Source organism: Pseudomonas sp. P106(2024), assembly GCF_057480815.1.
Genome location: NZ_JBLIYU010000003.1, coordinates 447,553 through 493,462 on the forward strand (window position 1 = coordinate 447,553; position 45,910 = coordinate 493,462).

Annotated in this window: 41 protein-coding genes (1 of these 41 cut by a window edge); 22 read left to right on the plus strand and 19 right to left on the minus strand. The window is 65.0% G+C overall.

Features of this window, described 5'->3' with window-relative positions; all coding sequences use genetic code 11:
• From AC25M7_RS08295 to gloB, 3 genes are all read right to left on the minus strand, one after another.
• Nucleotides 1-454 carry the start of an extracellular solute-binding protein gene (locus AC25M7_RS08295; RefSeq protein WP_486970924.1) on the minus strand. It extends 1,379 nt beyond the left edge of the window, so only the first 454 of its 1,833 coding nucleotides appear in the window; the start codon lies at nucleotides 452-454; the stop codon falls past the left edge of the window.
• A 236-nt stretch (nucleotides 455-690) separates the two neighbouring features.
• Nucleotides 691-2,118, minus strand: a complete 1,428-nt coding sequence (locus AC25M7_RS08300) for a lytic transglycosylase domain-containing protein (RefSeq protein ID WP_028690526.1) — start codon at nucleotides 2,116-2,118, stop codon at nucleotides 691-693.
• A 100-nt stretch (nucleotides 2,119-2,218) separates the two neighbouring features.
• Entirely contained in the window at nucleotides 2,219-2,998 is a 780-nt protein-coding gene (gene gloB, locus AC25M7_RS08305; protein ID WP_028690527.1) for a hydroxyacylglutathione hydrolase, read from the minus strand.
• An 84-nt stretch (nucleotides 2,999-3,082) separates the two neighbouring features.
• Between gloB and AC25M7_RS08310 the strand changes: the two genes are divergently transcribed.
• From AC25M7_RS08310 to AC25M7_RS08325, 4 genes are all read left to right on the plus strand, one after another.
• Nucleotides 3,083-3,856: a class I SAM-dependent methyltransferase gene (locus AC25M7_RS08310; protein WP_028690528.1), complete on the plus strand. Its 774-nt coding sequence runs from the start codon at nucleotides 3,083-3,085 to the stop codon at nucleotides 3,854-3,856.
• A 13-nt stretch (nucleotides 3,857-3,869) separates the two neighbouring features.
• The gene (gene rnhA / locus AC25M7_RS08315) at nucleotides 3,870-4,316 is read left to right on the plus strand and encodes a ribonuclease HI (protein ID WP_028690529.1); all 447 of its coding nucleotides are present in this window, start codon (nucleotides 3,870-3,872) and stop codon (nucleotides 4,314-4,316) included.
• Between the two features lie 150 nt (nucleotides 4,317-4,466).
• Nucleotides 4,467-5,222, plus strand: a complete 756-nt coding sequence (gene dnaQ / locus AC25M7_RS08320; protein ID WP_486970925.1) for a DNA polymerase III subunit epsilon — start codon at nucleotides 4,467-4,469, stop codon at nucleotides 5,220-5,222.
• A 164-nt stretch (nucleotides 5,223-5,386) separates the two neighbouring features.
• Nucleotides 5,387-7,630 carry an Orn/Lys/Arg family decarboxylase gene (locus AC25M7_RS08325; RefSeq protein WP_486970926.1) on the plus strand — a complete coding sequence of 748 codons (2,244 nt, stop codon included), beginning with the start codon at nucleotides 5,387-5,389 and terminating at the stop codon, nucleotides 7,628-7,630.
• Here the strand turns inward: AC25M7_RS08325 and AC25M7_RS08330 are convergent.
• Complete coding sequence (locus AC25M7_RS08330) at nucleotides 7,614-7,832, minus strand: hypothetical protein (RefSeq protein WP_028690532.1); 219 nt, start codon at nucleotides 7,830-7,832, stop codon at nucleotides 7,614-7,616. The genes AC25M7_RS08325 and AC25M7_RS08330 overlap by 17 nt on opposite strands.
• 158 nt (nucleotides 7,833-7,990) lie before the next feature.
• On the opposite strand from AC25M7_RS08330, the gene AC25M7_RS08335 reads away from it, so the two are divergent.
• Nucleotides 7,991-8,551 carry an NADPH-dependent FMN reductase gene (locus AC25M7_RS08335; protein WP_062363610.1) on the plus strand — a complete coding sequence of 187 codons (561 nt, stop codon included), beginning with the start codon at nucleotides 7,991-7,993 and terminating at the stop codon, nucleotides 8,549-8,551.
• A gap of 110 nt (nucleotides 8,552-8,661) precedes the next feature.
• Here AC25M7_RS08335 and phnX read toward each other — a convergent pair whose 3' ends face one another.
• Nucleotides 8,662-9,489, minus strand: a complete 828-nt coding sequence (gene phnX, locus AC25M7_RS08340) for a phosphonoacetaldehyde hydrolase (RefSeq protein WP_062363608.1) — start codon at nucleotides 9,487-9,489, stop codon at nucleotides 8,662-8,664.
• A 34-nt stretch (nucleotides 9,490-9,523) separates the two neighbouring features.
• Nucleotides 9,524-10,630 carry a 2-aminoethylphosphonate--pyruvate transaminase gene (locus AC25M7_RS08345; RefSeq protein ID WP_486970927.1) on the minus strand — a complete coding sequence of 369 codons (1,107 nt, stop codon included), beginning with the start codon at nucleotides 10,628-10,630 and terminating at the stop codon, nucleotides 9,524-9,526.
• Between the two features lie 114 nt (nucleotides 10,631-10,744).
• Here AC25M7_RS08345 and AC25M7_RS08350 point away from each other — a divergent pair, with 114 nt between their 5' ends.
• The 8 genes from AC25M7_RS08350 (at nucleotide 10,745) to AC25M7_RS08385 (ending at nucleotide 22,936) form a co-directional block, all read left to right on the plus strand.
• The gene (locus AC25M7_RS08350) at nucleotides 10,745-11,608 is read left to right on the plus strand and encodes a LysR substrate-binding domain-containing protein (protein ID WP_028690536.1); all 864 of its coding nucleotides are present in this window, start codon (nucleotides 10,745-10,747) and stop codon (nucleotides 11,606-11,608) included.
• Nucleotides 11,609-11,665: 57 nt separating this feature from the next.
• Nucleotides 11,666-12,727, plus strand: coding sequence for an AraC family transcriptional regulator (locus AC25M7_RS08355; RefSeq protein ID WP_051555663.1), 1,062 nt, complete (start codon nucleotides 11,666-11,668; stop codon nucleotides 12,725-12,727).
• 38 nt (nucleotides 12,728-12,765) lie between these two features.
• On the plus strand, nucleotides 12,766-17,274 hold the full coding sequence (locus tag AC25M7_RS08360) for an NEL-type E3 ubiquitin ligase domain-containing protein (RefSeq protein ID WP_486970928.1): 4,509 nt from the start codon (nucleotides 12,766-12,768) through the stop codon (nucleotides 17,272-17,274).
• A gap of 106 nt (nucleotides 17,275-17,380) precedes the next feature.
• The gene (locus tag AC25M7_RS08365; RefSeq protein WP_486970929.1) at nucleotides 17,381-19,027 is read left to right on the plus strand and encodes an acyl-CoA synthetase; all 1,647 of its coding nucleotides are present in this window, start codon (nucleotides 17,381-17,383) and stop codon (nucleotides 19,025-19,027) included.
• 12 nt (nucleotides 19,028-19,039) lie between these two features.
• Complete coding sequence (locus tag AC25M7_RS08370; RefSeq protein WP_486970930.1) at nucleotides 19,040-19,807, plus strand: SDR family NAD(P)-dependent oxidoreductase; 768 nt, start codon at nucleotides 19,040-19,042, stop codon at nucleotides 19,805-19,807.
• A 12-nt stretch (nucleotides 19,808-19,819) separates the two neighbouring features.
• Entirely contained in the window at nucleotides 19,820-21,013 is a 1,194-nt protein-coding gene (locus AC25M7_RS08375) for an acetyl-CoA C-acyltransferase (RefSeq protein ID WP_236179960.1), read from the plus strand.
• An 8-nt stretch (nucleotides 21,014-21,021) separates the two neighbouring features.
• Complete coding sequence (locus tag AC25M7_RS08380) at nucleotides 21,022-22,149, plus strand: acyl-CoA dehydrogenase (RefSeq protein ID WP_486970931.1); 1,128 nt, start codon at nucleotides 21,022-21,024, stop codon at nucleotides 22,147-22,149.
• Nucleotides 22,150-22,162: 13 nt separating this feature from the next.
• Nucleotides 22,163-22,936 (plus strand): enoyl-CoA hydratase, encoded by a 774-nt coding sequence (locus tag AC25M7_RS08385; protein WP_028690542.1) that lies wholly within the window; start codon nucleotides 22,163-22,165, stop codon nucleotides 22,934-22,936.
• Nucleotides 22,937-22,972: 36 nt separating this feature from the next.
• Here the strand turns inward: AC25M7_RS08385 and AC25M7_RS08390 are convergent, their stop codons facing one another.
• The gene (locus AC25M7_RS08390; RefSeq protein ID WP_186596551.1) at nucleotides 22,973-27,520 is read right to left on the minus strand and encodes a hypothetical protein; all 4,548 of its coding nucleotides are present in this window, start codon (nucleotides 27,518-27,520) and stop codon (nucleotides 22,973-22,975) included.
• A 354-nt stretch (nucleotides 27,521-27,874) separates the two neighbouring features.
• On the opposite strand from AC25M7_RS08390, the gene AC25M7_RS08395 reads away from it, so the two are divergent.
• From AC25M7_RS08395 to AC25M7_RS08405, 3 genes are all read left to right on the plus strand, one after another.
• Nucleotides 27,875-28,279 carry a TraR/DksA family transcriptional regulator gene (locus tag AC25M7_RS08395; protein WP_028690543.1) on the plus strand — a complete coding sequence of 135 codons (405 nt, stop codon included), beginning with the start codon at nucleotides 27,875-27,877 and terminating at the stop codon, nucleotides 28,277-28,279.
• A gap of 274 nt (nucleotides 28,280-28,553) precedes the next feature.
• Nucleotides 28,554-30,038: a methyl-accepting chemotaxis protein gene (locus AC25M7_RS08400; RefSeq protein WP_236179970.1), complete on the plus strand. Its 1,485-nt coding sequence runs from the start codon at nucleotides 28,554-28,556 to the stop codon at nucleotides 30,036-30,038.
• Nucleotides 30,039-30,154: 116 nt separating this feature from the next.
• A complete protein-coding gene (locus AC25M7_RS08405) occupies nucleotides 30,155-30,349 on the plus strand; it encodes a hypothetical protein (RefSeq protein WP_028690545.1) in 195 nt (64 codons plus the stop codon).
• Nucleotides 30,350-30,353: 4 nt separating this feature from the next.
• On the opposite strand, the gene AC25M7_RS08410 is transcribed toward AC25M7_RS08405, so the two are convergent.
• On the minus strand, nucleotides 30,354-30,494 hold the full coding sequence (locus tag AC25M7_RS08410) for a hypothetical protein (protein ID WP_155952684.1): 141 nt from the start codon (nucleotides 30,492-30,494) through the stop codon (nucleotides 30,354-30,356).
• Between the two features lie 361 nt (nucleotides 30,495-30,855).
• Between AC25M7_RS08410 and AC25M7_RS08415 the strand changes: the two genes are divergently transcribed.
• On the plus strand, nucleotides 30,856-31,326 hold the full coding sequence (locus AC25M7_RS08415; protein ID WP_028690546.1) for a hypothetical protein: 471 nt from the start codon (nucleotides 30,856-30,858) through the stop codon (nucleotides 31,324-31,326).
• Entirely contained in the window at nucleotides 31,323-31,532 is a 210-nt protein-coding gene (locus AC25M7_RS08420; RefSeq protein WP_028690547.1) for a hypothetical protein, read from the plus strand. The genes AC25M7_RS08415 and AC25M7_RS08420 overlap by 4 nt, the downstream gene beginning before the upstream one ends.
• A gap of 3 nt (nucleotides 31,533-31,535) precedes the next feature.
• On the opposite strand, the gene AC25M7_RS08425 is transcribed toward AC25M7_RS08420, so the two are convergent.
• From AC25M7_RS08425 to AC25M7_RS08455, 7 genes are all read right to left on the minus strand, one after another.
• On the minus strand, nucleotides 31,536-31,901 hold the full coding sequence (locus AC25M7_RS08425) for a Na+/H+ antiporter subunit G (RefSeq protein ID WP_028690548.1): 366 nt from the start codon (nucleotides 31,899-31,901) through the stop codon (nucleotides 31,536-31,538).
• Entirely contained in the window at nucleotides 31,898-32,176 is a 279-nt protein-coding gene (locus tag AC25M7_RS08430) for a K+/H+ antiporter subunit F (RefSeq protein ID WP_011534656.1), read from the minus strand. The genes AC25M7_RS08425 and AC25M7_RS08430 overlap by 4 nt, the downstream gene beginning before the upstream one ends.
• Entirely contained in the window at nucleotides 32,173-32,661 is a 489-nt protein-coding gene (locus AC25M7_RS08435) for a Na+/H+ antiporter subunit E (RefSeq protein WP_028690549.1), read from the minus strand. Before AC25M7_RS08435 ends, AC25M7_RS08430 begins: the two co-directional genes overlap by 4 nt.
• The gene (locus tag AC25M7_RS08440) at nucleotides 32,658-34,337 is read right to left on the minus strand and encodes a monovalent cation/H+ antiporter subunit D (RefSeq protein WP_486970932.1); all 1,680 of its coding nucleotides are present in this window, start codon (nucleotides 34,335-34,337) and stop codon (nucleotides 32,658-32,660) included. The genes AC25M7_RS08435 and AC25M7_RS08440 overlap by 4 nt, the downstream gene beginning before the upstream one ends.
• Complete coding sequence (locus AC25M7_RS08445) at nucleotides 34,334-34,678, minus strand: Na+/H+ antiporter subunit C (protein WP_028690551.1); 345 nt, start codon at nucleotides 34,676-34,678, stop codon at nucleotides 34,334-34,336. The genes AC25M7_RS08440 and AC25M7_RS08445 overlap by 4 nt, the downstream gene beginning before the upstream one ends.
• A complete protein-coding gene (locus AC25M7_RS08450) occupies nucleotides 34,678-37,584 on the minus strand; it encodes a monovalent cation/H+ antiporter subunit A (protein ID WP_486970933.1) in 2,907 nt (968 codons plus the stop codon). The genes AC25M7_RS08445 and AC25M7_RS08450 overlap by 1 nt, the downstream gene beginning before the upstream one ends.
• A gap of 198 nt (nucleotides 37,585-37,782) precedes the next feature.
• Nucleotides 37,783-38,727: a DMT family transporter gene (locus tag AC25M7_RS08455; protein WP_062363591.1), complete on the minus strand. Its 945-nt coding sequence runs from the start codon at nucleotides 38,725-38,727 to the stop codon at nucleotides 37,783-37,785.
• An 84-nt stretch (nucleotides 38,728-38,811) separates the two neighbouring features.
• On the opposite strand from AC25M7_RS08455, the gene AC25M7_RS08460 reads away from it, so the two are divergent.
• Complete coding sequence (locus AC25M7_RS08460; RefSeq protein ID WP_096048277.1) at nucleotides 38,812-39,375, plus strand: helix-turn-helix domain-containing protein; 564 nt, start codon at nucleotides 38,812-38,814, stop codon at nucleotides 39,373-39,375.
• A gap of 4 nt (nucleotides 39,376-39,379) precedes the next feature.
• On the opposite strand, the gene AC25M7_RS08465 is transcribed toward AC25M7_RS08460, so the two are convergent.
• On the minus strand, nucleotides 39,380-39,928 hold the full coding sequence (locus AC25M7_RS08465) for a cysteine hydrolase family protein (protein ID WP_486970934.1): 549 nt from the start codon (nucleotides 39,926-39,928) through the stop codon (nucleotides 39,380-39,382).
• An 82-nt stretch (nucleotides 39,929-40,010) separates the two neighbouring features.
• Between AC25M7_RS08465 and AC25M7_RS08470 the strand changes: the two genes are divergently transcribed.
• A complete protein-coding gene (locus tag AC25M7_RS08470) occupies nucleotides 40,011-40,988 on the plus strand; it encodes a GlxA family transcriptional regulator (RefSeq protein ID WP_486970935.1) in 978 nt (325 codons plus the stop codon).
• Here AC25M7_RS08470 and soxR read toward each other — a convergent pair.
• Entirely contained in the window at nucleotides 40,955-41,443 is a 489-nt protein-coding gene (gene soxR, locus AC25M7_RS08475; RefSeq protein ID WP_062363588.1) for a redox-sensitive transcriptional activator SoxR, read from the minus strand. The genes AC25M7_RS08470 and soxR overlap by 34 nt on opposite strands.
• Nucleotides 41,444-41,531: 88 nt before the next feature.
• On the opposite strand from soxR, the gene AC25M7_RS08480 reads away from it, so the two are divergent.
• Nucleotides 41,532-41,912, plus strand: a complete 381-nt coding sequence (locus AC25M7_RS08480) for an antibiotic biosynthesis monooxygenase (RefSeq protein ID WP_028690558.1) — start codon at nucleotides 41,532-41,534, stop codon at nucleotides 41,910-41,912.
• On the opposite strand, the gene AC25M7_RS08485 is transcribed toward AC25M7_RS08480, so the two are convergent.
• Nucleotides 41,891-42,661 carry an alpha/beta hydrolase family protein gene (locus AC25M7_RS08485; protein ID WP_186596541.1) on the minus strand — a complete coding sequence of 257 codons (771 nt, stop codon included), beginning with the start codon at nucleotides 42,659-42,661 and terminating at the stop codon, nucleotides 41,891-41,893. The genes AC25M7_RS08480 and AC25M7_RS08485 overlap by 22 nt on opposite strands.
• Nucleotides 42,645-43,757, minus strand: coding sequence for a DUF3182 family protein (locus AC25M7_RS08490; protein ID WP_307944862.1), 1,113 nt, complete (start codon nucleotides 43,755-43,757; stop codon nucleotides 42,645-42,647). Before AC25M7_RS08490 ends, AC25M7_RS08485 begins: the two co-directional genes overlap by 17 nt.
• Nucleotides 43,758-43,952: 195 nt before the next feature.
• Here AC25M7_RS08490 and AC25M7_RS08495 point away from each other — a divergent pair, with 195 nt between their 5' ends.
• A complete protein-coding gene (locus AC25M7_RS08495) occupies nucleotides 43,953-45,755 on the plus strand; it encodes an aminopeptidase P family protein (protein WP_307944865.1) in 1,803 nt (600 codons plus the stop codon).
• Nucleotides 45,756-45,910: the final 155 nt, after the last annotated feature.

Consider the following 45,910-nt stretch of genomic DNA (forward strand, 5'->3'; position numbering starts at 1 on the left):
TGAAGGCGACGTCGGCGGCGGTAATCGGCACGCCGTCGTGGAAGCGTGCCTCGGGGCGCAGGTTGAACACCACCCAGCTGCGGTCCTCGCTGTACTCGACGGAGCGGGCGATCAGGCCGTAGCTGGAGGTGGGTTCGTCCCCGGAGGGATCGTACATGCCGGTGCCGACCATCAGCGGCTCGTTGAGCTCGTTGATGCCGTACTGCAGGAAGTTGGGCGTGGTGACCGGGCTCGAGCCCTTGAAGGTATAGGGGTTGAGCGTGTCGAAGGTGCCGAAGGCCATGGCCCGCAAGGTGCCGCCTTTCGGGGCTTGCGGGTTGACCCAGTCGAAGTGGGTGAAGCTGGCCGGGTACTTGAGCGAGCCGAACTGCGCGTATCCGTGGCTTTCGCTCACCATCGCGACGGCGGGGAAGCTCAAGGCCAGGCTGAGAGACAGCAGGAGGGGACGTATCAAGTCGGCATCCGATCCAGAAGGCGTTGGGCTTGGTTCGGGGTACAGTAACAGCTTGTCTGGAATGGAAAAAGAGTACGGGTCGGTCGGATGGATGTGGCTGATTGGGGCTGCTTTGCAGCCCTTTCGCGACACAAGGCCGCTCCTACAGGGATTGCGCAGACCCTCAGGCTGGTGCAATGCCTGTGGGAGCGGCCTTGTGTCGCGAAAGGGGCGCGAAGCGCCCCCCAGGATTCACATCAACGCGACAGGTAGACGGTCAGCGTCTGCCCCGGCTTGAGCGCATGCCCGCTGCGCGGATTCCAGCGCTTGAGGTGCTTCATCTCGACGTTGAAGCGCTTGGCCACCAGGTAGTACGAGTCGCCCTTGCGCACCTTGTACTGGGTGGAGCGTTGCTTGGCATCGGCCACGCGCTTGGCCGCCGCGCTCGGCGCGTTGCCGCCACGCAGGGCCAGCACCTGGCCGACCTTGAGGCTGTTGCCGCGCAGGCTGTTCCAGCGCTGGATGTCCTTGACCGCGACGCGGTTGGCCTTGGCGATGCTGCCCAGGTTGTCGCCACGCTTGACCCGGTAGCTGCGTGCCGCCGGCGCCCTGGCATCGGCCAGGGCGGCCTGGAACACGGCCTTGTTCGGCTGCAGGGCGACCAGTTCCTCGGGCTTGAGGTTGGACATGCGGTCGCTGAGCAGCTGCGCCTTGGCGGTGGGCACCAGCAGTTGCTGCGGGCCGTCCACGGTCATGCGTTTCTTGAAGGCGGGATTGAGCTGGATCAGCTCGTCTTCGTCGATGTCGGCGAAGGCCGCGACGCGGGACAGGTCGAGGCGGTCGTTGATGGCGACGGCTTCGAAATAGGGCTCGTTGGCGATCGGGTTCAGGTTGATCCCGTAGGCGGCAGGGGTGTTGACCACCTGCGACAGGGCCAGCAGCTTGGGCACGTAGTCGCGGGTTTCCTGCGGCAGCGGCAGGTTCCAGTAGTCGGTCGGCAGGCCCAGGCGCTCGTTGCGCTCGATGGCGCGGCTGACGGTGCCTTCGCCGGCATTGTAGGCCGCCAGGGCCAGCAGCCAGTCGCCGTTGAACATGTCGTGCAGGCGGTTCAGGTAGTCCAGCGCGGCGTTGGTCGAGGCGGTGACGTCGCGACGGCCGTCGTAGAAGTTGGTCTGGCGCAGGTTGAAGTGACGCCCGGTGGACGGGATGAACTGCCACATGCCGGCGGCGTGCGCGCGGGAGTAGGCCATCGGGTTGTAGGCGCTCTCGATGGCCGGCAGCAGGGCCAACTCCAGTGGCATGTCGCGTTCTTCGAGGCGTTCGACGATGTAGTGCAGGTAAAGGCTGCCGCGCTCGCCGGCGTTCTCGAGGAACGACGGGTTGCTGGCGAACCACAGGCGTTGCTGTTCGATGCGCGGGTTGACGTCCATGCCGTCCTGCAGGGCGAAGCCCTGGCGCATGCGCTCCCAGACGTCCTGGGGCGGTGCTTCCTTGGGCTTGACCACCAGCGGCGCGGGTTTGTGCTTGATCCGCGCCTGGTAGTTGTGCGCGCGAACGCTGTCGGATTCGTCGAGCTGACGGGTGCTCTGGCAGCCGACCAGGGTGGCGGCCAGCGCCAGTGCACTGATCTGTGCCAGTCGCGTCAGGGCGACCGAATGAGCGGTTCTGCGGCTAGGGGAAGACATCGGCTGGAACGGTTATCCGGGCAAAAAAGTTGGGCGATTCTAGAAACCGGCCCCGGCCGGGTCAACCTTTGGGCGTGTGTCACGATATATCTTGAGGTTATCAGAACACGTCTTTCCAAGACCTCAAGGCAGCAAAAACAGTGGCTTGGGTAGGGTTGGAATGACCCTTCCATTCGTCTGCTTTTTGTTTAACGAATGTTTCAGCGGTGCGCAAAAACGGGTTGGTCAGGCGCTCGAGGCCGATGGTGGAGGGCAAGCTGATGCGATTGTCGGCGCGCAGGCGGGTAACGTCTTCGAAGCGTTGCAGAACGTGCGGGTTTTCCGGCTCGACGGCGCGGGCGAAGCGCAGGTTGCTCAGGGTGTACTCGTGGGCGCAGTACACTTCGGTCTCGGCGGGCAGGGCGGCCAGGCGCTGCAGCGAATGGTGCATCTGTTCGGGCGTGCCTTCGAACAACCGCCCGCAACCGGCGGCGAACAGGGTGTCGCCACTGAACAGTAGCGGCGTGGGCGATTGCGCAGTGTAATAGGCGATATGGCCGAGGGTGTGGCCGGGCATGGCCATGACCTCGAAGGTCAGGCCCAGTGCCTGGACCTGCGCGCCGTCCTCCAGGGCGACGTCGCGGCCCGGGATGCGTTCGCTGGCCGGGCCGTAGACGGTGGCGCCGCTGGCCTGCTTCAGGGCTTCGACGCCGCCGACATGGTCATGGTGATGGTGGGTGACCAGGATCGCCTCCAGCACCCAGTCGGGATGCTGGCCGAGCCAGGCGAGCACCGGCCCGGCATCGCCGGGATCGACCACTGCGCAGCGGCGATTGGCAGTATCCTGTAACAACCAGATGTAGTTGTCGTTGAAAGCGGGTAGGGCATCGATCTGTATCATGTGCGGATCCGTATCGCCAAGCCTGGACATTGGGGGCATCTTAGCCGCGATGGCGCGGCCGGAGAACCTTCGAGGGAGAACGCAATGACCGACCAAGCCTTCGCCCAGGCCGACCCCGACTGGGTCGAACTCATCAGCCTGGCCCGCGACTGGTTCAATGGCCCCCTTGGGCAGTTGATGCTCAAGGAAGAGGAAAAGTTGCTCGAAGAAGAGCTGCGGCGCTTCTTCGGTGGTTACCTGGTGCACTACGGCCCCTGCGCCGAACCCCCGCCCAATGCGCCACAGGTGCAGCGCAACGTGCGCCTGGGCGCGCCGTTGCCGGGGGTGGAGATCGTCTGCGAGGAGCAGGCCTGGCCGTTATCGGAGCATGCCGCCGACGTGGTGGTGCTGCAGCATGGCCTGGACTTCAGCCTGTCGCCCCATGGCCTGCTGCGCGAGGCGGCCAGCGCGGTGCGCCCGGGCGGCCACCTGCTGATCGTCGGCATCAACCCGTGGAGCAGCTGGGGGCTGCGCCATTTCTTCAGCCAGGGCGCCTTGCGCAAGGCCCGCTGCATCTCGCCGTCGCGGGTCGGCGACTGGCTCAACCTGCTGGGCTTCGCGCTGGAGAAACGCCGCTTCGGGTGCTATCGTCCGCCGCTTGCCTCGCCGGCCTGGCAGCAGCGTCTGGCCGGCTGGGAGCGGGTGGCGGGGGGCTGGCAGAGTGCCGGGGGCGGCGTCTACCTGCTGGTGGCGCGCAAGATGGTGGTCGGCCTGCGGCCGCTGCGCCTCGAGCGCCGCGAGCCGATGGGCAAGCTGTTGCCGCTGCCATTGGCCAAGGTCAACCGCAGCGCCACCCACCCCGATTCCGAAAAGCACTGAACACGAGTGGTACATGAGCGATAGCGTCGAGATCTACACCGATGGTGCCTGCAAGGGCAATCCCGGCCCGGGCGGCTGGGGCGTCCTGATGGTTTTCAAGGGCGTCGAGAAGGAACTGTGGGGCGGCGAACGCGAGACCACCAACAACCGCATGGAACTGATGGCCGCGATCGAAGGCCTGAAGGCGCTCAAGCGCGAGTGCGAGGTGGTGCTGACCACCGACTCCCAGTATGTGATGAAGGGCATCAACGAGTGGATGACCAACTGGAAGAAGCGTGGCTGGAAGACCGCCGCCAAGGAGCCGGTGAAGAACGCCGACCTGTGGATGGCCCTCGATGAACAGGTCAACCGGCACAAGGTGACCTGGAAGTGGGTGCGTGGGCATATCGGCCACCCGGGCAACGAGCGGGCCGACCAGTTGGCCAATCGTGGGGTTGATGAGGTTCGCGCGCAACGTTGATTGTGTTGCGGGCCATCGCGGGGCAAGCCCGCTCCCACGAGATGACTGCTGGCTGCGTGGGAGCGGGCTTGCCCCGCGATGACCGCAAAACGGCCCCGATTTCGTTATACTCCCACCCCGAATTCAAGCACCGCCAGTTGGAGTCCCCGCGTGGAGCAGCAGCAAGACAAACGGTTCGTCATCCTCGACACCGAGACCACCGGCATGCCGGTGGCCGAAGGCCACCGCATCATCGAGATCGGTTGCGTCGAAGTCGTGGGCCGGCGCCTGACCGGGCGGCACTTCCACGTCTACCTGCAGCCCGACCGCGACAGTGACGAGGGCGCGATCAACGTCCACGGCATCACCGACGCTTTCCTGGTCGGCAAGCCGCGTTTCGGCGATGTGGCCGAGGAGTTCTTCGAGTTCATCCAGGGCGCCACCCTGGTCATCCACAACGCGGCGTTCGACGTCGGCTTCATCAACAACGAGTTCGCGCTGATCGGCCAGCAGGACCGCGCCGACATCTCGCAGCACTGCCCGATCCTCGACACCCTGATGATGGCGCGCTCGCGCCATCCGGGGCAGCGCAACAGCCTCGATGCGTTGTGCAAACGCTACGGCATCGACAACTCCGGCCGTGAACTGCACGGCGCATTGCTCGACTCGGAACTGCTGGCCGACGTCTACCTGGCGATGACCGGTGGCCAGACCAGCTTGTCGCTGGCGGGGGATGGCGCACAGGACGAAGAGGGGCAGGGCAGCACCGGCAGTGAGATCCGTCGGATTAGCGGTCGTGCTGCCGGTAAGGTGATCATGGCCAACGATGAAGAGCTCGAGGCCCATGCCGAGCGCTTGGCGGCCATTGCCAAGTCGGCAGGTGGGCCGGCGATGTGGCAGGTGCTGACCGAGCCGACCGCCAGCTGATCCAAAGACAGTACCGGCCCTATCGCGGGGCAAGTCGCAGCGGCGAACCGCCGCTCCCACGCCAGATTGTGCACGTTAGCGTGGGAGCGGCGGTTCGACGCTGCGACTTGCCCCGCGATGGCATCAACTACCCTGAGGGAAAAGCCCGCAGAGGTAGCCGCCCGATGTACAAGGACCTCCAGTTCCCCATCCTCATCGTCCACCGGGCCATAAAGGCCGACAGCGTCGCCGGCGAGCGGGTGCGCGGCATCGCCGATGAACTGTCCCGTGACGGCTTCGCCATCCTCGCCGCCGCCGACCAAGCCGAAGCGCGGCTGGTGGCCGCCACCCACCACGGCCTGGCCTGCATGCTGATCGCCGCCGAGGGTGTCGGCGATAACAGCCGGCTGCTGCAGAACATGGCCGAGCTGATCCGCCTGGCCAGGCTGCGCGCCCCCAACCTGCCGATCTTCGCCCTGGGCGAGCAAGTCACTCTGGAGAACGCCCCGGCCGAGGCCATGGGCGAGCTCAACCAGCTGCGCGGCATCCTCTACCTGTTCGAAGACACCGTGCCGTTTCTCGCCCGCCAGGTAGCACGGGCCGCGCACAGTTACCTCGACGGCCTGCTGCCACCGTTCTTCAAGGCTCTGGTGCAACACACCGCGCAGTCGAACTATTCCTGGCATACGCCGGGCCACGGCGGTGGCGTGGCCTATCACAAGAGTCCGGTGGGGCAGGCATTCCACCAGTTCTTCGGCGAAAACACCCTGCGCTCGGACCTGTCCGTGTCGGTCCCCGAGCTGGGCTCGCTGCTCGACCACACCGGCCCCCTGGCCGCCGCGGAGGCGCGGGCGGCGCGCAACTTCGGCGCCGACCATACCTTCTTCGTCATCAACGGCACCTCCACCGCCAACAAGATCGTCTGGCACGCCATGGTCGGGCGTGGTGACCTGGTGCTGGTGGACCGCAACTGCCACAAGTCGGTGGTGCACGCGATCATCATGACTGGCGCCATCCCTCTCTACTTGTGCCCGGAGCGCAACGAACTGGGCATCATCGGGCCGATTCCGCTCAGCGAATTCACCCCGGCGTCGATCCAGGCGAAGATCCAGGCCCACCCGCTGGCCCAGGGGCGGTCGGCGAAGATAAAGCTGGCGGTGGTCACCAACTCCACCTACGACGGGCTGTGCTACCACGCCGGCCTCATCAAGCAGACCCTCGGCGCCAGTGTCGAGGTGCTGCACTTCGACGAGGCCTGGTTCGCCTACGCCGCCTTCCATGAATTCTTCGTCGGCCGCTACGCCATGGGCACGCCGCGCGGCGATGAGGGCCCGCTGCTGTTCAGCACCCATTCGACCCACAAGCTGCTGGCCGCCTTCAGCCAGGCGTCGATGATCCATGTGCAGGACGGCGCCTCCCGCCAGTTGGACCGCGACCGTTTCAACGAAGCGTTCATGATGCATATCTCCACTTCGCCGCAGTACAGCATCCTCGCCTCGCTGGACGTGGCCTCGGCGATGATGGAGGGCCCGGCCGGGCGTTCGCTGCTGCAGGAGATGTTCGACGAGGCCCTGAGCTTTCGCCGGGCGCTGGCCAACCTGCGCGAGCATATCGCCGCTGACGACTGGTGGTTCAGCATCTGGCAGCCGCCGCAGGCCCAGGGTGGCGAGCGGCTGGAGGCGGCGGACTGGCTGCTGCAGCCGGGTGCCGAATGGCATGGCTTTGCCGAGCTGAGCGACGACTATGTGCTGCTCGATCCGCTCAAGGTCACCCTGGTGATGCCAGGGGCCGGTGGCGGCGCGGGCGAGCACGGCATTCCGGCCGCAGTGGTCAGCAAGTTTTTGTGGGAGCGGGGGCTGGTGGTGGAGAAGACCGGCCTGTACAGCTTCCTGGTGCTGTTCTCGATGGGCATCACCAAGGGCAAGTGGAGCACGCTGCTCACTGAACTGCTGGAGTTCAAGCGCCACTACGACGCCAATACCGCGCTGGCCGAATGCCTGCCCAGCGTGGTGACGCCGCAGCCGTCACGCTACCAGGGGCTGGGGCTGCGTGACCTGTGCCAGCAACTGCATGCCTTCTACCGCGGCAATGCCACATCCAGGCAACTCAAGCTGCTGTTCACCCGTTTGCCCGAGGTGGCGATGACCCCGGCCGAGGCCTATGACCGAATGGTGCGCGGGGAGGTGGAGGCGGTGCCGATCGAACAACTGCTGGGCCGGGTCGCGGCGGTGATGCTGGTGCCGTACCCGCCGGGAATCCCCTTGATCATGCCGGGCGAGCGCTTCACCGAGGCGACCCGCTCGATTCTGGTCTACCTGGACTGTGCCCGGGCTTTCGACCAGGGCTTCCCGGGCTTCGTCGCCGATGTGCATGGCCTGCAGTGCCAGGGGGCGCTGTACACCGTCGATTGCGTCAAGGAATACGAATGATCTCGACGCCGGTCTGGGCCAGCTCGAAGCGGTCGTCACCCAGGTGGTTGACGCGGTCACCGATAGCCAGGCGATAGCTGGTAACCGGCGCGCCGAGGGTGCTGCCGTCGGCCTGGAGGGTGGACTCCTGGAACTCGTGGACCGGGTAGATACGGCCTTCGGCGTCGCGGGCGTGGAACTGGCCGACCATTACTGCTGCCATTTAGGTGGAAACCTCTGAATCGTGTAGGAAATGTCTGTAGGCATAGACCAGTGAAACGCCCGGGAAGTTTTCAGCCGAATGGAAAAAAACCGCGAAGCCGAGGAACGGTCATCTATAACTAACAGGTCCCATTCCCAGAGCAGAGGTTGCAAAACGCCATGAGCCAGGTTTATTCGGTAGCGGTCGTCGTCGGCAGCTTGCGCAAGGAGTCCTATAACCGCAAGGTGGCCCGCGCGCTGTCTGAGCTGGCACCGTCCAGCCTTGCCCTGCGGATCGTCGAGATCGGCGACCTGCCGTTGTACAACGAGGATGTCGAGGCTGAGGGCGCGCCCGAGGCGTGGAAGCATTTTCGCGACGAGATCCGCCGCAGCGACGCGGTGCTGTTCGTCACCCCGGAGTACAACCGTTCGGTGCCGGGCGGGTTGAAGAACGCCATCGACGTGGGGTCGCGGCCCTATGGGCAGAGCGTGTGGGGCGGCAAGCCGGCGGCGGTGGCCAGCGTGTCGCCGGGGGCTATCGGCGGGTTTGGTGCCAATCATGCGGTGCGCCAGTCGCTGGTGTTCCTCGACATGCCGTGCATGCAGATGCCCGAGGCGTATATCGGCGGGGCGGCAACGCTGTTCGATGACAGTGGCAAGCTCAATGACAAGACCCGGCCTTTCCTGCAGGGCTTTATCGACAGGTTCGCGTCGTGGGTGAAGCTGAATCGGGCGGTCTGACCTCCCGAAGTCATCGCGGGGCAAGTCGCAGCGGCGAACCGCCGCTCCCACACCAGGCGGCATGTATGCTGGGGCGTGGGAGCGGGCTTGCCCCGCGATGTTTTTCGACATCACGCGCTCTGCGGCATCTCCCCCTTGGCCAATCGCCGGTTGATATCGGCAATCACTTCGGGCAGTTCGTTGATGGTGTCGATCAAGTAGTGCGGGCGCGATGCGGCGAACATCCCGTGGATCCGCTTGCGCTCGCTCTCCAGCTTCTCCGTGCTCAACGCCCGGTAGCCTTCCCAGGTCAGCCCCAGGGCATTGCCCGAGCACACCAGCGCCACGGTCCACATCCCGGCGCGGCGGCCTTCGAGAATCCCCGGCACGGTGTCGTCGACCTTCACGCAGGCAGCCACGTCATCGATGCCCAGGGCAATCACGTTGGCCAGCGCCTGGGCCGGCCACGGGCGGCCGTTCGGTGTCTCGTCGGTGGCCACCACATGGTCGGCCACGTAGCCGTTCTGCGCGGCCAGCTCGACCACCTTGTCCATCACCACCTTCGGGTAGCCCGAGCAGGAGCCGATCTTCAGGCCGCTTTTGCGCAACCCGGTCAGGGTCTCCAGGGCGCCGGGGATCAGCGCCGAGTGCACGGCGATCTTCTCGATCTGCAGTGGCATGAAGCGCTCGTAGATGGCGGTGACGTCATCGTCGGTGGGCGTGCGGCCGAACACCTTGCGGTAGCGCTCGGCGATCTCCGGCACGTCGCACAGGGTGCGGATATGGTCCCACTTGCCCATGCCCATCGGGCCACGGGCTTCTTCGATGGACACCTGCACGTCGAACTCGGCGAAGGCTTCGACGAAGATCTGGGTCGGGGCGAACGAGCCGAAGTCGACCACGGTGCCGGCCCAGTCGAGGATGGCGGCTTGCAGCTGGGTGGGGTTACTGTAGTTCATGTGCGCATTTTCCTTGAATTGGGTGGGCAGAGGGTCAGATGTCCAGTACTTCCATTTTCCGCAGCACCTCGGCCACGGCATTGACGGCGGCCTGCATGCCATCGGCGCCGACCACGCCTATGCAGCCGACGCGGAAGGTCTCGACCTGGGTCAGCTTGCCCGGGTAGAGGATGAAGCCCTTGGCCTTGACCCGCTCGTAGAAGTCCTTGAACTGGTAGCGCGGGTCCTTCGGCGCGTGGAAGGTGACGATGATCGGCGCCTGGATGTCGGCGGGCAGGAAACTCTGCAGGCCGATTTTCGCCATGCCGTCGAGCAAGGTCTTGCAGTTATCGGTGTAGCGTTGGTGGCGGGCGGGCAGTCCACCCTCTTCGTTGTATTGCTGCAGCGCTTCGTGCAGGGCAGCGACCACGTGGGTCGGCGGGGTGAAGCGCCACTGGCCGGTCTTGGCCATGTAGGCGTGCTGGTCGTGCAGGTCCATGGCCAGGGAGTGGGCGTTGCCTTCGGCGGCGGCCAGGGCGGCTTTCTCGGCGAAGACAAAGCCCATGCCCGGCACGCCTTCCAGGCACTTGCCGGAGGCGGCGATCAGCGCTTCGAAGGGGATCTGGCGGGCGTCGATCGGCAGCGCGCCGAACGAGCTCATGGCGTCGATGATCAGGCGCTTGCCGTGGCGCCGGATCACCTGGGCGATCTCGGGCAGCGGGTTGAGGATGCCGGTGCTGGTCTCGCAGTGGATCAGCGCCACATGGGTCACGGCGGGGTCGGCGGCCAGCAGGCGGTCGACGTCCGCGGCGGTGGTCGGCTGGTCCTCGCCGGTCTCGAAGGTGCTGTAGGCGCGGCCCAGCACCTTGCAGATCTTCGCCAGGCGCTGGCCGTAGGCGCCGTTGATCAGCACCAGCACCTTGCCGTCACGGGGGACCAGGGTGCCGAGGGCGGCCTCGACGGCGAAGGTGCCGCTGCCTTGCAGGGGCACGCAGTGGTGGCTGGCGCTGCCGTCGATGATGGCCAGCAGTTGTTCGCACACGCTGGCGGTCAGCTGGTTGAAGTCGCGATCCCACGACCCCCAGTCCACGAGCATGGCCTGGCGGGTGCGGATCGAGGTGGTCAATGGACCGGGGGTCAGCAGGATCGGTGCGTTGCTCATTCCGTGGTTCCTCACTATGCGGTGGGCTGGAAACTAGTGGGGCTAGGTTGCAATTCGCTGTGTCATCAATCAAATTGTTTGTAGATATGCCAGCCATAAGTCAGGCCGATAGATATGAACCTGTTCCAGCTCCGCGCCTTCGACGCCGTCGCCCGCGAGGGCAGTTTCACCCGCGCCGCCGAGCGCCTGTTCATCAGCCAGCCGGCGGTGACCGGGCATGTCAAGGCGTTGGAGGAGCACTACCAGATCACCTTGCTGCGCCGTACCGCCCGGCGGGTCGAGCTGACGGAGGAGGGTGCGCGCCTGGCGGCCATCACCCGGGCCATGTTCGGCCTGGCCGAGGAAGCCCAGTCCATGCTCGAGGCTAACCGGCAGTTGCTGACCGGGCGCCTGGAGGTGGCGGCTGACGGCCCGCACCGGGTGATGCCGATGCTGGCGCAGCTGCGCGAGCGCTACCCGGGTATCACCGTCAACCTGCGCCTGGGCAATGCCCAGGAAACCCTGGCCGCGTTGTTGTCGGAACATGCCGATGTGGCCGTGCTGACCGAGATCGAGCCGCGCAAGGGCCTGCACCTGCAGGCGTTGTGCGAGTCGCGGTTGTGTGCACTGTTGCCCGTGGGGCATGCGTGGACGGGTACCGGGGGAGACTTGCCGCTGGCCGAGCTGGACAGGCAGATCATGGTGCTGCGCGAGCCCAGTTCGACCACCCGGCGCACCTTCGACAAGGCCTGCGCCGACGCGGGTGTGCAACCTAGGGTGCTGCTGGAGCTGGACAGCCGCGAAGCGGTCACCGAGGCGGTGGCGGCGGAACTGGGCATCGGCGTGGTGTCCTCCACCGAAGTGGCCCATGACCCGCGGGTGGTGGCCCGCCCCCTGGCCGGTCAGGGCCTGGTCAACCAGCACATGGTCGGTTGCCTGGAGCGCCGTCGCGAGCTGCGCCTGATCCAGGCGTTTCTCGGGCTGGCGGCAGCCGCGTGATGGCTGTTTCGAGCGCGACGGCCTAAGATGGCCGGCCTACAGCCGACGGGACCGTCGATGAGCGAGAAAGACACCATTTCCATGCAGCTGGTGCGTGAAGCGCTGTTGCAGACTTGCCCGGCGGGCCAGCCCGATGTCGGCTTGCTGGTCCGGGCGGGCATCGAGATGGGCCGGCTCGACCTGCCCGAGGCGCGGGTCAGCGCCGAGGCCTATGCCCGGCTGTGGCGCCTGTTGGCTCGTCGTTGCAACGACGAGTTCTTTGCCATGGATCCACGCGGCCTGCGTAGCGGCAGCCTCGCGTTCATGTGCCGGGCGAGCATGGCGCAGCCCACCCTTGGCGCTGGTCTGGAGGTTGTGCTGGGGTTTCTGGCGCTGATGCTCGAAGACCTGCAACCGAGTCTGGTCCGCCAGCAGAGCCTGGCAGAGATCGTCATCAACGAACCGCTGGAGCAGCCACGGCGTGCGTTCACCTACTTCACCTTCTGGATGATCGTGCATGGCGTCGCCTGCTGGCTGGCCGGGCGGCGGATTCCGATCCTGGCCATCGAGCTGCGCTGCCCCGAGCCGCCGTTCTGCGACGATTACCGGGTCATGTTCTCGCAGAATCTGACGTTTGAGCGTCCACGCACGCGCATGATCATCGCTGCCGATTGCCTGACCCTGCCGATCCGGCGCACGCCGCAGGAGTTGCAGCGGTTCCTGGCCGAAGCGCCGGGCAACATACTGGTCAAGTACCGCGACCCTGGCAGTCTGGCGCTACGCATTCGTACGACATTGCTGGAGATCGAGCCAGGCGCATGGCCGGATGCGCAGACGGTGGCGCATAACCTGTGCATGTCGGTGGCGACCTTGCGGCGGCGCCTGTCCGAGGAAGGGCACAGCTACCAGGGCATCAAGGACAGTTTGCGTCGAGAATTGGCGATCACCTGGCTGGCCGAGCCAGCGCTTGGCCTTGCCGACGTCGCGCAACGCCTGGGCTTTGCCGACGCCAGCTCGTTTTACAAGGCATTTCGCAAGTGGTTCGGTTGCAACCCAGGCCATTACCGCAACCTGATCATCCAAGGCGAAATGCCGCACCGGCTGGCGCCGTTTCCCTCTGTGCCGGGTGGGGCGAGCTGACTAGTGTCGAGGGTTCTGAAACCGCAGGATGCTTCGTCATGTCAGCAACTACAACGCCCCAACCAGCAGCGACGGTCACGCCACACGCGATCACGGACGACTTCATCAAGGCGCAACTGCCTGATTGGCTCAAGGAGGCCAAGGCCGAGCAACTCGATGCCTTGTGCGATTGCCTCAAAACTCACGATACCAACGCTCGTCAACTGGCTTTGGCGACCCAAGCGCTGCTGTCGCCACAGCAGTTTGCCGAACAGGTGTTCCACCCGCTCCTGGCTGATCTCGACAAAGGCACGCATGAAGTCAAGGCACTGCAGTGGCTGGATATTCGGCAAGGCACTTCGGGGCTCTTAAGCGCGCCCTCCGCGGTGCGTTGGGGACTGCGCGCTCCCGCCTTGTTGCGTTTGATGCAGGGATTCGAAGAGGGCGCGCAGTTCTTCTCCGGTAGTGGCGTCGTGTGCCCTGGCAGTAACACGGTGCTGTCCGGCGACGCCGACGATTTTGCCGCGCGTTGCAGGGCGCTGGACGCTGGCAAGCAGTATCAAGATCTACTCGACCGGCAGTTCGATGGGGCGACTGTGGCGCTGCTGACCCGTCACCAGCGTTCGGGGTTTGCCCTGGCGTGCCAGCACGCACTGGTGCAGGGCCATTTGTCCGAGTCTCAGCATGCCGCGTTGCAGCATTTGATCCATGACATGCCCAGCCTGTCGGAGGCGCCGCTGCGCTCCAATGCCGGCGAGTTGCGCATGCTCGATTGCACGCTGATCAACGCGCTGCTGATTCAACTGTACGACAAGGCAAACAAGGCGGCCGGCGTGGTGCTTTACCTGCCGGTCGATCACCAGCGACCACTGCGTTGCTTCGATTCGTTCGAGTCGCTCTCCGAGCACCTGGTGGCGGCGCTGCGAGAGCAGGACTTCAGACGCCGTGTGCGTGGCCTGGTGACCCTGCACGAGCAGCCTGACTTTCTGGAAACCATGCTCAAGCGTTTGTCCGACGATGTCCCCGACCTCAATCTGCAACGCCGCGCGGCTCAGGACAACAATGTCTTCGCATTGCTGGCGCGCAGCCAGGTGGCGCGAATCAAGGCCGATGGTCGATTGCTGCTGGTGTGCGCCGCCGACGCTGACCACGCGGCCGCTGATCGCCGTATCAAGCGCTGGGAGGGGGTCGGGCTCGCTTTGCTGGGTGTCGCGGGCATGGCGGTCCCTGCCATTGGCATGGTGCTGCTTGGAAAATTGTTGGTGGACACCCTTGGCGAGGTCTATGCCGGGGTGGGGGACTGGCAGCAAGGCCATCAGCACGAGGCCTTGGACCATATGATCGAAGTGGCCAAGACGGTCGCGGTGACGGCGGTGACTGGGGCCGGTGTGGCGTTGGTCGCCCGTGGTTTCGCTGGCAGCGCCTTCGTCGACGCGCTGGAACCTGTCGAACTCGTCGATGGCAAGCAGCGGCTGTGGAACCATGACTTGAGTGTCTACGAGTCGACGCCCGAGCAACCGGTGTTGCAGGAAAACGGCCTCTACGCGGTCGGAAACCGACGCTGGTTGCACGTGGACCGGCGTTACTACGAAGTCCGGCAGACGGCCCCCGAGCAGCCCTGGCGCTTGTGTCATCCCCACGACCAGGACGCGTTCGCGCCAAGCATCGAGTACAACGGCGAACGCTGCTGGCGCATCTGCCTGGAGCGCCCGCTGGAGTGGGATGATAGCTGCGCCATGCTCAATCGTCTGTGGCCTCATCAGGTGCCGCTGGACCCGCAGCGTGCCGAACAGATCCTGACGGTGGCGGGCGTCGACCAGGACGAGCTGCGTGGTGTGCTGGTACAGAATCGGCCCGCGCCGGTCAACCTGCGCGACACGCTGCGTCGCTTCGAGGCCGATGCGCGTGTCACCGCGGTATTCAAGGCTGTGAAGGCCCCGGGCGCGACGCTGGAGGATGCCCAGGTGCTGGCGTGGTGCCGTACCCGGCCAGGTATGCAGGCTGTGGATGCACCTGGCGCAGCGGTGTGGCTCGCCGACCGGCAAGCCGAAGTGCAAGCGCTGCTGTTTGAGCATCTGGCGCGTATCACGCCCCCGGGCAACCCATTGTTCACGCTGGTGAAGCGGGACTTCCCGGGCTTGCCTGACGCTTATGCCGAGGAGGCGGTGCGAGAATGCGATGCGGTGGTCGAGCAGGTGGCCAGGGTCGAGGCACGAGTGCCTTACACGGTGGCAACCAAGGTACGCTCGCTGTTGCAGCTGGCGCGGCTGAACCGGGCAGTCGAAGGGCTGTACCTGAACAGCGCCTACTGCGAGGATGCTGGCCTGTTGGTCATGCGACTGCTCGAGAAGCTGCCGATGTGGCCGACCCGAGTCGGTCTCGAGCTGCGCGCCGAGGATGGCCGTATGCTGGCGATCACCAATCCGGCGGTGGCGAGTGATGCGAGGATCGTGCTGGCTCGACGAGACGGTGCGATGCGCTTGTATGACGCACAAGGCATGCAACGTGACTCCGAGGTGGCCGCGCCGGGGAATCTGTTCCAGGCGATCATCGCCGCGCTCGACGAGAGCCAGCGAAGTGCGCTCGAGCTTGAGCCGAGTGACCCTGCGCAATCGCTGCGCCTTGCGTTGATCAAGGCTTTACCGGAAAAACGCAGCGACTGGTACTCATTGCTTGACATGCAAGCGTCCACGCCATGGTTCAACCCTGGAAAAAGGTTGCCTGACGGCCGGGTCGGTTACACGCTCGGTGGGCGGTCTTCGAGAAACACCGCGCGCAATGGCATCACCATCCTCAGAGAGCGCATTCGCGCGCTCTATCCCGTGCTCGACGATGCCCAGGTCGAGAGCAAGGTCGCGCAATTGCGACGTGATCCGCTGGGCCGCAGCCCGCTTGAGGCGTTGTTGTACGAGGAGAGCAACTACAACTTGCTCGACATCGCGCTGCGTGAATGGGCGCAAGCGCATGCGCCATCGGCGTCCCCGGGGTTGCGTGGCATCGTGGCCAGGCGCCTGCGTGAAGCGTGGCGCTATGAAAGTGAAGTGATCTACAGCAGGGAGGGAGAGGTGCGGGGCCGGGTGCTCGACCTGAGCAATTGTCGAATTCAGGAGCTGCCCAGACTGCCGGAACAGGTAGACCTTACGCACATCACCAACCTGGTAATGTGCCGAATGGCGCTTAGGGAAGTGCCTCACAGGTTTTTGCGGTGCTTCGATGGCTTGCGTTTCCTGAATGTGAGCAACAACCAGTTGATCGCGCTGCCATCGAGCATCGCACAATGCGGGAACCTGGTTGAACTGCGAGCCTCCGGCAATCGCATTGAAATGGACGCGGCGGATGAGCGGTTGCTTTCGCAGATGTCACGCTTACGGACGATCGACCTCAGCAATAATCCGATTCGCCTGCTGAACCTGCGTTTCAATGAGCCGACGCAATTGCGGCACCTGGACGTGAGCCGTTGCCGGTTGCGGACGATGCCTGCCGGATTGCAGGACTGCGCGTTTCTTTCACTTGCCGACCTCAGTGGCAACCAGATCCGGACTGTGCCCGCCGAGGTGCTCAGCATGCCCGCGGCGTTCAGGTACCGGTTGCGCACGGACTTCAACCCGATGTCATTGCAGGTGCGCCGCGAGCTTTACTGGATGGACCCGGTTCACAACCATGGGGAGGAAATCGTCCAGGAGCGCATCTTGACGCCTGCCAAGGAGCGCTGGGTTGCGCTTGCGCCCGAGGATGAACAGGGGCGCAGCAGGGCCCTGTGGGAGCGCCTGGCAGGGATGGAAGATAGTCGAGAGTTGTTCCGTTTGCTGCGCGCACTCACCGAAACGGCGGACTTCCGTTCTGCCAGTACCTACCTCGCCGGCCAGTTGTGGGAGTTGTTGCAGGCCATCGACGGTGACGCGGCCTTGCGTGAGCTGATCTTTGCCGACTCCAGCGAGCCAGGCGAGTGCGTCGACAGGATCGCTGATCGTTTTAGCGCACTGATTATCCAGAAGATGGTGCACCAGGCCACGGCGAAGGCTGCGACCGGCAAGGGCGGGGAAGAACTGCTCAAGCTGGGCCGGCAGTTGTTCCGGCTGGAGCAAGTGGACTTGCTGGCCAGGAATGAGGCTGCGCGAAGAGAGATGGGAGGTGTATACGTCGACGTGCTCGAAGTGGTGATCGGCTATCGCATCGCGCTGACCAAGGCGCTGGATTTGCCAGGGCAGCCAAGGAACATGCAGTTCTTGGCATTGGCGGGCATCACCGACGATCTCGAGCAGACGGTATTGGCGGCGGTGAAGGCCAGCGAGACGGACGAGGCATTGGCAAAAAGCCTCGCGGGGCGCGATTTCTGGCGCAAATATGTGGAGGCACGGCACCCGGCGCTGTTCGACGAGATCCTCGAACGCGCCGGCGCGGAAGGCACCAGGCTCGACGAAGACAAGAGCCTGAGCAGCGCGGAGTATGACCGTCGCTGGCGTGTGCTCAAGGTCACGCGTGAACAGGAGGAATATGCCGTGACGATCCAGCTCGCCCACGAGGCCTTGATCATGCAATCCGCCGGGCAACCGCTCGATCCGGTCTAATCCGCTCAGCCCGATTGACAGCTTTGGCCATTGCCGGATGAGCTGACCGGCGCGAACATCGTCAGACCGATGTGCACTCCAACAATAAGAAACCAGGAGTCTGACGATGCGCGATTATGCCGAGGCCGCTCGTTCGTTCGACCATGCCCGAGCCGCTGCCGCGGCGTTGCATGGCAATCTCGAGGCCCTCAACGCCTGTGTCGAGTGCTGCGACCGCCACAGCGGCAGCGACAAAACCGCCCTGGTCTGTGAAGACCGCGATGGCAACAGCGAGCGCTATACCTTCGATCAACTGCAGGTCCTGGCCGCACGCTTTGCCAACGTGCTCAAGGCCCAGGGCGTGGGGGCCGGCGACCGCGTCGCCGGGCTCATGCCGCGTACTCCCGAACTGCTGGTGACCATTCTCGCCACCTGGCGCCTGGGCGCGGTCTACCAACCGCTGTTCACCGCTTTCGGCCCCAAGGCCATCGAGCACCGTCTCGAGCAGTCCCATGCCAAGGTGGTGGTCACTGATCGCCACAACCGGCCCAAGCTCGATGAGGTGGAGGACTGCCCGATCCTCGTCACGGTCGGTGCCGCCGAGGGTGAGCTGGACTTCCACCGCAGTCTCGAGACTGCCGCCAGCGATTGCGCGCCGGTGATGCGTAACGGCAACGATCCATTCCTGCTGATGTTCACCTCGGGCACCACTGGCCCGGCCAAGCCACTGGAAGTGCCATTGCGCGCCATCGTCGCGTTCCAGGGCTACATGCGCGACGCCATCGGCCTGCGAGCGGACGACAACTTCTGGAACCTGGCCGACCCCGGCTGGGCCTACGGCCTTTACTACGCGGTCACCGGGCCGCTGTCGCTGGGCCACGCCACCACCTTCTACGACGGCCCGTTCAGTGTCGAAAGCTGTGCGCGGATCATCGACAAGCTGGGCATCACCAATCTGGCGGGTTCGCCCACAGCCTACAGGCTGCTGATCGCGGCGGGCAGCGCGTTTGCGGCGCCGATCAAGGGGCGCCTGCGGGTGGTCAGCAGTGCCGGCGAACCGCTCAATCCGGAAGTGATCCGCTGGTTCGCAGACGAACTTGGGGTGACTATCCACGACCACTACGGCCAGACCGAGCTGGGCATGGTGCTGTGCAACCACCATGCGCTGGCGCACCCGGTGCACCTGGGCTCGGCCGGCTTCGCCATTCCCGGCCACCGCATCGTGGTGGTGGACGAGCAGGGCAATGAACTGCCTGCCGGCCAGCCTGGCATTCTCGCGGTGGACCGCGAGCAGTCGCCGCTGTGCTGGTTCGCCGGTTACCACGGGCTGCCAACCAAGGCGTTCGTTGGCAGGTACTACCTGTCCGGCGACACCGTCGAGCTCAACCAGGATGGCAGCATCAGCTTCGTCGGCCGCAGCGACGATGTGATCACCACCTCGGGCTACCGAGTCGGCCCGTTCGATGTTGAAAGCGCACTGATTGAGCACCCGGCGGTGGTCGAGGCGGCGGTGATCGGCAAACCCGACCCGGAGCGCACGGAACTGATCAAGGCCTTCGTGGTGCTCGCCCACGGTTATCAGGGCAGTACCGAACTTGAGGAAACCCTGCGCCAGCACGTGCGCCAGCGCCTCTACGCCCACGCCTACCCGCGTGAAATCGAATTCGTCGGCGAGCTGCCCAAGACCCCGAGCGGCAAGCTGCAACGCTTCATCCTGCGCAATCAGGAAATCGCCCGACAACAAGCCGCGCAGCCGATCACTGCGGGCGCCTGAAGGAAGACTGACATGCACATCACTCAAAAGAACTTCATCGTCAGCGGCGCGGCCTCGGGCCTGGGCGCCGCCACCGCGCAGATGCTCATCGAGGCCGGCGCCAAGGTCATGCTGGTCGACCTGAACGCCGCGGCCGTCGAGGCTAAGGCCGCCGAACTGGGTGCCAATGCCCGCTTCGCGGTGGCCGACATCAGCGACGAACAGGCCGCCAAGGCGGCGGTCGATGCCGCTGTCAGTGCTTTTGGCAATCTGCACGGACTGGTCAACTGCGCGGGTATCGTTGGCGCCGAGAAGGTCCTGGGCAAGAATGGGCCGCATGCCCTGGGCAGCTTCGCCAAGGTCATCAACGTCAACCTGATCGGCAGCTTCAACCTGTTGCGCCTGGCCGCCGCAGCCATGGCCGAAGGGCTGGCGGACGAGGGCGGCGAGCGGGGCGTGATCATCAATACCGCCTCCATCGCCGCCTATGACGGCCAGATCGGCCAGGCCGCCTATGCCGCCTCCAAGGGCGCCATCGCCAGCCTCACCCTGCCGGCGGCCCGCGAACTGGCGCGCTTCGGCATCCGCGTGATGACCATCGCCCCGGGCATTTTCGAAACCCCGATGATGGCCGGCATGACCGACGAAGTGCGTGCCTCGCTGTCCGCCGGCGTGCCGTTCCCTCCACGCCTGGGCCGCCCGCAGGAGTACGCGGCGCTCGCCCGCCATATCATCGAGAACAGCATGCTCAACGGCGAGGTGATCCGCCTCGACGGCGCGCTGCGCATGGCTGCCAAGTAAGGAGAACCGAACATGAGCCTGAATCACGATCCGATTGTCATCGTCAGCGCCGTGCGCACGCCGATGGGCGGCCTGCAAGGCGACCTCAAGAGCCTGACCGCGGCGCAGCTGGGCAGCGCGGCCATCCGCGCCGCCGTCGAGCGTGCCGGCATCGATGCCGGCAGTGTCGAGCAGGTGCTGTTCGGCTGCGTGCTGCCGGCCGGCCAGGGTCAGGCACCGGCGCGCCAGGCGGCGCTGGGTGCCGGCCTGGACAAGCACACCACCTGCACCACCTTGAACAAGATGTGCGGCTCTGGCATGCAGGCGGCGATCATGGCCCATGACCAGTTGCTGGCCGGCAGCGCCGATGTCATCGTCGCCGGTGGCATGGAAAGCATGACCAACGCCCCGTACCTGCTGGACAAGGCCCGTGGCGGCTACCGCATGGGCCACGGCAGGATCATCGACCACATGTTCATGGACGGCCTGGAAGACGCCTACGACAAGGGTCGCCTGATGGGCACCTTCGCCGAGGACTGCGCGCAGAAGGGCGACTTCAGCCGTGAGGCTCAGGACGCCTTCGCCATCGCTTCGCTGACCCGTGCCCAGGACGCGATCAAGAGCGGCCGCTTCGCCGCCGAGATCGTTCCGGTGGAAGTCACCGAGGGCAAGGAAAAACGCGTCATCAAGGACGACGAGCAGCCGCCCAAGGCGCGCCTGGACAAGATCCCGCAGCTCAAGCCGGCCTTCCGCGAAGGCGGCACCGTCACCGCGGCCAACTCCAGTTCCATCTCTGACGGCGCCGCCGCGCTGGTGCTGATGCGTCGCTCAGAGGCTGAGAAACGCGGCCTCAAACCGCTGGCGGTGCTCCATGGCCACGCGGCCTTTGCCGACACCCCGGCGCTGTTCCCCACCGCGCCCATTGGCGCTATCGACAAGCTACTCAAGCGCACTGGCTGGAACCTGTCCGATGTCGATCTGTTCGAGATCAACGAGGCCTTCGCCGTGGTCACCCTGGCGGCCATGAAGCACCTCGACCTGCCCCATGACAAAGTCAATATTCACGGCGGCGCCTGCGCCCTGGGCCATCCGATCGGCGCCTCGGGCGCACGCATTCTGGTGACCCTGCTGTCGGCCCTGCGCCAGAACAACCTGCGCCGTGGCGTGGCGGCCATCTGCATCGGCGGTGGCGAAGCGACGGCCATGGCGGTCGAGTGCCTGTACTGAGGTGAATCATGCTGGTAACTGAAGAACAACAACAGATCGCCGACGCCGTGCGCGACTTCGCCCAGGAGCGTCTGAAGCCGTTTGCCGAACAGTGGGACAGGGAGCACCGCTTCCCCAAGGAGGCCATCGAGGAGATGACTGGCCTGGGCCTGTTCGGCATGCTGGTGCCGGAGCAGTACGGCGGCAGCGACACCGGCTATGTGGCCTATGCCATGGCCCTGGAGGAGATCGCCGCCGGTGACGGCGCCTGCTCGACCATCATGAGCGTGCACAATTCGGTGGGCTGCGTGCCGATCCTCAAGTTCGGCAGCGAGGCGCAGAAGCAGCAGTTCCTGGCGCCACTGGCCAGCGGCTCGATGCTCGGCGCCTTTGCCCTGACCGAGCCCCAGGCCGGCTCCGACGCCAGCAGCCTGAAGACCCGCGCCCGCCTGGACGGCGATCACTACGTGCTCAACGGCAGCAAGCAGTTCATCACCTCCGGGCAGAACGCCGGGGTGGTGATCGTCTTCGCCGTCACCGATCCAGACGCTGGCAAGCGCGGCATATCGGCCTTCATCGTGCCCACCGATTCACCGGGTTACCAGGTGGCGCGAGTCGAGGACAAGCTTGGCCAGCATGCCTCCGACACCTGCCAGATCGTCTTCGACAACGTGCGCGTGCCGGTGGGCAACCGCCTGGGTGAAGAAGGGCAGGGCTACAAGATTGCCCTGGCCAACCTCGAAGGCGGGCGGATTGGCATCGCCTCGCAGTCGGTGGGCATGGCCCGCGCCGCGTTCGAGGCGGCACGCGACTACGCCAACGAGCGGCAGACCTTCGGCAAGCCACTGATCGAGCACCAGGCCGTGGCCTTCCGCCTGGCCGACATGGCAACCAAGATCGCCGTGGCCCGGCAGATGGTGCTGCACGCCGCCGCCCTGCGCGATGCCGGACGCCCGGCGCTGGTGGAAGCCTCGATGGCCAAGCTTTTCGCCTCGGAAATGGCCGAAAAGGTCTGTTCGGACGCCTTGCAGACCCTCGGCGGTTATGGCTATCTGAGCGACTTCCCGCTGGAGCGGATCTACCGCGATGTGCGGGTCTGCCAGATCTACGAAGGCACCAGCGACATTCAGCGCATGGTCATTGCGCGCAATCTTTGAAGGAGCAGACTGCATGGCATTCGAAACCATCCTGTTGGACATCCACGGCAAGGTCGGCCTGATCACCCTCAATCGCCCGCAGGCGCTGAACGCGCTGAACGCGCAGATCGTCGGCGAGATCAACTTGGCCCTGGACCAACTGGAGAAGGATCCAAACATCGGCTGTGTGGTGTTGACCGGTTCCGCCAAGGCCTTCGCCGCCGGCGCTGACATCAAGGAAATGGCCGAGCTGCAGTATCCGCAGATCTACGTCGAAGACCTGTTCAGCGATTCCGATCGCATCGCCAACCGGCGCAAGCCAATCATCGCCGCGGTGTCGGGCTTCGCCTTGGGCGGTGGCTGTGAGCTGGCGATGATGTGCGACTTCATCCTGGCCGCCGACAACGCCAAGTTCGGCCAGCCGGAAATCAACCTCGGCGTGCTGCCGGGCATGGGCGGCACCCAGCGCTTGACACGTGCCGTGGGCAAGGCCAAGGCCATGGAGCTGTGCCTGACCGGTCGCCTGATGGGCGCCGAGGAAGCCGAGCGTGCCGGCCTGGTGGCGCGTATCGTGCCTCAGGCCGAGCTGGTGGAGGAGGCGCTGAAGGTGGCCGCGACCATCGCCAGCAAGTCGATCCCGGTGAGCATGATGGTCAAGGAGAGCGTCAACCGCGCCTTCGAGGTCACCTTGAGCGAAGGCGTGCGCTTCGAGCGCCGGGTGTTCCATGCCGCGTTCGCCACCGAAGACCAGAAAGAGGGCATGGCTGCGTTCATTGCCAAGCGCGAGGCGCAGTTCAAGGACCGCTGACGGGAAGGGGGCGCAGTCTGCGCCGCGCCCCCTGGCTTACAGGTCGAAGAAGTATCGGGCGGCGGCCGTGCTGGTGATCGGTGCGCGATAGACGTCGAACACCCTGCCGCTGGCATCGCTGTAGCGCTGGCCGGGCATGTGCCGTTGCGCTGCTGTTTTCAGATGCCCGGCGGTGAAGTCAGCCTTGGCCGCGGTCATCGACGGGTAGTGGAAGTGCGCATACCACAGAACCTTGCCTTCATGGCTGATACTGTATTCGTCGAGAAAATCGGCGGGCCGGCCCTTGAGCCTGGCCAGTCGATTGCGGCCCCCCGTGGCACGCAATTGCACGTGCCCGCCATCGGCCAGGTACATGACTTCACCCATGCGCGGTTTCTGCGTGAGGGCGGCTGACACGCGTAGCCGCGTCGCCGTTTCCTGCAACTCGTCCGCCAGCCTGCGCAGGGATCCGGCGACCAGCTCGGCATCCTTGCCGGCACGGGCCTCGTCGGTTTCGTTGTTCTCGGTCAGACATGTCTCGATGGCGTTGACCCGTTCGAGCAGGCGGGTGCGTTGATAAAGCACGCTCTCCTCGATTTCCACCGGCAGATAGCGATTCGCGTGCGCTTGCAGGTTCGACACCTCGTCGCGGGCCTGCTCAATCAACGTGTCGCTCTCCCTGAGCAGGCGTTTGAGGGGCATCTGGATTGGGCGTGAGGTAGGCTGGTCAGGCTTGAGCTCCACCCAGTCGCCCTGCTTGAGGTGGTAGGTGCGCGCGGGTGTCTTGTCCTCCGGCCCGGGAATATCGACGGTGTTGGCATCGTCGCTGCGCGGATCGGCCAGGAGCAGCCCGTGCTCGGTGGTCTCGATCAGCCCGGGCACCTTCTTGCGCAGTTGCCCCAGTGTACTGATTGGCGGGTAATCGGGCAGTTCGTTCAGGTCATTGCGGTTTCGCTCAAGCACCCAGGCGAGTTGTTCATTTATCTCCTGTAGAGTCTCCAGCGCCGCGCCGTCCTTGACCAATGTGGTGAAGATTTGCAGTTGTCGCGTCGCGGCCTGAAGGTGGCCGACGATACTGCGCAGCAATCTGGCGGTGATCTCGTCGTCGGCGTTTTCCAGCTTGAACAGTTTTGTACGCTGGGCAATACCCAGCTCGAAGCTGCTCCAGAAGCGATCACTCCAGTAGCACGCCTCGTCGCTCAGACCGTGTACCAGGCTCATGCGGTTGAGCAATCCTTCGAGACGCAAGAAGCGCAGGATCAGTTCTCTCTCCGCAGTTGCTGGCACACTGATAGCGAGGTCCCGCCATTGGCGGATCTCGGGTTGTTGGGGGCTGGCCAGCTTGTTCAGCTCATCCTGGCAGTGGCGCAGGCGTCGATTGTTACCGATCATCCGCTCAATCAAGGGCGCAAGTCTGTCCAGGCGAGCGGCGATGATTCTGACGTCCGTGGGGGTAAGCGTCTCACCGGCCTGCTGGAGGCGGGCAGCTTTGAGCAACTGGCTCCGATCAGGTTGATAGCGCAGGTGCAGGACCTTGTGCAGCAGCCGCTGGCAGAAGCTGTCCTGATACAGCGCGAAAGCATGGACTTTCTTGAAGTCCTTCACCGGCTGCAAAGCGTTGCGCTGTTTCAGGTTTTCGATATGCGTCGCCCAGAACGCCGACAGCGTGTCGAGCTTGTCCTGGCAGGTCTGCAGGCGGGCGTCATCTAGCGGTGCGGCCACCAGCTTCTCAAGGGTGGCCTGTTCCCGGATCCTGGCATCGATGGTGTCCTTGTCGGCCTTGATCAATGCGTTGACGGCGCGCAGGGCACTTTCCTTTTCCAGTTGCAGCTTGCGGATCTGCGCGGACAGTGGCATGCCCCCCTTGAGCGTCAACCTCAGGTCCAACTGCCAGCGTCCGGCCTCGTCGCGGCGCAGCCAAGGGCCTGCGGTTTCGTCAGGGCCGATGATGCGCATCTGGTTGCGAGGCATGTCGAGCATGACGTGGTACAGGTTGCCATGCAGCTGTGCATAGAACTTGTCACCCTGCAGGTACAGGCCACGCAAGGGGCCGCTGGGCACCGGTTCACCGAGTGAAGCGGGGATGATATCCGCCCGTAACGCGCGCAGTGCGGAGTTCTGCCCGGCAGTCAGGGATTGGGTGGATCGCGTCCAGCTGAAGTCGAGATGGAGCAAAGAGGCGGCCTGGACCACGGTGGGGGGCACGGGTTGCTGTTCGGATGCGCCAAGCGCCGTGACCGGTGCGCCAAGCGTGCGCGCCTTTGCGCTTTGCTCATGCAGGCGGGTAATCGAATGGGTGACCAGCAGCAGGGCGATATTGACCAGCAGGTTGACCGCGGCCTGCTCGTGCCCGGTGGGGTCGAGTTCGGCGTCGGTGTTGACGAAGTCGGCCAGCGCCACTTCCATCTGCGCCAGCCATGCCACCCTGCCCAGTGTGCCGCCCGCCAGGGGAAGCAGGGTGTTGAACAGCAGCCAGCCCAGCTCTTTCCAGCGCGTCCAGCGGGTCTGTGCGCTGGTCGAGGCATGCGCTTCAAACGTCTGGATCGATTCGTTGACGCAGGCAAGGTAGAGATCTGCGCCGACATCGCTGGAACTTGGTTCGATGGTCAGCTCCACCGGAGCTGGCCGGCCGAAAGGGATGGCGCTGGTGTCATCCAGTGGAACGAACAGGTGAGGCTCGAGGAAGCCGCCATGGGCATAGAATCTGTGGACTTCGGCCGGAAGGCGTTGCAGCAGGTCATCCTGCAGGGCGCCAGGGGTACTGATGGCCACGAACAGCGCCAGCCGATCGCTGAACTGCAACAGGCTATCCTCGTGCAGGGGACGGTACAACAGGCAACTGTCGGCACTGGGTGACCGTGGCTCGATGAGCCAGGTATTGCGTGGATAGTCCACTGTCGAGCCGGGGGCCTTGAGCAGGCCCAACGGTCGGATGACCCAGCGCTTCGGGTCATTGTCATCGTCGTCTGCGCTGCTGAACACCTGGCTGATATGGCTGGCAACGTCCTGATCCGCCAGTTTTCCGCGCAGGTAGAGCTCCTGCGCCAGTGCGGGCAATTGGCTGCCGAGTTGCGCGATGAGCAGGCGTTGACGCTGCTCGCGTTGGGCGCTGTCATCCAACAGCTTGCTGCGTAGCATGGCGGGGAATGCGCTGGCGATGTCCAGCTCGCTGACCACCGTGCGCAGGTAGTTTTCGTCCAGCCAGCCAGGCAGCAGGTCTGCGTTGTTCGAGAGCAACTCCACTCGCCCTGGCCTGAGCAGCCCGATATTGGCAATCGCCAATTGGGCGAGGGAGAAGGTGACGGGATCTACCTCGCCCGTGCTGGCAAGCCCAGGGCGCGCGGCGGCGGTGGCGATGGTCTGGTAGTTGACGACCCGGACCTGCCTGGGGTCAAGCGGGGCGCGCGGATAATCCGCTTCGAAGCGTGCGGCCAGTTGCCGGTAGGCGAAGTCTTCGGCATTGTCGATACCGTCGAGCCAGAACTGCCCGTTGGTATTCTGGCGGGACTGGGCGACGTCGAGCAGTAGCGTGCTGTAGCGCAACAACGGCTGGCTCCTGGCGTTACGCAGCCAATCCGGAAGAAGGGCCGATATCGCGTTGCGTTGCTTGGATTCGGCCTCGCTGCACAGGTCGAGCATGGAGGTAAGCCGGTCCAGCTCCAGGCTCATGTTGATGGCGTCGAGTCTGCTTCGATGGGCCGTGGCGCAATGGTCGATCACCCGTAGTTGCTGTTCCAGCACACCCAGCGCCATGCTTTCGAAGTCCCCTTGAGCGGTCTGACCGATACTGACTTCCCGGGAGGTGGTCCGGGACCTCGTGGGCCAGTATCGAGCGATGCTCTCCAGCATCTCCTGGCGGGAGGGGAAAGCGAGCAGCTTGCCTGTGAGGGTATAAAGCAGGGTCAGGTTGCGCCTGGGGTCGGTATCGCTGTGTTCGATCAGCAGCGCGCTCGCCAGTTCATTGTCCAGCGTCTCATCCCTGGAAAAGTCCGCGGCAAGCTGCCAGACGCGCAGGCCGGCTGTATTCTGCCGGTTCCTGTGATCGGGGTCGGAATGCACCAGCCTGGCGATGGCCAGGGCGAACGGAGGTAGGCTGCCAGCGTTCTGGTGGGCTTCGATGGCCTCCAGAAAACGGCTGCGAAGTTCTTCGGCGTACCAATGCCAGGGGGTTTCACCACTGCTGTCGAAGTGGCTCCAGTAGCTCGCCAATGATTGCCGGTACACCTCGAGCAGTAACGGTGCGTTGTCATTGATTAGCAGCTCCACCTGGTGCAGAGGTAGAGGCACCTGCCCGGCCGGATCACCATCGACGCGAGCGGTGAGGGTGTCCTCGCCAACCGTGAGGTTGAGTGTCCGGCGTATGCAATAGCGCTCAATGAGCACTTGCGCCAAGGGGCGAACCCACAGGTTGTCGGAACGTGGATTTCGGCTGGCGAGATAAAGTGCCCTTGGATCCTGGGTTGCGTTCGGTAGATAATGCGACCACTGAGCGGCGAGGACATGGTCTGCGGCGTCGAGCAGCTCCGGACGCTCGCTGAACCGTCTGGCAATCTTGCATTGAAGCGGGCTGGAGCGGGCAAGGCGCAGATGTGGTAGGTCGTGCATGATCAAGCCTCATACGTGAGTAAAGGTCGTATGAAGCGGGTTTACGGCGATTCGCGGTCACTAACCCGCTACCTCCAGCCGCTGCGCCGTTTGCGTTCAGGCGTGATGAAAGCCAGAATCGTTACGACATATTGCTCCCTGGCCGTCGCAAAGCGGCGGCTGCGCACCAGTAGGCGGATTCCTGGCCATTTCGGACAAATCCTCCGTCATTTATGTTGCCCACTGCGACGCGGCACCTTAGACTGCCGCCCCCTGTAAAAGAGTGCCGGTTGGCGCTTGAAGAATTTCGCTACCGACGATACGTCGTCGGCGGCACCTGAATCGCCCAAATGCACATTTTTCATAGAGAAGTCGATGACCAAGGAACAGTTGCTGGCCATGTCGGCCGATGACTACATGAACGCCGAACAGCTCGCGTACTTCACCGCGCTGCTGCAGGCGATGAAAGTCGAAACCCACGAGCGCATCGAACTCAGCCGCAATTCCATCGAAAGCCTGGATACCCCATCGGATCCCGCTGACGTGGCGTCGGTCGAGGAAGAGCGCACCTGGCTGGTCAACGCCATCGATCGTGACCAGCGCCTGCTGCCGCAGTTGGAGATGGCCTTGGACCGCATCGCCGATGAAAGCTTCGGCTGGTGCGACGACAGCGGCGAGCCGATCGGCCTCAAGCGCCTGCTGATCAGCCCGACCACCAAATACTGCATCGAAGCCCAGGAGCGTCACGAGCAGCTCGACCGCCACCAGCGGCAAGTCTGATCCAGCGCCCACGCAAGGCCCCAGGGAGCGATCCCTGGGGCCTTCGTGTTTTCTTGTCCTGTATCAACGGGGGGCCGGCTGCATCCACGTGAGCGTGGATAATGGCGTTATAGTGGCGTTTAATGTCGTCACAATAACGACATGCGGATGGATCACGAAGATGATGCGAGAAGGATCTCTGCCGGCTGGCGAAGGACCGCGGGCCACCCCCACTCATGCGGGAGCCGCCGTCGCCCTGGGGCGGGGCGTTGCGCTGTGCGCGGTACTGGCGGCGATGGCGTTCGCCGGGCTGTCCTTGTACCTGGCCCTGCCGTTGGCGCTTTTGGTGCTGTGGGTGCCGCTTGCGCGCAAGGCGGTCGTCGCGCAGTCGACGCCTGCCGCGGCCGCGGACAGTTCGCTGCTTCAAGAATTGGCCCGTGGCACCAGCCACAATGCGTTGTCGGCCGCTGCAGTGGCCCATTCGGTACAGCAATTGGCCGCCCGCGTGCAGTCGCAGTTAGGGGCTGCCCAAGACATCGTCGGCAGCGCCGAGATCATGATCACCACCGAGGAACAGACCGCCCAGCTAAGCCAGCAGGCACTGGAAGCCGCTCGCTCAGCCCACGGCAGCAGCGTGTTAGGCAGCGAGGTGCTGGCCGAATCCATTCAGTGCATGCGTGATTTGAGTGTGCGTGCTTCGGCCAGCCGCGAGTTGATCGAGGCCTTGCATCAGCGCAGCGAGGATATCGCCCGGGTCACCCTGGTGATCCAGGGCATTGCCAGCCAGACCAACCTGCTGGCGCTCAACGCCGCCATCGAGGCGGCGCGGGCGGGTGAACATGGCCGTGGTTTCGCGGTGGTGGCCGACGAGGTGCGCGGTCTGGCCGGGCGCACCGCCAGCGCCACCGAGGAAGTGGGGCAGATGGTTGCCGACATCCAGGCGCGAACCGCCCAGGTGGTGGCGCAGATCCGCACGCTGGCCGAGGACCTGGGCAAGGGGGTCGGCCAGGTCGAGCAGGCCGGTGGGCAACTGGCGCAGATCGCTAGCCTGGCGGCCAGTGTCGAGGGTCAGGTGAGCGAAATAGCTGGGGGTACCCAGATCAACCAAGCCCAACTCGACACCCTGTTCCAGGCCGTGGCCCAGGTGCGCGGCGATCTGGAGGTCAGCGACCAGCAGACCCGGCGCCTGGCCAAGGCGGCGGTGCAAATGGAGGGGCAGGTGGAAAGCCTCAGCGAACGGTTGGCCGAGGTCGGTCTGGACGCCTACCACCAACGGGTGTTTGAACTGGCGCAGGCGGGTGCGCGGCATATCGGCGAGCGTTTCGAGGCGGATATCGAACAGGGGCGCATTGGCTTGGACGATCTGTTCGACCGGCAATATCGCCCGATTGCCGGCATGCAACCTCCGCGTTTCACCACGCGCTTCGACCACTACACCGATACCGTGCTGCCACAGCTCCAGGAGCCGTTGCTGCAGCACGATGGGCTGGTGTATGCCATCGCCTGTACCCAGCAGGGCTATGTGCCGACCCACAACAATGCCTTCAACCAACCACTGACCGGCGATATCGCCCATGACACGGCGCACAACCGCAGCAAGCGCCTGTTCGACGACCGCACGGGCGCTCGCTGTGGCAGTCATCAGCAGCGTGTGCTGTTGCAGACCTATACGCGAGACACGGGAGAGCTGATGCACGACCTGTCGGTACCGATCTTTGTCGCAGGTCGACACTGGGGTGGCCTGCGTCTGGGGTATCGCCCCGAACCCGGGCTCGACTGACGCGATTTGTTGCCCGGAATGTAACACTGCTGTTCTGCCTGGCGCCTTATTCGTAAGCGGTCCAGGACGTATCATAGGCATATCGTTAGGTGGCTAATTAAATTCCGGAGGGAATTATGACGAGCCGAGTCGACGTGGCCGTGATGATCGGCAGTGGTGTGCCACGGTCCTTGCAGGCCTTGGGCATAAGGGTGTGCTGGGTGGTGTTGGTTGACGGCGAGCGCCGTGGCACCGCCTTCGCCAGCCGCGACGAGGCCCTGGAATGCCAGGCTGCGTGGCAGCAGCAGGTGGATAGGAGCCACGCAGCGTGAACCCTCAGCGCTCCAGGTAGCGTGCGAGCTCCCAGGCGTCCTGGTAGCGTTGGCGGAATCCGTGGACTTTGCCGGAGTTGGTTTCAGTGATGTGGAAGAAGCTGATGCCGGCGGCCACGACGCTATACCGGGAGATACCTGGCACTGCCGTGCGACAAGAAATGCTACGTGCCTCTCGACGGAATTCGGTGTTTTCGTGCATATTCCTGTACCTGTAATGCGCGATGAAGGGTTGGGGCACACTTGAGCTGAAGTGTCGCCCCCAGTAGTCGCATCTTTCCTGACCCTTTAGCTGTCAGGTATTACGGTTCCTATTTGCGGATAGTTTGCCGAAGCACGCCGGATGTTCCAGCGGGGAAATGTTCCCTGCTTGGCGTATCGACCCTGTGCGTGGATCTTCGCTTACCGAATCCATGGTCCATCGGACTTCGACTTGAAGTGGTTGCCACCCCACGCCAGCGGCGTGCGCGGTGCGGCCCGCTGTAATTGATGTGAGGAGCTTTTCATTGGCAGTCAGTACTCTTGATACCCATGCGTTGTTTGCCCTGGGCGATTTGCGCGCCAAGCTGGTCAAGTTGTTCCAGGGGCGTTTCGTGTATGTCACCGAGCAGAACCCCGACGGCCTGTACATGGCCGAGATCGATACCGACGATGCCATGGTGGTCGACGACAAGCAGCGCCTGGAGCTGAAAGTGGGTGACCACTTCCGTGCCGCCGTGCTGCCCAGCCGCGAAGGCGGCAAGCTCGAACTGCGTTTTCGCGAGATCAAGTTCAATGTCTACGGGCAGGGTGACTACGCCTTCGTTTCCGTGCCGGAAGGCGAGGCCATCGTGTTCCGTGAAGGGCAGGGCGTGATGCTTGTGTTCGCGGCCCAACAGCAGGTTCAGGAAGGCCTGGGCAAGCTACTCAAGGCGGTGACCGGCAAGGTCGCCAAGTGGCGCAAGGGCGAGCTGACCACCTTCAAGGCCAGCGAGTGAGCGACGCCACCACGCCTGCCTCGCGGGCCGACTTCCACCGTGAACATCAGGCAAGGGCGATCGAACAGGCCGAGCGCCTGCTGGCGCGTCGGCTGGAACTGCAGGGCGCTTGGCTGGCCTGGGTGGCCGGCGAGCTCTACCAGATGAGCCCGCCGCCCTTCGTTGCCATGGTGCGCCGCGAGCTGCAGCGCCTGAGCCAGGCCTGAGGCTCAGTTACCGCGATCACGCCCGCTGCTGACTTCTTCTGGTACCTCCTCGCCCGAGGTGCGCTTGCGAAACAGCGCGGCCCTGGCCAGCAGCAGGGTGGTCACCGGCACGGTGATCGACAGCAGGATCGGGATCAGCCAGGCGTGCAGCACCGGGCTCTGCTTGAGCACCGAGAAATACAGGATCGAGGCCAGCGCCACGCACCAGGCGCCGATGGTCGAAGCCAGTGCGGGCGGGTGCATGCGCTGGAAGTACTCCTTCAGGCGCACCAGGCCGATGGCGCCGACCAGCGCGAACAGGCTGCCGATAAGCAGCAGGGCGGCCGTGACCAGCTCCAGCCAGAACGGCAATACCACGCTTTCGTTCATTCGATCACCTCGCCACGCAGGAGGAACTTGGCCAGGGCGAAGGAACCGACGAAGCCGAACAGGGCGATCAGCAGGGCGCCTTCGAAATAGGTATCGCTGGCGTAGCGGATCCCCAGTACCAGCATCATCAGCATGCCCAGGATGTACAGGTAGTCCAGGGCCAGTACCCGGTCCTGGGCGGACGGGCCGCGGAACAGCCGGATCAGCGTCAGCCCCATCGCCAGGGCGAAGATGAACAGGCTGGCGAGGACGGCATTGGCGAGCAGGCCGCTCATTCGAAGATCTCCATCAGCGGGCGTTCATAGGTGTGTTTGAAATGTTCGATGAACGCCGGTTCGTCGTCCAGATCGAACACATGCAGCAGCAGTACGCTGCGGTCCAGGGCCAGTTCCGACCAGATGGTGCCCGGCACCACGGTGGTGATCATCGATAGCGCCGCCAGGCCGTGCGCGTCGCGCAGGTTCAGCGGGATGTGCACGAACGCCGAGCGCGGCGGCGTGCTGCCGGCGCGCAGGACGCCACGGGCGACCTGCAGGTTGGAATGGATCACATCAAGGCCGACCCGGCCGATCAGCTTGGCAATCACCCAGGGCCTGCGCACGTGGGCATGCTGCGGGCGCAGCGGCGCCATCAGGATCGGTGCGAGGATGCCCAGCAGGGCGCCCAGCAGCAGGTTGCCCGGGCTGACCGACAGATTGAGCAGCAACCACAGCACGAACAGCGCAATGGAAAGCAGTGGCGCGGGGAGCAGTCGATTCATGGTTGCACCTCCAGGCCAGCGGTGGTCGGGCCGGGCAACGACCGGGTCGCCATCACTGCCTTGATGTAGGTCTCCGGCGTGCGCAGGCTGGCGGCGGTGTCCTGTGTGTAGCGCAGCAGCGGCTCGGCCTTGAGGCTGAGGAAGATGCACAGGCCCAGGAGGATGACGATGGGCACGCATTCATAGCGACGCAACACCGGGGAAGGGCGTTCCTCGGGCTTCCAGAAGCGCTGGATGCCGACGCGGCCGAAGGCGATCAGCGAGGCCATGCCGGACAACACCAGCAGGGTGACCAGGATCCAGCCCGCGGTGCCCAGTGGCTGCTCAGTGGCAACTCCCAGGCCTTGCGGGTTGAACAGCGCGCTGATCAGGTTGAGCTTGCCGATGAAGCCCGACAGTGGCGGCATGCCGATGATCAGCAGGGCGCAAGCGATGAAACTCAGGCCGAGGAAGGCCATGGTCCAGGGAATGATCTGGCCGATCACCGCCTGCTGCTCGTCGTCCAGGTTGATGCCCTTGGGCGGGTGCAGCGATTCCAGGGGCGAAGGCATCGCATCTTCTTCATCGTCCAGCGGCGCCTCGTTGGCCGAGCGCGAGCGCTCAACCAGCTCGGCCAGCAGGAACAGCGCGCACAGGGCCAGGGTGGAGCTTGCCAGGTAGAACAGCGCGGCGCCGGTCAGGATCGATTGGCCGAAGCCGACGGCGGCCAGCAGCGTGCCGGCGGACATCAGGATGCTCAGGGCCGCCAGGCGCTCCAGGCGCTGGGCGGCGAGGATCGACATGGCCGCCACGGCCAGGGTCGCCAGGCCGCCATACACCAGCCAGTCGCCACCGAAGAACGCCGAGGCGCCGGCCTGGCCGGAGAACAGCAGCGTCCACATGCGCAGGATGGCGTACAACCCGACCTTGGTCATGATCGCGAACAGCGCGGCCACCGGTGCGCTGGCCGACGAATAGGCCGGCACCAGCCAGAAGTTCAACGGCCACATCCCGGCCTTGGCCAGGAAGGCAATGGCCAGGATCGCCGCGCCGGCATGCAGCAGGCCGCGGTCTGCTTCTGGCACCAGCGGCACTTTCAGCGCCAGGTCGGCCATGTTCAGGGTACCGGTCACGCCATAGAGCATGGCCGCGCCGACCAGGAACAGCGACGAGGCAAACAGGTTGATGGCGATGTAGTGCAGCCCGGCCTTGACCCGCGCCCGCCCCGAGCCATGCAGCAGCAGGCCGTAGGAGGCCGCCAGCAGCACCTCGAAGAACACGAACAGGTTGAACAGGTCGGCGGTGAGGAAGGCGCCGTACAGGCCCATCAGCTGGATCTGGAACAGTGCGTGAAAGCTGGCCCCGGCACCGTCCCAGCGTGCCCGGGCGAACAGCAGGGCGCTCAAGCCGACGATGCCGGTGAGGGTGAGCAGCAGCGCCGACAGGTGATCGACCACCAGGGCGATGCCGAACGGCGCCGGCCAGTTGCCTGGCAGGTAGACGCCAATGGACTCGGCCTGGCCCTGGGTGCGCACCCACATCAGCAGGGTAACGGCGATGCCCAGGCCAAGGGCGGTGGACAGCAGGTTCAGGCGCGCCTTGAGCCAGCGGTGTTTCTCGCCAATCAGCAGCATCAACGACGCGGTGACCAGTGGCAGCAGGATCGGCGCGATGATCAGTTGGTTCATCCCGCTCATTCCTCACGCTCCCGGCCATCGACGTGGTCGGTCCCGGTCAGGCCGCGGGAGGCCAGCAGCACCACCAGGAACAACGCGGTCATGGCGAAGCTGATGACGATTGCGGTGAGTACCAGTGCCTGGGGCAGCGGGTCGGTGTAGTGCAGCAGGTCGTGGGGCACGCCGTCCTTGATGATCGGCTCCTTGCCGATGAACAGGCTGCCCATGCTGAAAATGAACAGATTGACCCCGTAGGACAGCAGGCACAGGCCCATGATTACCTGATAGGTACGCGGGCGCAGGACCAGCCAGACCCCGGAGGCGGCCAGGACGCCGATGGCGACTGCAATGACTTCTTCCATCAGGCGGCTCCTGCTTGGCTGGACTTGGCGGGGCGGTAGGCGCGCACTGACTGGTGGGCCAGGGCGGTGAGGATCAGCAGGGTCGAGCCGACCACCACGGTGTACACGCCGATGTCGAAGAACAGCGCGCTGGCCACGTGTACGTCACCGAGCAGCGGCAAGTGCAGATGGGCGGTGTGGGTGGTCAGGAACGGGTAGCCCAGCAGTATCGCCCCGGCACCGGTGAGGGTGGCGCAGAGCAGGCCGGTGCCCATCCAGCGCAGCGGACGCAGGCTCATCTGCGCCTCGACCCACTGGGTGCCGGCGACCATGTACTGCAGGATGAACGCCACCGACATCACCAGGCCGGCGACGAAACCGCCGCCTGGCTGGTTGTGGCCACGCATGAACAGGTACATCGACACCAGCAGGGCGATCGGCAGCAGCAGGCGCACCAGGGCGGCCGGCACCATCATGAAGCCGAGCGCGGTGTCGGTGGCCTGGCGCGGGTTGACCAGGTCGGTGACCACGTCCGGTGCCAGCAGGCGTTGCTGCGCCGGCAGCTGCATGCTCTCCTTCGGCGGGCGGAAGCGGCGCAGCAGGGCGAACACGGTCAGCGCCACGGCCACCAGCACGGTGACCTCGCCGAGGGTGTCGAAGCCGCGGAAATCCACCAGCATCACGTTGACTACGTTGGTGCCGCCGCCCTGGGGCAGGGCGCGGCTGAGGTAGAACGACGAGATGTCGTTGGGCGTCGGGCGGGTCAGCATGGCGTAGGACAGCAGTGCCATGCCGCCGCCGACCAGCACTGCCAGCACCAGGTCGCGCAGGCGCCGCAGGCGTGCGCGGTCCTGGTTGCCGGGCAGCGGCGACACGCCTTCGATACGCCGTGGCAGCCAGCGCAGGCCGAGCAGGATCAGCACGGTGGTGACCACCTCGACTGCCAGTTGGGTCAGCGCCAGGTCCGGCGCGGAGAACCAGACGAAGGTGATGCAGGTCATCAGGCCGCAGACGCCGACCATGATCAAGGCGGCCAGTCGGTGATACTTGGCCTGGTAGGCGGCGCCGATGGCGCAGGCGATAGCGATCAGCCAGAGCGCGACGAACACCCCGGAGCCCGGGATCTTTGGCCGGTCGCCCCAGCTCAGGCCACTGTACAGCAGAGGTACCAGGCCAGCGACGAAGGCCGCCAGTGCCAGCATGAACAGTTGCGTCTGCAGGCGCTTGGTGGTCAGCAGCCGCTCGCCATGCCGGGCCAGCAGCATCAGGCGCACCAGGCCGTGCTCGAACAGGCGCTTGCCGTTGAAACGCTCGATCAGCGGTGGATAGGGGAAGCGGCCGCGCTGCAGCTGCTTGCGTAGCAGCAGGTAGAGCACGATACCGCCGGTCATGGCGATCAGGCTCATGATCAGCGGCGCGTTCCAGCCGTGCCAGATGGCCAGGCTGTATTCCGGCAGCACGCCACCCACCACGGGGGTCGCGGCCGCGGCCAGCAACGGGCCGACCGATTGTGCCGGGAAGATGCCGACCACCAGGCAGGTGAGCACCAGCAGTTCGACCGGTGCGCGCATCCAGCGTGGTGGTTCGTGAGGCGTGTGCGGCAGGTCCTGGGCCGGGGGGCCGAAGAACACATCGACGGTAAAGCGCAGCGCGTAGGCCACGCTGAAGGTTCCGGCCAGGGTGGCGATCACCGGCAGGGCCGCTTCGACCCAGGCCGTGGAGGTGATGAACACGGTCTCGGCGAAGAACATCTCCTTGGACAGGAAACCGTTCATCAGCGGCACGCCGGCCATCGAGGCGCTGGCGACCATGGCCAGGGTCGCGGTGAACGGCACCAGGCGGAACAGGCCACTCAGGCGACGGATGTCACGGGTGCCGCTCTCGTGGTCGATGATCCCCGCGGCCATGAACAGCGAGGCCTTGAAGGTGGCGTGGTTGAGGATATGGAACACTGCGGCGACCGCCGCCAGCGGGCTGTTCAGGCCCAGCAGCAAGGTGATCAGGCCAAGGTGGCTGATGGTTGAGTAGGCCAGCAGGCCCTTGAGGTCGTTCTGGAACATCGCGGCGAAGGCGCCGAGCAGCAGGGTGGCGGCACCGGCGCCGCCGACGATCCAGAACCATTCCTCGCTGCCCGACAGCGCCGGCCACAGGCGGGCCAGCAGGAACACCCCGGCCTTGACCATGGTCGCCGAGTGCAGGTAAGCCGAGACGGGGGTGGGCGCCGCCATGGCATGGGGCAGCCAGAACTGGAAGGGAAATTGCGCGCTCTTGCTCAGGGCGCCGATCAGGATGAGGGGCAGCAGCACCGGGTACAGCGCATGCTGGCGGATGGTGTCACCGGCAGCCAGGACCTTGTCCAGGTCATAGCTGCCGACCACATGGCCGAGCAGCAGGGCCCCGACCAGCAGGCACAAGCCGCCGGCCCCCGTGACCATCAACGCCATGTAGGCGCCGCGGCGGGCGTCGGCGCGGTGGTGCCAATAGCCGATCAGCAAGAACGAGAACAGGCTGGTCAATTCCCAGAAGAACACCAGCTGGATCAGGTTGCCGGAGATCACCAGGCCGAGCATGGCGCCCATGAACGCCAGGAAGAAGGCGAAGAAGCGCGGCACCGGGTCCTGGGGCGACATGTAGTAGCGGGCGTACAGCGACACCAGGGTGCCGATGCCCAGCACCAGCAGGCTGAACAGCCAGGCGAAGCCGTCCATGCGCAGGACCAGGTTCAGGCCCAGGCTCGGCAGCCAGAGGAATTCCTCGCGGATCACCCCGCCATCGGCGACCTGGGGGTACAGCAACGCCACCTGGACAGTGCCGACCAGGGCCACGAGCCCGGCAAGAATGGACTCGGCGTTGCGTGCGTTGTGCGGCAGTACAGCCGCCAGGCAACTGCCCAGGAAGGGCAGAAGCAATAGCACAATCAATGACATAGCGTTCTGTTCTGAGAAGTTTGCCAAGGATCATACGTGCCGGACGGTTGATCACCAACACGCAAGCGGTTGCAGGATCCTACAAATGTGCTGTGACAAGCTGTTTTTTTATAACAGTTTCTTTCAGAGCATAGCGGCTGAGCGAATGTCCGTGGGGCTGTATTCAACGCTTGCGGATTGTCTGTGAAGGCGGGGGGCTTACAACCCCGCCTCGCGCTCGCGGGCCTCATCATCCTGCAAGGCGCTGGCCTCATCCTGGCGACGAATCTTCAGCTCGCTCACCACCACCGCCAGCACGATCAGCAGCCCGCCGATCAACGCCACGCCTGGCAGGCGCTCGCCGGCGATGCGCCCGACGATGCCGGCCCACACAGGTTCGCCAGCGTAGATCAGGGTGGCGCGGGTCGGCGAGACCGACTGCTGCGCCCAGTTCATCGCCACCTGGATCACCGCGCTCATGGCGCCCAGGCCTACCGCACTGATGAGCAGCAGCCAGGAAAAACCGGGCAGTTGTTCCTGGGTCGGCACGATCATCAGGAACGACAGCGCCGAGGCGGTGGCCAACTGCACCACGGTGACCCGGCGCACATCGACCTGGCCGGCGTAGCGACTGATCAGGATGATCTCGCCGGCGATCGCCACGGCGCTGACCAGCGTCACCAGTTCGCCTTCACTGAAGTGCAGCGCGCCGCCCTCGGGGCCGGCCAGCAGCATCAGACCGACGAAGGCCAGGCCGATGCCCAGGCTCGGCATCAGGCCCGGGCGGCGGCCCAGTACCAGCCATTGCAGCAGAGGCACGAAGGGCACATAGAGCGCGGTGATGAACGCCGACTGGCTGCTGCTGATGGTCTGCAGGCCCATGGTCTGCAAGCCGTAGCCCAACATGATCGAGACGCCGATGAGCACGCCGGCCTTGAGTTCGGTGAAGGTCAGCCCCGACAGCGAACGGGCCGACACCAGGCCGACGAACAGGGCGGCGGCGGCAAAGCGCAGGCCGACGAAGAACATCGGCCCGCTGACGGTCATGACGTTGTGCACGATCAGGAAGGTGCCGCCCCAGAGCATGGTGATGAACACCAGCACCAGTTCGGCCTTGCTCAGGCGCAAGCTGACGGTGGGTTTGCGGGCGGGGGCTTGGCTCATGGTCTTGCGCACTCGGAAGGGGCGGCGCACAATTCGCCGCAAAGTGGGCAGTATACTGCGCACCCCCTACCAGTGAGCAATATAGTGCACAAAGATTCCGAGCACCGTGCATCGGTGCTGCAGCATGTCAGCCAGAACGTTCGCCGCTTGCGTGGCGACGCCGGCCTGAGCCAGGCCGCCCTGGCCGAGCGCTCCGGGGTCAGCCGGCGGATGCTGGTGGCCATCGAGGCTGGCGAGAAGAATGTCAGCCTCACCACCCTGGACCTGATCGCCGAAGCGCTGGGGGTGGCGTTCAGCACCCTGATCCAGGCGCCGGACCGGCGTGACCCCAGTCGCATCGAAGAGCTGGCCTGGGCCGGTGTGCACCCTGCCAGCCGCGCCGTGCTGCTCGGCAGCAGCCCGGCACGGCGCGAGGTCGAGTTGTGGGAGTGGACCCTGGCTCCGGGCGAGTGCTACGCCAGCGAGGCCGATGCCGCTGGCTGGAGCGAGCAGATCTATGTGGCCGACGGCCGCCTGACCCTGATCATCGAAGGGGGAGAGCGGCAATTGGGCAAGGGCGAATTCTTCGTCTTCCCCAGCGACTGCCGCTACGCCTACCGCAATGATGGCCAGGAGCCGGTGCGTTTCGTGCGCAACGTGGTGATCTGAGCCCTCAACCGGCCAGCAACTCGTCGATACTGGTCACCCTGGCGTAGGCGAATGCCAGCGCGGCCATTGCCGAGGCGTGCACATCGGCCGCCGCAACCGTCTTGCCGTCGAACTCCAGCGCCAGCGTCGCGCAGGCATCGTAGGCCACGCTGACTTCATAGCCGAAGTCGGCGGCGGCGCGGGTCGCGGCATCGATGCACATGTGGCTCATGCTGCCGGCGATGGTCAGTGCCTTGATGTCGTGCTGGTCGAGCAGCGCCTTCAGCTGGGTGTCGCGGAAGCTGTTGACCTTGTGCTTGAGCACCACCGCCTCGCCGGCCGCCGGCGCGACCTTGGGGTGGATCTGCGCGCCGGCCGAGCCTGGCACGAAGAAGGGTGCGTCGGCGCTCTCGAACTCATGGCGCACATGCACCACTAGGTCGCCACGCTCACGGGCCGCGGCCAGTAACCGGGCGGCGTTGTCGGCGGCCGCCTCGGCGCCGTCCAGGGTCCATTTGCCACCGGGGAAGTAGTCGTTCTGGATATCGATGATGATCAGGGCGCGCTTGCTCATGGTGCCTCCTGCGGCAGTAGTGATGAACTGCCGATAGTTATAGGCTGTGGCGACCCGATCGAGGATAGGCGCGAGCGACACAATGACGGCAAAAACTGACAGCCTGGAAATCGGCGTGCTGATCTATCCCGGCGCCCAGAGCGCGGCGGTGCACGGCCTGACCGACCTGTTCGCGGTGGCCAACCGGGTCGCCGCGCAGCTGGGCGCACACGATCTGCCGGTGCTGCGGGTGACCCATTGGCAGCTCGATGGCGCGGGGCAGCTGCAGGTGGTGCATGACAGCCAGCCGGCAAGCGGCCATGCGCTGCGGGCGCTGATGATTCCGCCGAGCCTGGCGGCGACCCCGTCTGCCGAGGTGTTGCAGGCCCATCGCGCCGCGCTCAGTCAGGTGCACGGCCAGGGTACCGTGCTGGCCTCGGTATGCATCGGTGTGTTCCTGGTGGCCGGCAGCGGCCTGCTGGATGGTCGGGCGGCCTGTACCCATTGGAACTATGTCCAGGCCCTTTCCGATCGCTTCCCCAAGGTGCGGGTGCAAGGCAGCCAGCCACTGCTCGACGACGGCGACATCGTCACCTCTGCCGGGCTGATGGCCTGGACCGACCTCGGCTTGCACTTGATCGAACGCTTCCTCGGCCACACCCTGGCCCGCGAGACGGCCCGCTATCTTGCGGTCGAGCCCTCGCCGGCGCCGCTGCCCGGCGCCCTGTTCCAGCCGCGCCTGGACCATGGTGACGAGGCGGTGCTGAAGGTGCAGCACTGGTTGCAGGCCGAGGAGGCCCGGGATGCCGGCCTGGCCGACATGGCCGGTTGCGCGGGCCTCGAGCCGCGCACCTTCCTGCGTCGCTTTCGCGCCGCCACCGGCCTGCGTCCCACCGAATACGCGCAGCAGGTGCGGGTCGGCCGGGCTTGCCGCTTGCTGGAGTTCACCCGGCGCAGCGTCGACCAGATCGCCTGGGGCGTCGGCTATCAGGACCCCAGCGCTTTTCGCAAGGTGTTCCAGCGCCTGACCGGGATGACCCCCAGCGACTACCGGCGGCGCTTCGCGGTCATCAGCGGCTGAGCCTCGCTGCTGGTCGGGTGCGGCCCCGGGCCCTCATCGGCGAGGCGGTCGTGATGGTTGCGCAGCGGGCATTCCTTCAACGACATGCAACCACAGCCGATGCAGCCGTCGAGCTGGTCGCGCAGCATCACCAGCTCGTCGATGCGCCGGCTCAGGTCGTCGCGCCAGCGCGCCGACAGGCGTTGCCAATCGTCGGCAGTGGGCGTGTGATCGCAGGGCAGCGCCTGCAGGGCGCTGGCGATGTCGGCCAGGGCGATGCCCAGGCGCTGGGCCATCTTGATCACCGCCACCCGACGCAGCATGGCACGCGGATAGCGGCGCTGGTTGCCGGCGTTGCGGGTGCTGTGAATCAGCCCCTTGGTCTCGTAGAAGTGCAGCGCGGTCACGGCCACGCCGCTGCGCGCGGCCAGCTGTCCGACGCTGAGCAGGCGCTCCTGGGCGGAAGGGGGCTTCATTGGCAATAAAATCCTTGACCTTGAGTTAGCTGGAGGTTTTACCCTTCACGACCATCTGCTGCAAGAGCCCAAAACGAGGAGATGCGTCATGGCGGCCAACACCCATTCCCTGTGGTTCACCCAGATGATCGAGTACGACGTGCCCCCCTTGCGCCAGGATGCCCTGGCCGAGGCCCTGGTGGTGCGCAGCGAGCACCTCGCGCAACGCTGCGATGGCCTGCTCAGCGTCAGCATCCAGGTCAGCGACGACGGTCGCCGGGTGCTCCAGCACCTGCGCTGGCAATCGCGCCAGGCCTGGGCGGCCGCCGCTGGCTGCTTCATCGAGGAGCCGTTCCTCGACCTACTGGGCGAGCACCGGGCCCGTGGGGTGAACTTCGCCGCGTACCAGACGCTACGCAGCCTGGTGCGTGGCGCCGACGGCGGCCTGCACTGCCAGCTGGGCAGCACTCAGGCGTACCAGGGCGCGTAGTGCGGGTAGCGGTCCAGGCGCGCGCCGATGACCATCTCGCTGATCCAGGCCGTGAGCAGGGCGCTATAGGCTTTCTGACTCTCTTCGCTGGACAGCGCGTGGTCGGCGCCATCGACCAGGCGGTGGGTCATCGAGTGGGCGCCGACGAAGGCCGAGCGATAGCTCATCAGCGTGCTGTGCGGCACATAGTCGTCCTGTTCGGACTCCACCAAGAGCACGTCGCCGGCGAATTCGGCGCAGGCGGCCAAGGCGCGGTTGTCGGCAGGGCCGAGCTCACGCAGGCGGTAGGCGTTGAGCCGCTGGCGGTCGAGGGCCTGCTTGGGCGCATCCCATTCATCGTCCCAGTAGAGGGCCGGCACCCTTAGGGCGAGCCATTTGACTGGCCGGTGACGGGTGAGCAGGGTGGCCAGGTAGCCGCCGTAGCTGCTGCCGATCACGGCAATGGCGCCGGGGTCGACCGATGGCTGGCTGGCCAGCCGGTCGTAGGCGGCCAGCAGGTCGGCCAGGTTCTGCTCGCGGGTGACGGTCAGGCGCTGGCTCTCGGTCTTTTCGTGGCCGCGCAGGTCGAAGGTCATGCATACGCAGCCAAGCCCGGTGATCTGCCGGGCGCGGGCCAGGTCGCGCTGCTGGCTGCCGCCCCAGCCATGGACGAAGAGGATCCCCGGCATGCGGCTGCCCGGGCTGACCAGGGTGCCGACGATGCTTTCGCCCTCGACGTGCAGTTCAACGGTTTCACTCTCGATGGTCATGGTCACGTATCCGTGCATATTTGCTGAGTTGTCCAAGTTCACTGTCGTGGCCCTGATAGAACAGGGTGGCGTCGGTGGGCAGTTGCGCGTCGCCGAAGACCTCGTGGGTTGACGCGCGTAGCCGTTGCAGCGCCGGGTCGGCGGCGAAGGCCTGCAGCGCGAGGACCTCGGCGGGGCTGGCACCGCCCAGTCGCCAGGATTGCTCGAGCACGCCGCTGCGCAGGTGTCCGTGATGGTCCTGGCCGCGGGCGATGTCGTAGTTGCGCCGTGAGGCGATGAAGCCTGGGAAGTAGCGCTTGGCAGCCTCTTCATAGGTCATGGCCTGGTTGATGGCCAAGCGCAGGTGATCCTCAAGTGGCAGCTGCAGCAGGTGCTGGTAGTCACCGCGCACGATCACCAGGTCGGAACCACCATATACCTCGGTGCCCGCATGATCGCGAGTGAGGTGCTGGGTGCCGTGATAGCTCAGGGTCAGCCCGGCCACGCGTACCTGGCCGACGCTGAAGGTCTCGACGGCATCGAGGTCTTCCTCAAGCACCAGGCCCCAAAGCCCCAATTGCTGTTCATCCATTGCCTCCAGCAGCGGCTCCAGGGCCTGACCATCAACGATCACCTGCTGGCCCCGACCGGCGCAGGCCAGTACCGGCTTGATCCTCACCGGTCCATCGCGCAGCAGCAGTTCGGCAGCGCGCCGGGCATCGGCCTTGGAGAACACGGTATAGCCACGCAGCAGGGCGTCGCTGGCGTGATGGGCAAAGGCGTCGGTCCAGCCGGGAGGGAAGATGGCGTCTGCCGGTAGCGGGTGGGAGATAGCCTTGGTGGCCATGTGCGGATGGCTGACCATGCCGCCGAACAGGTCATGCTCGTCGTGGACGCCGAGCGCAGCGTACCGCTGCGCGTCGACCAGGGTCTGGGTCGGTACATAGTAGTAAGCGGCCGTTTCGGATTGCGTGGGCGATGGCTCGACCCGCTCGACACCCAGCAGAAGGGCTAGGTGATCGGCAATCTGCAGGTGGACCGCCCGTTCGTGCTCGGGAGTGTGCTCGCGGGTGTCGAGCAGCACGACGGCGCTTTTCGGTTCGCGTGAGTGGGGCATGGCCTACCTCGCTTACGCACGGTATGTAAGGGTTGTGAAGGCCCGTAGCCGGTTTAGTTCAGGGGGATGGATCGACGGTCGGCAGGGCAGTTGGGGCAATGCATACCTTGTTACGGTCGTGGTGATTGCGGGCGTCTGCCGGGTGTTTCATTATCAACGCCTTGGACCCGTCGACACCTATCCGCAGGAGTGCGCATGAACAGTCAGTCCCCCCTTCACGAATCCATCCCGGCGCGCCTTGCCCGTGTGCGCGAGGCCATGGCCCGGGAGGGCGTGAATGCCCTGTTGGTGCCTTCGGCTGATCCGCACCTGTCCGAGTACCTGCCGGGCTATTGGCAGGGGCGGCAGTGGCTGTCCGGTTTCCTCGGTTCGGTGGGGACGCTGGTGGTAACGGCTGACTTTGCCGGGCTGTGGGCTGACAGCCGTTACTGGGAGCAGGCGGAAAAGGAGCTGGTCGGCAGTGGTATCGAGCTGATGAAGCTGCGCCCCGGCCAGCCCGGGGCGCTGGAATGGCTGGGGACGGAGGTGGACGGCACGGTCGCGGTGGATGGCGCGGTCATGGCCCTGGCCTCGGCGCGGCAACTGGGCGAGCGCCTGCAGGCGCGTGGTTCGACGTTGCGCACCGATCTCGACCTGCTGGATCGGGTATGGGTTGACCGCCCCTCGCTGCCGGGTAATCCGGTGTACCAGCACCTGCCACCCCATGCCACGGTCAACCGTGCGCAAAAACTCGTTGAACTGCGCAGCACGCTGCGGGAAAAGGGCGCCGATTGGCACTTTATCGCCACCCTCGACGACATCGCCTGGCTGTTCAACCTGCGTGGTAGCGATGTCTCCTACAACCCCGTGTTCGTTTCCTTCGCGCTGGTCAGCCAGGACAAGGCGTTCCTGTTTGTCGGGCGTGACAAGGTCGACGGCCACCTGCGCCAGGTACTGGCGGCCGATGGCATCGAGGTCCGCGACTACGCTGAGGTCAACGACGCGTTGGCCGCGATTCCGGCAGCAGCCAGTCTGCTGGTGGACCCGGCGCGGGTTACTCGCGGCCTGCTGGACAATTTGCACGAGCAGGTGCGACTGGTTGAGAGTATCAACCCGACCACCCTGAGCAAATCGTGCAAGGGAGAAGGGGATCTCGTTCATATTCGCCAGGCCATGGAGCAGGATGGCGCGGCGCTATGCGAATTCTTCGCCTGGTTCGAAGCGAACCTCGGCGTGCAACCGATCACCGAACTGACCATCGACGACCAGTTGAGCGCAGCCCGTGCCCGTCGTCCTGGCTTTGTGTCGCTGAGCTTTTCGACCATCGCGGCGTACAATGCAAACGGCGCAATGCCGCACTACCGCGCCACCGAAGAGTCCCATGCCGTCATTGAGGGCAATGGCCTGCTGTTGATCGACTCGGGCGGCCAGTACCTGGGCGGGACCACCGATATTACGCGGATGGTGCCGATCGGCGAGCCGAGCCATGAGCAGAAGGCCGATTGCTCCCGGGTGCTCAAGGGCATGATCGCCCTGTCGCGGGCCAGGTTCCCGCGTGGGATACTCTCGCCGCTGCTTGATGCCATCGCCCGGGCACCGATCTGGGCCGATCAGGTCGAGTACGGCCATGGCACCGGTCACGGTGTCGGCTATTTCATGAATGTGCACGAAGGCCCGCAAGTGATTGCCTACCAGGCCGCGGCCACACCGCAGACGGCCATGCAGCCGGGCATGATCAGTTCCATCGAGCCCGGCACCTACCGCCCGGGGCAGTGGGGCGTGCGGATCGAGAACCTGGTGGTCAACCGCGAGGCCGGTACCAGCGAGTTCGGTGAGTTCCTTTCGTTCGAGACTTTGACCCTGTGTCCAATCGACACCCGCTGTCTGCTGGTCGAGACGCTGGGCAGTGAAGACATCGCCTGGTTGAACCGTTACCACCAGACGGTGCGGGAGCGACTGGCGCCGTTGCTGGAAGGCGAGGCGCTAGCGTGGCTGGAGCGACGCACTTCCGCGCTGTGAGCATGGTGTGCTGGTAACAAAAAGGGCAGCCATTGGCTGCCCTTTGTTTATCGGTTTGTCCCGTCCTGAATAAGGTTTACACCTCCCATCCCGAATTTCCGGAGAGTCAGATGGAGCAAGGTGTAAAGCGCACACAGCGTGATTATTCACTGTCT

Bases quoted from the DNA above. Each gene is read 5' to 3' on its own strand.
- AC25M7_RS08390 (WP_186596551.1), bottom strand. From the start codon at position 27,520: ATGCACGACCTACCACATCTGCGCCTTGCCCGCTCCAGCCCGCTTCAA.
- AC25M7_RS08470 (WP_486970935.1), top strand. From the start codon at position 40,011: ATGACGGCAAAAACTGACAGCCTGGAAATCGGCGTGCTGATCTATCCC.
- AC25M7_RS08395 (WP_028690543.1), top strand. From the start codon at position 27,875: ATGACCAAGGAACAGTTGCTGGCCATGTCGGCCGATGACTACATGAAC.
- AC25M7_RS08330 (WP_028690532.1), bottom strand. From the start codon at position 7,832: ATGGCAGCAGTAATGGTCGGCCAGTTCCACGCCCGCGACGCCGAAGGC.
- AC25M7_RS08485 (WP_186596541.1), bottom strand. From the start codon at position 42,661: ATGACCATCGAGAGTGAAACCGTTGAACTGCACGTCGAGGGCGAAAGC.
- AC25M7_RS08465 (WP_486970934.1), bottom strand. From the start codon at position 39,928: ATGAGCAAGCGCGCCCTGATCATCATCGATATCCAGAACGACTACTTC.
- AC25M7_RS08435 (WP_028690549.1), bottom strand. From the start codon at position 32,661: ATGAATCGACTGCTCCCCGCGCCACTGCTTTCCATTGCGCTGTTCGTG.
- AC25M7_RS08355 (WP_051555663.1), top strand. From the start codon at position 11,666: ATGAGCGAGAAAGACACCATTTCCATGCAGCTGGTGCGTGAAGCGCTG.
- AC25M7_RS08445 (WP_028690551.1), bottom strand. From the start codon at position 34,678: ATGGAAGAAGTCATTGCAGTCGCCATCGGCGTCCTGGCCGCCTCCGGG.
- AC25M7_RS08345 (WP_486970927.1), bottom strand. From the start codon at position 10,630: ATGAGCAACGCACCGATCCTGCTGACCCCCGGTCCATTGACCACCTCG.
- soxR (WP_062363588.1), bottom strand. From the start codon at position 41,443: ATGAAGCCCCCTTCCGCCCAGGAGCGCCTGCTCAGCGTCGGACAGCTG.
- AC25M7_RS08310 (WP_028690528.1), top strand. From the start codon at position 3,083: ATGACCGACCAAGCCTTCGCCCAGGCCGACCCCGACTGGGTCGAACTC.
- AC25M7_RS08430 (WP_011534656.1), bottom strand. From the start codon at position 32,176: ATGAGCGGCCTGCTCGCCAATGCCGTCCTCGCCAGCCTGTTCATCTTC.
- gloB (WP_028690527.1), bottom strand. From the start codon at position 2,998: ATGATACAGATCGATGCCCTACCCGCTTTCAACGACAACTACATCTGG.
- AC25M7_RS08490 (WP_307944862.1), bottom strand. From the start codon at position 43,757: ATGCCCCACTCACGCGAACCGAAAAGCGCCGTCGTGCTGCTCGACACC.
- AC25M7_RS08370 (WP_486970930.1), top strand. From the start codon at position 19,040: ATGCACATCACTCAAAAGAACTTCATCGTCAGCGGCGCGGCCTCGGGC.
- rnhA (WP_028690529.1), top strand. From the start codon at position 3,870: ATGAGCGATAGCGTCGAGATCTACACCGATGGTGCCTGCAAGGGCAAT.
- AC25M7_RS08400 (WP_236179970.1), top strand. From the start codon at position 28,554: ATGGCGTTCGCCGGGCTGTCCTTGTACCTGGCCCTGCCGTTGGCGCTT.
- AC25M7_RS08440 (WP_486970932.1), bottom strand. From the start codon at position 34,337: ATGAGCGGGATGAACCAACTGATCATCGCGCCGATCCTGCTGCCACTG.
- AC25M7_RS08425 (WP_028690548.1), bottom strand. From the start codon at position 31,901: ATGAACGAAAGCGTGGTATTGCCGTTCTGGCTGGAGCTGGTCACGGCC.
- AC25M7_RS08375 (WP_236179960.1), top strand. From the start codon at position 19,820: ATGAGCCTGAATCACGATCCGATTGTCATCGTCAGCGCCGTGCGCACG.
- AC25M7_RS08405 (WP_028690545.1), top strand. From the start codon at position 30,155: ATGACGAGCCGAGTCGACGTGGCCGTGATGATCGGCAGTGGTGTGCCA.
- AC25M7_RS08480 (WP_028690558.1), top strand. From the start codon at position 41,532: ATGGCGGCCAACACCCATTCCCTGTGGTTCACCCAGATGATCGAGTAC.
- phnX (WP_062363608.1), bottom strand. From the start codon at position 9,489: ATGAACTACAGTAACCCCACCCAGCTGCAAGCCGCCATCCTCGACTGG.
- AC25M7_RS08365 (WP_486970929.1), top strand. From the start codon at position 17,381: ATGCGCGATTATGCCGAGGCCGCTCGTTCGTTCGACCATGCCCGAGCC.
- AC25M7_RS08335 (WP_062363610.1), top strand. From the start codon at position 7,991: ATGAGCCAGGTTTATTCGGTAGCGGTCGTCGTCGGCAGCTTGCGCAAG.
- AC25M7_RS08300 (WP_028690526.1), bottom strand. From the start codon at position 2,118: ATGTCTTCCCCTAGCCGCAGAACCGCTCATTCGGTCGCCCTGACGCGA.
- AC25M7_RS08350 (WP_028690536.1), top strand. From the start codon at position 10,745: ATGAACCTGTTCCAGCTCCGCGCCTTCGACGCCGTCGCCCGCGAGGGC.
- AC25M7_RS08450 (WP_486970933.1), bottom strand. From the start codon at position 37,584: ATGTCATTGATTGTGCTATTGCTTCTGCCCTTCCTGGGCAGTTGCCTG.
- AC25M7_RS08360 (WP_486970928.1), top strand. From the start codon at position 12,766: ATGTCAGCAACTACAACGCCCCAACCAGCAGCGACGGTCACGCCACAC.
- AC25M7_RS08385 (WP_028690542.1), top strand. From the start codon at position 22,163: ATGGCATTCGAAACCATCCTGTTGGACATCCACGGCAAGGTCGGCCTG.
- AC25M7_RS08325 (WP_486970926.1), top strand. From the start codon at position 5,387: ATGTACAAGGACCTCCAGTTCCCCATCCTCATCGTCCACCGGGCCATA.
- AC25M7_RS08455 (WP_062363591.1), bottom strand. From the start codon at position 38,727: ATGAGCCAAGCCCCCGCCCGCAAACCCACCGTCAGCTTGCGCCTGAGC.
- AC25M7_RS08380 (WP_486970931.1), top strand. From the start codon at position 21,022: ATGCTGGTAACTGAAGAACAACAACAGATCGCCGACGCCGTGCGCGAC.
- AC25M7_RS08495 (WP_307944865.1), top strand. From the start codon at position 43,953: ATGAACAGTCAGTCCCCCCTTCACGAATCCATCCCGGCGCGCCTTGCC.